Source organism: Sandarakinorhabdus cyanobacteriorum (assembly GCF_002251755.1).
Taxonomy (GTDB): Bacteria; Pseudomonadota; Alphaproteobacteria; order Sphingomonadales; family Sphingomonadaceae; genus Sandarakinorhabdus; species Sandarakinorhabdus cyanobacteriorum.
Map to the genome: position 1 here is coordinate 1 of NZ_NOXT01000101.1, position 51,060 is coordinate 51,060.

At 66.3% G+C, this 51,060-nt stretch carries 43 protein-coding genes and 1 pseudogene; 21 read left to right on the forward strand and 23 right to left on the reverse strand.

The window, feature by feature from the left end:
* The 3 genes from CHU93_RS06735 to CHU93_RS06745 form a co-directional block, all read left to right on the forward strand.
* On the forward strand, window positions 1–297 hold a 297-nt coding region (locus tag CHU93_RS06735; protein ID WP_207759244.1), incomplete at its 5' end, for a hypothetical protein.
* Window positions 294–1,271, forward strand: a complete 978-nt coding sequence (locus tag CHU93_RS06740; protein WP_094473342.1) for a quinone oxidoreductase family protein — start codon at window positions 294–296, stop codon at window positions 1,269–1,271. The genes CHU93_RS06735 and CHU93_RS06740, both read left to right, overlap by 4 nt.
* Before the next feature lie 14 nt (window positions 1,272–1,285).
* Complete coding sequence (locus tag CHU93_RS06745) at window positions 1,286–1,753, forward strand: YybH family protein (protein ID WP_094473343.1); 468 nt, start codon at window positions 1,286–1,288, stop codon at window positions 1,751–1,753.
* A 4-nt stretch (window positions 1,754–1,757) separates the two neighbouring features.
* Here the strand turns inward: CHU93_RS06745 and CHU93_RS06750 are convergent, their stop codons facing one another.
* The 5 genes from CHU93_RS06750 to CHU93_RS06775 all read right to left on the reverse strand — a co-directional run bounded on the left by CHU93_RS06750 (window position 1,758) and on the right by CHU93_RS06775 (window position 6,883).
* Complete coding sequence (locus CHU93_RS06750) at window positions 1,758–2,297, reverse strand: VOC family protein (RefSeq protein WP_094473344.1); 540 nt, start codon at window positions 2,295–2,297, stop codon at window positions 1,758–1,760.
* Entirely contained in the window at window positions 2,294–3,376 is a 1,083-nt protein-coding gene (hppD, locus tag CHU93_RS06755) for a 4-hydroxyphenylpyruvate dioxygenase (protein WP_094473345.1), read from the reverse strand. The genes CHU93_RS06750 and hppD overlap by 4 nt, the downstream gene beginning before the upstream one ends.
* A gap of 134 nt (window positions 3,377–3,510) precedes the next feature.
* Window positions 3,511–4,365 carry a hypothetical protein gene (locus CHU93_RS06760; RefSeq protein WP_133064341.1) on the reverse strand — a complete coding sequence of 285 codons (855 nt, stop codon included), beginning with the start codon at window positions 4,363–4,365 and terminating at the stop codon, window positions 3,511–3,513.
* Window positions 4,366–4,669: 304 nt separating this feature from the next.
* A complete protein-coding gene (locus CHU93_RS06770; RefSeq protein ID WP_094473348.1) occupies window positions 4,670–6,037 on the reverse strand; it encodes a glycosyl transferase family protein in 1,368 nt (455 codons plus the stop codon).
* Window positions 6,038–6,160: 123 nt separating this feature from the next.
* Complete coding sequence (locus tag CHU93_RS06775) at window positions 6,161–6,883, reverse strand: acyl-homoserine-lactone synthase (RefSeq protein WP_165768637.1); 723 nt, start codon at window positions 6,881–6,883, stop codon at window positions 6,161–6,163.
* Window positions 6,884–6,957: 74 nt separating this feature from the next.
* On the opposite strand from CHU93_RS06775, the gene CHU93_RS06780 reads away from it, so the two are divergent.
* The 8 genes and pseudogenes from CHU93_RS06780 to CHU93_RS06815 all read left to right on the forward strand — a co-directional run bounded on the left by CHU93_RS06780 (window position 6,958) and on the right by CHU93_RS06815 (window position 15,275).
* Window positions 6,958–7,881 carry a thymidylate synthase gene (locus CHU93_RS06780; RefSeq protein WP_094473350.1) on the forward strand — a complete coding sequence of 308 codons (924 nt, stop codon included), beginning with the start codon at window positions 6,958–6,960 and terminating at the stop codon, window positions 7,879–7,881.
* The gene (locus tag CHU93_RS06785; protein ID WP_094473351.1) at window positions 7,878–8,378 is read left to right on the forward strand and encodes a dihydrofolate reductase; all 501 of its coding nucleotides are present in this window, start codon (window positions 7,878–7,880) and stop codon (window positions 8,376–8,378) included. The genes CHU93_RS06780 and CHU93_RS06785 overlap by 4 nt, the downstream gene beginning before the upstream one ends.
* Window positions 8,379–8,490: 112 nt before the next feature.
* Window positions 8,491–9,564: pseudogene (locus tag CHU93_RS06790) on the forward strand (dipeptidase).
* An 11-nt stretch (window positions 9,565–9,575) separates the two neighbouring features.
* A complete protein-coding gene (locus CHU93_RS06795) occupies window positions 9,576–10,505 on the forward strand; it encodes a bifunctional riboflavin kinase/FAD synthetase (RefSeq protein ID WP_094473352.1) in 930 nt (309 codons plus the stop codon).
* A 159-nt stretch (window positions 10,506–10,664) separates the two neighbouring features.
* The gene (ileS, locus tag CHU93_RS06800; RefSeq protein ID WP_094473353.1) at window positions 10,665–13,625 is read left to right on the forward strand and encodes an isoleucine--tRNA ligase; all 2,961 of its coding nucleotides are present in this window, start codon (window positions 10,665–10,667) and stop codon (window positions 13,623–13,625) included.
* Window positions 13,618–14,115 carry a signal peptidase II gene (lspA, locus tag CHU93_RS06805; protein WP_086117273.1) on the forward strand — a complete coding sequence of 166 codons (498 nt, stop codon included), beginning with the start codon at window positions 13,618–13,620 and terminating at the stop codon, window positions 14,113–14,115. Before ileS ends, lspA begins: the two co-directional genes overlap by 8 nt.
* Window positions 14,108–14,530 (forward strand): DUF3035 domain-containing protein, encoded by a 423-nt coding sequence (locus CHU93_RS06810; protein WP_094473354.1) that lies wholly within the window; start codon window positions 14,108–14,110, stop codon window positions 14,528–14,530. Before lspA ends, CHU93_RS06810 begins: the two co-directional genes overlap by 8 nt.
* A 367-nt stretch (window positions 14,531–14,897) precedes the next feature.
* Window positions 14,898–15,275, forward strand: a complete 378-nt coding sequence (locus tag CHU93_RS06815) for a GFA family protein (protein WP_094473355.1) — start codon at window positions 14,898–14,900, stop codon at window positions 15,273–15,275.
* A 57-nt stretch (window positions 15,276–15,332) separates the two neighbouring features.
* Here CHU93_RS06815 and xth read toward each other — a convergent pair whose 3' ends face one another.
* Genes xth through CHU93_RS06830 form a run of 3 tightly spaced genes read right to left on the reverse strand, consistent with a single transcriptional unit; the run spans window position 15,333 to window position 18,230 of the window.
* Window positions 15,333–16,100 (reverse strand): exodeoxyribonuclease III, encoded by a 768-nt coding sequence (gene xth, locus CHU93_RS06820; protein WP_094473356.1) that lies wholly within the window; start codon window positions 16,098–16,100, stop codon window positions 15,333–15,335.
* 21 nt (window positions 16,101–16,121) lie between these two features.
* Window positions 16,122–16,613 (reverse strand): hypothetical protein, encoded by a 492-nt coding sequence (locus CHU93_RS06825; protein ID WP_094473357.1) that lies wholly within the window; start codon window positions 16,611–16,613, stop codon window positions 16,122–16,124.
* A 45-nt stretch (window positions 16,614–16,658) separates the two neighbouring features.
* The gene (locus CHU93_RS06830; RefSeq protein WP_094473379.1) at window positions 16,659–18,230 is read right to left on the reverse strand and encodes a cisplatin damage response ATP-dependent DNA ligase; all 1,572 of its coding nucleotides are present in this window, start codon (window positions 18,228–18,230) and stop codon (window positions 16,659–16,661) included.
* Between the two features lie 47 nt (window positions 18,231–18,277).
* Here CHU93_RS06830 and CHU93_RS06835 point away from each other — a divergent pair, with 47 nt between their 5' ends.
* The 4 genes from CHU93_RS06835 to CHU93_RS06850 all read left to right on the forward strand — a co-directional run bounded on the left by CHU93_RS06835 (window position 18,278) and on the right by CHU93_RS06850 (window position 21,847).
* A complete protein-coding gene (locus tag CHU93_RS06835; RefSeq protein WP_094473358.1) occupies window positions 18,278–18,964 on the forward strand; it encodes a MerR family transcriptional regulator in 687 nt (228 codons plus the stop codon).
* A complete protein-coding gene (locus tag CHU93_RS06840) occupies window positions 18,957–20,915 on the forward strand; it encodes a TIR domain-containing protein (protein ID WP_094473359.1) in 1,959 nt (652 codons plus the stop codon). Before CHU93_RS06835 ends, CHU93_RS06840 begins: the two co-directional genes overlap by 8 nt.
* Window positions 20,916–21,022: 107 nt before the next feature.
* Window positions 21,023–21,289: a hypothetical protein gene (locus CHU93_RS06845; protein WP_094473380.1), complete on the forward strand. Its 267-nt coding sequence runs from the start codon at window positions 21,023–21,025 to the stop codon at window positions 21,287–21,289.
* Window positions 21,290–21,388: 99 nt separating this feature from the next.
* Window positions 21,389–21,847, forward strand: coding sequence for an Lrp/AsnC family transcriptional regulator (locus CHU93_RS06850; RefSeq protein WP_094473360.1), 459 nt, complete (start codon window positions 21,389–21,391; stop codon window positions 21,845–21,847).
* Between the two features lie 118 nt (window positions 21,848–21,965).
* Here the strand turns inward: CHU93_RS06850 and CHU93_RS06855 are convergent, their stop codons facing one another.
* Window positions 21,966–25,190: a VPS10 domain-containing protein gene (locus tag CHU93_RS06855; RefSeq protein WP_243375345.1), complete on the reverse strand. Its 3,225-nt coding sequence runs from the start codon at window positions 25,188–25,190 to the stop codon at window positions 21,966–21,968.
* Window positions 25,191–25,301: 111 nt separating this feature from the next.
* Between CHU93_RS06855 and CHU93_RS06860 the strand changes: the two genes are divergently transcribed.
* On the forward strand, window positions 25,302–25,829 hold the full coding sequence (locus CHU93_RS06860; protein WP_094473361.1) for a rhodanese family protein: 528 nt from the start codon (window positions 25,302–25,304) through the stop codon (window positions 25,827–25,829).
* Window positions 25,808–26,581, forward strand: a complete 774-nt coding sequence (locus tag CHU93_RS06865) for a sulfite exporter TauE/SafE family protein (protein ID WP_094473362.1) — start codon at window positions 25,808–25,810, stop codon at window positions 26,579–26,581. Before CHU93_RS06860 ends, CHU93_RS06865 begins: the two co-directional genes overlap by 22 nt.
* Here CHU93_RS06865 and CHU93_RS06870 read toward each other — a convergent pair.
* The 12 genes from CHU93_RS06870 to CHU93_RS06925 all read right to left on the reverse strand — a co-directional run bounded on the left by CHU93_RS06870 (window position 26,578) and on the right by CHU93_RS06925 (window position 45,445).
* Window positions 26,578–27,420, reverse strand: a complete 843-nt coding sequence (locus CHU93_RS06870; protein WP_094473363.1) for an alpha/beta fold hydrolase — start codon at window positions 27,418–27,420, stop codon at window positions 26,578–26,580. The two genes, CHU93_RS06865 and CHU93_RS06870, sit on opposite strands and share 4 nt — an antisense overlap.
* Window positions 27,421–27,431: 11 nt before the next feature.
* The gene (locus tag CHU93_RS06875) at window positions 27,432–29,144 is read right to left on the reverse strand and encodes an alpha/beta fold hydrolase (RefSeq protein WP_094473364.1); all 1,713 of its coding nucleotides are present in this window, start codon (window positions 29,142–29,144) and stop codon (window positions 27,432–27,434) included.
* A gap of 79 nt (window positions 29,145–29,223) precedes the next feature.
* A complete protein-coding gene (gene glgX, locus CHU93_RS06880) occupies window positions 29,224–30,993 on the reverse strand; it encodes a glycogen debranching protein GlgX (protein ID WP_094473365.1) in 1,770 nt (589 codons plus the stop codon).
* Window positions 30,993–32,624 carry an alpha-D-glucose phosphate-specific phosphoglucomutase gene (locus CHU93_RS06885; protein ID WP_094473366.1) on the reverse strand — a complete coding sequence of 544 codons (1,632 nt, stop codon included), beginning with the start codon at window positions 32,622–32,624 and terminating at the stop codon, window positions 30,993–30,995. The genes glgX and CHU93_RS06885 overlap by 1 nt, the downstream gene beginning before the upstream one ends.
* The gene (gene glgA, locus CHU93_RS06890; protein ID WP_094473367.1) at window positions 32,621–34,051 is read right to left on the reverse strand and encodes a glycogen synthase GlgA; all 1,431 of its coding nucleotides are present in this window, start codon (window positions 34,049–34,051) and stop codon (window positions 32,621–32,623) included. The genes CHU93_RS06885 and glgA overlap by 4 nt, the downstream gene beginning before the upstream one ends.
* Complete coding sequence (glgC, locus tag CHU93_RS06895) at window positions 34,051–35,313, reverse strand: glucose-1-phosphate adenylyltransferase (protein ID WP_094473368.1); 1,263 nt, start codon at window positions 35,311–35,313, stop codon at window positions 34,051–34,053. The genes glgA and glgC overlap by 1 nt, the downstream gene beginning before the upstream one ends.
* Before the next feature lie 27 nt (window positions 35,314–35,340).
* Window positions 35,341–37,503, reverse strand: coding sequence for a 1,4-alpha-glucan branching protein GlgB (gene glgB / locus CHU93_RS06900; protein ID WP_094473369.1), 2,163 nt, complete (start codon window positions 37,501–37,503; stop codon window positions 35,341–35,343).
* Window positions 37,500–39,920, reverse strand: coding sequence for a glycogen/starch/alpha-glucan phosphorylase (locus CHU93_RS06905; RefSeq protein ID WP_094473370.1), 2,421 nt, complete (start codon window positions 39,918–39,920; stop codon window positions 37,500–37,502). Before CHU93_RS06905 ends, glgB begins: the two co-directional genes overlap by 4 nt.
* 187 nt (window positions 39,921–40,107) lie before the next feature.
* A complete protein-coding gene (gene eutC / locus CHU93_RS06910) occupies window positions 40,108–40,821 on the reverse strand; it encodes an ethanolamine ammonia-lyase subunit EutC (protein ID WP_243375348.1) in 714 nt (237 codons plus the stop codon).
* Window positions 40,814–42,187 carry an ethanolamine ammonia-lyase subunit EutB gene (locus CHU93_RS06915; protein WP_094473372.1) on the reverse strand — a complete coding sequence of 458 codons (1,374 nt, stop codon included), beginning with the start codon at window positions 42,185–42,187 and terminating at the stop codon, window positions 40,814–40,816. Before CHU93_RS06915 ends, eutC begins: the two co-directional genes overlap by 8 nt.
* Window positions 42,187–43,542 carry an ethanolamine permease gene (gene eat, locus CHU93_RS06920; RefSeq protein ID WP_094473373.1) on the reverse strand — a complete coding sequence of 452 codons (1,356 nt, stop codon included), beginning with the start codon at window positions 43,540–43,542 and terminating at the stop codon, window positions 42,187–42,189. Before eat ends, CHU93_RS06915 begins: the two co-directional genes overlap by 1 nt.
* A 157-nt stretch (window positions 43,543–43,699) precedes the next feature.
* Window positions 43,700–45,445, reverse strand: a complete 1,746-nt coding sequence (locus tag CHU93_RS06925) for an amidohydrolase (RefSeq protein WP_094473374.1) — start codon at window positions 45,443–45,445, stop codon at window positions 43,700–43,702.
* Between the two features lie 210 nt (window positions 45,446–45,655).
* On the opposite strand from CHU93_RS06925, the gene CHU93_RS06930 reads away from it, so the two are divergent.
* From CHU93_RS06930 to CHU93_RS06940, 3 genes are all read left to right on the forward strand, one after another.
* Window positions 45,656–46,570: an MBL fold metallo-hydrolase gene (locus CHU93_RS06930; RefSeq protein ID WP_243375351.1), complete on the forward strand. Its 915-nt coding sequence runs from the start codon at window positions 45,656–45,658 to the stop codon at window positions 46,568–46,570.
* A gap of 117 nt (window positions 46,571–46,687) precedes the next feature.
* A complete protein-coding gene (locus tag CHU93_RS06935) occupies window positions 46,688–47,932 on the forward strand; it encodes an acyl-CoA dehydrogenase family protein (RefSeq protein ID WP_207759245.1) in 1,245 nt (414 codons plus the stop codon).
* Window positions 47,933–48,108: 176 nt separating this feature from the next.
* Entirely contained in the window at window positions 48,109–48,897 is a 789-nt protein-coding gene (locus CHU93_RS06940; protein ID WP_094473376.1) for an SDR family oxidoreductase, read from the forward strand.
* A 22-nt stretch (window positions 48,898–48,919) separates the two neighbouring features.
* On the opposite strand, the gene CHU93_RS06945 is transcribed toward CHU93_RS06940, so the two are convergent.
* Together CHU93_RS06945 and CHU93_RS17300 are read right to left on the reverse strand one after the other, a co-directional pair.
* Window positions 48,920–49,894, reverse strand: coding sequence for an alpha/beta fold hydrolase (locus CHU93_RS06945; protein ID WP_094473377.1), 975 nt, complete (start codon window positions 49,892–49,894; stop codon window positions 48,920–48,922).
* A gap of 41 nt (window positions 49,895–49,935) precedes the next feature.
* Window positions 49,936–50,238, reverse strand: coding sequence for a hypothetical protein (locus CHU93_RS17300; protein WP_133064343.1), 303 nt, complete (start codon window positions 50,236–50,238; stop codon window positions 49,936–49,938).
* Between the two features lie 93 nt (window positions 50,239–50,331).
* Between CHU93_RS17300 and CHU93_RS06950 the strand changes: the two genes are divergently transcribed.
* Window positions 50,332–51,057 carry a restriction endonuclease gene (locus CHU93_RS06950; RefSeq protein ID WP_094473378.1) on the forward strand — a complete coding sequence of 242 codons (726 nt, stop codon included), beginning with the start codon at window positions 50,332–50,334 and terminating at the stop codon, window positions 51,055–51,057.
* The last annotated feature ends 3 nt before the right edge of the window (window positions 51,058–51,060 follow it).

The following is a 51,060-nucleotide window of genomic DNA, read 5'->3' on the forward strand; positions in this document are numbered from 1 at the left end:
GATCGTCGCGTAGTTCTCACCTTGATCGTCGCGCTACACTTTGCCGCCAATCTGGTCACCCACGATGCCGGCGGCCGGGTGGTGAGCGCGGTGGACGGCGCACCGGCGGTGGAGTTGCGGCTGCGCAACGTGGTGTGGCCGCCGCCCAGCCAGAACCGGCCGTCGCTGGTGCTGTATGTCCACACGCCGGATCAACCCAACCGGGCCGTCAGCTACAGCTGGGCCGATCCCGCCGCGAAGCTGATCGGCATCAACCTGCGCTGGGTGCAGGGCAGCTGCACGCGGGGGACAAGATGAAGGCGATCAGCGCCATCATCCGCCAGACCGGCGGGCCGGAGGTGATCACATGGGAGGAGGCCATGCTGCCGCCGCCCGGGCCCGGCGCGGTCATGGTGCAGCACCGCAGCATCGGCATCAATTTCATCGACACTTATTATCGGCGTGGCATCTATCCCATGCCCCTGCCCGGCGGCCTGGGGCTGGAAGCAGCCGGCGTGGTGGTGGCGGTGGGGCCAGGCGTGACCCAGTGGCGCGAAGGCGACCGGGTGGTGAGCTTTTGCCCCGAACGCGGCGCCTATGCCAGCCACCGCAATATTGCGGCCGCCAGCCTGTTTGCCCTGCCCGACGCGATTGACGACGACACTGCGGCGGCCGGTTTTCTGAAGGCGGCCACGGCGGAATTCCTGGTCGAACGCTGCGCCCGGGTGGAGGCCGGCTGGCCGGTGCTGGTGCATGCGGCGGCCGGCGGTGTTGGCCTGATCCTGGTGCAATGGCTGAAATCGGTGGGCGCCCTGGTGATCGGCACGGTTTCGAGCGCAGCCAAGGCCGAAGCGGCGCGCGGCGCGGGCTGTGACCATGTCATCAACTATGCCGAAACCGAGGTGGCGCCGGCAGTGCGGGCGTTGACCAATGGCGCCGGCGTGCGGGTGACCTATGATGGCGTTGGCCGCTCCACCTGGGCGGCCAGCCTGGACGCCACCGGCCGGCGCGGCCTGATCGTCAATTATGGCAATGCCGATGCGGCGGTGGGGCCGGTGGAACTGGCCGTGCTGGCGCAGAAGGCCAGCCTGGTGAACACCCGGCCGACCCTGTTTGATTATTACACCACGCCAGAGGAGCGCGCCGCCGGGGCCGCCCGCGTGTGGGAGATGATCGCGTCGCGGCAGATCGCCATCAGCATCGGCCAGCGCTGGCCCCTGGCCGAGGCGGCGGCGGCCCATGTCGCGCTGGAAGGCCGGGCCACCACCGGTTCCAGCCTGCTCATCCCCTGAACGGAGCGCCTGTTATGAAAGCTGCCCTGATCACCCCAACCCTGCTCGCTGCGGCCCTGATCGCTGCGGCCCCCGTTGTGGCCGCCCCGGCGGAAGACGCGCTGCGGGGCCATGGAGACCGCTGGAACGCCGCCTACAGCGCTGGCGACTGGGCGGCACTCAGGGCGCTTTATGCCGATGATGCCTGGCTGATGACCGACAAGGCCCCGGCCGCCAAGGGCGCGGACGCCATTATCGCCTATCTCAGGCGCTTCAAGGATCGCGGCGCCACCGTGACCTTCCGCTTCGAGCCCGAGGATGTGCAGGCGAAAAAGCCCTTTGGCTTCGTGATCGCCCGCTATTGGATGACGGCGCAGCTGCCCGGGGGCGCCCCGCCGATCCGAACGGCCGGCCGGTCCATCCTCATCTACAAATGGCAGAAGGGTGACTGGAAGCTGTGGCGCGACATGGACAACACGACGCCGGATGTGACGCCGCAATAGCCCATCATTCCGGCGGCTGGTGCAGCCAGGCGGCGTGTTTGGGGGCCTTTTTCGTCTGGCGCCATTCGGCCAGCATCAGCGGGGCGACCGTCTTCAGCTCGGCATATTGTTCCGCCGTGCCGATGTTGCAGGCCAGTTCCAGCCTGTGGCCGTTGGGATCGAAGAAATAGATCGACTTGAAGATGCCGTGCCAAGTCGGGCCCAGCACATCGATGCCCTGCCCTTCCAGATGCGCCTTGGCGGCGAGCAGTTCGGCTTCGTTTTCCACTTCAAAGGCCAGATGCTGCACCCAGGCCGGGGTGTTCGGGTCCTTGCCCATCTCCGGCTGGTTCGGCAGTTCGAAGAACGCCAGCACGTTGCCACCGCCGCAATCGAGGAACACGTGCATATAAGGATCATAGGCGCCGGTGGAGGGCACATGATCCTCGGCAAAGGCGGTGGTGTAGGTCATACCCAGCACCCGTTCATACCAGGCCACGGTTTCGGCGGCGTCGCGGCAGCGATAGGCGACGTGGTGGATGCGCTTGAGGGTCGGAACCGTCATTGCGCCGGCTCCACCGCCAGCACGCCGCGGGCGATCTGGTCGCGCTCGATGCTTTCGAACAGCGCCTTGAAATTGCCCTCGCCAAAGCCTTCGTCGCCCTTGCGCTGGATGAATTCGAAGAACACCGGGCCGATCACGGTTTCGGAGAAGATCTGCAAAAGCAGGCGCTTGGTGCCGTTGGTGGTGCCATCGAGCAGGATGCCGCGCGCCATCAGATCGGCCACCGGCTCACCATGGCCGGGCAGGCGTTCGTCCAGCATCGCGTAATAGGTGGCGGGCGGCGGCGTCATGAAGTTGACGCCAAGCGCACGCAGCCGATCCCACACCGTCACCAGATCATCGCAGGCAAAGGCGATGTGCTGGATGCCCTCACCATTGTAGGCGCGCAGGAATTCGTCGATCTGGCCATTCCCGCCCTTGGCTTCCTCGTTCAAAGGGATGCGGATCTTGCCGTCTGGCGCCGTCATCGCCTTGCTGGTCAGGCCGGTATATTCGCCCTTGATGTCGAAGAAGCGGATCTCGCGGAAATTGGCGATGCGCTCGTAAAAGGCCGCCCAGTGCGCCATACGGCCGCCATAGACATTGTGGGTGAGGTGATCGATGATCTGCAGTCCCGCCCCAACCGGGTTGCGGTCCACGCCTGGTTCATACACGAAATCAATGTCATAGATCGACAGCTCCGGGCCATAGCGATCGATGAGATAGATGATCGAGCCGCCGATGCCGCGAAAACCGGGCAGGCGCAGCTCCATCGGGCCGGTGCGGCTTTCGACCGGCTCGGCCCCACGTTCCAGCGCCTCGGCATAGGCCTTGGCTGCATCCTTCACCCGCCAGGCCATGCCGCAGGCCGATGGCCCATGTTCGGCGGCGAAATACCAGGCCGGGCTGTGTTTTTCATAATTGGCGATGAGGTTGATGCCGCCCTGCCGCCACAGCTGCACATCCTTGGAACGGTGGCGCGCCACCAGCGCAAAGCCCATGGCGGCGAACACCGGTTCCAGCACACCCTTTTCCGGCGCGCAGAATTCGATGAATTCAAAGCCATCCAGGCCCAGCAGATTTTCGAACAGGTCAGCCATGAGCACCCTCCAGCAACGCGTGCCGATGATAGCGCATCATGTGGCCAAAATCCGTGCAATCTGTGGCAATATCGGCTGGAAATGTGCACGCGGCTTGCGCGCTGGTGACCAAATCCACATCAGGCGTGCGCGGTTCAGAAACCGGACGACAGCGTGACCACCGGCCCGCTGCCCGGCGCGGCATTGCCGCCGACCCGCTGGCGCCAATCGGCCTGCAGCCGCACCCCCTTCATGCTGGCGGAAAGCGACGGGCCAAGATCGACCCGCCAGACATCGGGCGTGCCGGTCTGCAGGCTGGCCCAGCTGCCGGCGGCCAGCGCGGCGGGGCCGATTCGCAGCAGCCGCGCGCTGGCCTGCGCGCCGGCATAGAGGCCGCCCTGGGCCAGCACCCCGGCTTCGCCATAAGCGGCAAGCCGCCCGGCAGCGCCGCCTGCCGCCAGCCGCACGGTCCAATCAGCCCTGGTGGCGGCGCCCAGCGGGATCAGCCGTTCGGCTGCGAGCGTGAGGCCGGGCCGCAGTTGCCAGCGCAGGCCAGCCGCCAACTGGGCGCTGGCGGCATCCACAGCGCGCGGGCTGGCGGCGATGTTGGCGCGAAGCAGCAGCGCCAGCGGGCGCTGGGCCAGCGGATCGGGCAGAAAGACGAGGCTGGCGCCCAGTTGGCCACCACCCAGCACCGGGCTGGCCGCCGGCCCGGCCGGTCCGCCATCACGCAGCACGGCAAAACCGCCAATTTGCCAGCGGCGACCCAGCATGGCCCATTCGGCAGCCCAGCCTGGATGGCCCGGTTCCAGGGCCAACGCTGCATCGAACAGCGCCGCCGCCTGCCGACGCTGGCCAGCGGCCTGGCGGGCATAGCCAGCTTCGGCCAGACGAAAGGCCGATGCGGGTTCCGCTGCCTGCAGTGGGTTTCCCGGTGGCGGCAGCGGCTGACCGGGCAGCGGCGGCGCTGGCACAGGCAGGACTGGCAGGAGCGAGACGGGCAGGATCACCGGGGCGGGCGCCGGAACCGGCGTCATTGCCGGCAATGACGGGCCGGCCCGAATGTGGGCTGGGGGCTGCGCCGCCCGGTCCGGCGCCAGTTTGGGCGGTAAGGGCAGCGGCGGCGCGGCGACCCGCATGGTGCAATCGGGCTGGGCATGGCGAGGCGGATGGGAGCCAGGCGCGTAGCCAGCATGGTGGCCAGCACAGCCTGCTCATGGGCGAGGCCGGGCCAGCGCAGCCCAAGCCAGACCAGCAACAGAAGCAGGCTGCTGCCCCAAACGGCCAACGGCCGCCCGCGCCGGGGCACCGCCATCACCCCCGCGCCGGATCGCTGGTGGACGGAAAGCGGTGCACCGTCTTGTCCCACACCGGGGCGGTTCCGGCGCGCAAGGCTGCGATATAGAGCCGAAGTGCCCGGAACGTCGCAAGCGCATTGATGATATTGCCAACCGCGGCGCGCGGCGTGGCGAGCAAGCCTTCCACCGGCCCCTCCTCCCGGCAGGTGAACAATGCCCGCACCAGCAATCGCCAGCACAACAGGGCAAAATTCCACCACAACAACGCCACCAGCCCGTGAGACAGAGGCGGCAGCGCCGCTGCCGGTGGCCACAAGTGGCGCACCAGTCCATCAAGGGCGATCATGCCGGCTACGGCATAGGCCGCCAGCGACACCAGCGCCATTGCCGGGCCCTTGCGGTCACGCCACAGCATCCAGCGGTTGGCCAGCCCGCCGCGCCAGCCGACGCGATCCCAGCCGGCCAGCGAAATGCCATGGGCCCAGCGCGCCTTCTGCCTTATGGCACTGCCGAGGCTGGCCGGGAAATGTTCGGCCGTGGCCACCAACTGGCCGTCGTGATGGTGGCGCACCAGCCGGCCGCGCCCGCCCAGGGCGTGCAGTTTCAGCCCAAGCTCGTAATCCTCGGTCAGGCTGTTGTCGGCAAAGGGGCGGCCGCCTTGCGCGGCGGCCACCTGCCCCAGCAAGACGCGATCGAACGCCACGCCCACCCCGGCCGAAGGCAGCGCCGCCCCCAGCCATTGCCGCACCAGCAGATCCTTGCCGTGCGATTGGGCAAATTCATCGATATAATGGCCGGCGACCAGCGGGCTGCCAGCATCGATCAACGGCCTGACCGGCAGCTGCACCATCGCCGGCGCATCGGGGCCGGCCAGATGCGCCGCCATCACCGCCAATTCCTGTGGGTGCACCACATCTTCGGCATCGTGCAGCACCACGGCGGCAAAGCGCCGGCCCTGGCGGGCTTCTTCCGCACACAGATGCTGCCACAGCTGGTTCAGGCAATCGGCCTTGGTGGTGGGGCCCGGGCGCGGATTGATGGCCAGGCGCAGGCGCGGATCGGCGATGGCCGCCACCGCCGCCAGCCCGGCCGGATCATTGGGATAAAGCCCGACCAGCACGATGAAATCCGGCCAGGCCTGGGTGGCCAGCAACCGGCGCAGCATCGGGCCGATCACCGCGGCTTCATCCCAGGCCGGGATCAGGATGGCGAAATTGCAGCCCTTTGGCGCCGGCGGTGGCGGCGCCGACTGGTGGCGCGGCCGCAGCCACAGCCAGGCCAGATCGACGGCCAGATCGTCCAGGCCATTGATCGCGATGATGATGGCAACCAGCAGCAACGCCTCGTGCAGCAGCACATGCCAGGCGGCGATCAGTTCAACCATGGCGGGTTGGGAAATTCGGGTGGGTGCCCCGAACCTGCCCGATAACTGCAGACGGGGAGGGCCGTTTGCAGAGCGGGATGGCAGGCCGGGGCACCCTCGACACGGGGGAAGCGGGGCGCAGGGTCAGGACGCCGCTTGCTCCCTCCGGTCGATCTCGGGCCGCAGCCAGGCCGTGGGCAACACCCTGGGCGGCATGGCCCAGGCCGCGCGCAGCCGGTGGAGCGTGGCGGCATTGACGAAAATCTGCAGCGCGGCCACCGCATCCACGCCTTCGCCCGCCGGCATGCCCAGCGGTTCGGCATCCCAGCCGATGGAGAGCAGGCTGGGCAGCCAGGGCATGTGGGTGACCATGGTGTAGCGGGTGATGCCGGCTTCCAGCGCATGTTCGAACAGGGCGATGGAGAGCTGCCGCCGCACCTGCAGCGCTTCGGCGCGGGTCAGGCCGGGCGCGGTGACGAGCCGGGTGATCTCGCACACATCGGGGCCGCGGGGCACACCATCAAGGCACAGATGGGCGAAATGGTCGCCCAGAAGATGCGGCGCGGTGCTGGGCAGCAGCCGCACCGAGCCTAGATGACGGCCGGTTTCAGGCTGATGCACGATCAGATAGAGCGTCTCATCCTGATCATATTCATCAATCTCGTGCAGCCCGTCGGGCGATTGCAGATCCCAGCCCAGCCGATCGATCAGCACGATCTTGCGATCACGCAGCATGGCCGATCGCAACGCCGGCACGGCGCCACGATGGTGCAGGCGGATTGCCCGCGCCTGGCCATTAGCATCCTCCCAGGGGCCGGGGATCGCCGTGATGTCGTGGCTGGTGCCAGCCCGTGCCGTGCCGAACATGCAAATATTCCCTTTGCAACATGGGCATGCTGGCGGTGGTTGACGCCGCTGCGCCATATCCCTGAAAAGGGGCAATGACGTTGACCGGCGAAGCCCAGTATCTTGATCTATTGCAGCGCGTGTGGCGCACAGGCGTGGCGCGTGGTGACCGCACCGGCACCGGCACCCGCGCCCTGTTTGGCGAGATGCTGAAGTTCGATCTGTCTGACGGCACGGTGCCACTGCTCACCACCAAGCGGGTATTCTGGAAATCGGCGATCCGCGAGCTGATCTGGTTCCTGAACGGCGAATCGAACATCCGCCCCCTCGTTGAACAGGGCGTGCATATCTGGACGGACTGGCCGCTCGATGCCTATCGCAAGGCCAGCGGCGAGGCGATCAGCCGCGACGAGTTCGAGGCGCGGATCATGGCGGACGCGGATTTTGCCGCGCGCTGGGGCGAACTGGGCCCGGTCTATGGCGTGCAATGGCGGCGCTGGCCGCGCTTTGCCGCCAACGAAGACGGCAGCTATCGCGCCGACACGCCGTTTGACCAGCTGGCCGCGCTGGTCGATGGCCTCAAACGCAACCCCAACAGCCGGCGGCACATCTTCACCGGCTGGAACGTGCCCTATCTGGATCAGATGGCGCTGCCGCCCTGCCACATGACCTATCAATATTTCGTCGCTGATGGTCGCCTCTCCGGCATCCTCTATCAGCGCAGCTGCGATCTGGGCCTGGGCTTTCCGTTCAACATCTTCGAAGCCGCCGTGCTGATCCGCATGCTGGCGCAGCAGTGCGGGCTGGAACCCGGCATGCTCACCTGGATGGGCGCCGATTGCCATGTCTATGAAAACCACGAACATCTGGTGACGGAGCAATTGCGCCGCAGCACCCGCCCCTTGCCGCGGCTGGACTTCGCCCGCCAGCCGGCGGACCTGTTCAGCTATGCCCTCGAGGATTTCGTCATCACCGGTTACGATCCCCATCCCCATATCGCGGCGCCGGTGGCGGTATGAGCCTGGATGTCACCATCGTCGTTGCCCGGGCGAAGAACGGGATCATCGGCAACAAGGGCGCCCTGCCCTGGCATCTGCCGGCTGATCTGAAACGCTTCAAGGCGATCACGGTGGGAAAGCCGGTGGTGATGGGCCGCAAGACCTTCGAATCAATCGGCAAGCCGCTGCCCGGCCGGCAGAATATCGTGATGACGCGCGATCCGGCGTGGACGGCGGACGGCGTGACCGTGGTGCCAAACCTGGCCGAGGCGGTGGCGGCGGCGGGGCTTGATCCGCGGGTGCGCGGCGACCTGATGATCATTGGCGGCGCCGAAATCTATGCCCTTGCCCTGCCGATCGCGACCCGGATCGAATTGACCGAGGTGGACGCCGAGCCCGTGGGTGATACGATCCTGCCGCCGTTTGATGCCAGCCGTTGGCGCGAGGTGGCGCGGGTGGCGCATCCGGCCGAGGGTGAGCGGCCGGGCTTTGTCTTTGTCACGCTGGAACGGCGTTGAGCGGCCAATTGGGGGGATGATGCGCAAGAAGATCCTGGCCAGTGTTGCGGTGGTTGCCAGTGTGGCCGCCATCGGTTTTTTCGGTTTTGCCCCCGGCATCGTCGAACGCGGCATGAACCGCTGGACCGGGGCGATCTGGCCGGTTTCGGCGGAGGCCAGCGCCCTGCACAGCCGGCTGACGGTAATCGATCTTCATGCCGATACGCTGATGTGGCAGCGCGATCTGATCACCGAATCCACCCAGGGCCATGTCGATCTGGAACGGCTGGAGGCCGGCAATGTCGCGCTGCAGATATTTTCCAGCGTGACGAAGACCCCGCGTGGCCAGAATTATCAGGCCAATGGCAGCGATAGCGACAATATCACCCCGCTGGTGATCGCCCAGCGCCAGCCGGTCCGCACCTGGTTCAGCCTGCTGGAACGCTCGCTGTGGCATGCGCAGAAGCTGCGCGACGCCGAGGATCGGGCGCAGGGCCTGCTGCGCATCATCCGCACGCCGGCTGATCTCGAAAAGCTGCTCGCCGACCGGGCCGCCAAAGTGCCGGTGACGGGCGCGCTGCTGTCAACGGAAGGCGCGCAGAATCTGGAAGGCGACATCGCCAATCTGGAAAAGCTGCACGATGCCGGCTTCCGCATGATCGGGCTGGTGCATTTCTCTGACAATGATGTGGGCGGATCGATGCACGGCCTGAAAAAGGGCGGGCTCACCGCGCTGGGCCGGCAGGTGGTGGCCGAGGCGGAATAGCGCGGCATGATCATCGATCTGGCGCACAGCAGCGCCGCCACCTTTGCCGACGTGATGGCCATTGCCACCCGCCCGGTGGTGGTGAGCCATGGCGGCGTCAAGGCCACCTGCAACACGCCGCGCAACCTGACCGACGCACAATTGCAGATGCTGAAGGCCAATGGCGGCATGATCGGCATCGGCTATTGGGATGCCGCGGTGTGCGCACCCACGCCGCAGGCCACGGCCAGGGCCATATTGCATGTGATCAGGCAAGCCGGCATCGATCATGTTGGCCTGGGCAGTGATTATGATGGCGGCACCACCGTGGGCTTCACCACCGAACATCTGGAGGCGGTGACCCAGGCGCTGATGGCGGCCGGCCTGTCTGACAGCGATATTGCCAAGGTGATGGGCGGCAATGCGGCGCGGCTGCTTGCCGCTGGCCTCGCACCCCGCTAAGCCGCCTACCCATGAAGCTGATCATGCACGGGGACGCGCTGCCCGGCGATTTGCGCGGCGCCATCGTGGCGCTGGGCAATTTCGATGGCTTTCACGCCGGCCACCAGGCCGTGGTGGGTGCCGCGCGCGATTGGGCGCGAAAACTGGGCCGGCCGACGCTGGTCGCCAGTTTCGATCCGCACCCGGCCCGGCTGTTCCAGCCCGATGTGGCGCCGTTCGGCCTGTCCACCATTGCCCAGCGGGAACGCTGGCTCGGCAATTTCGGCATGGACGGGCTGGTGATGATCCCGTTCAGCCGCGACCTCGCCGCGCTTTCGGCCGAAGAATTCGTCGATGAATGGCTGGAGATGCGGATGGGCGTTGCCGGCGTTGTCACCGGCGGCGATTTCACCTTTGGCAAGGGCCGCTCCGGCGATGTGACCGAGTTGGCCCGGCTCGGCCTGAAGAAGGGCTTTGCCGCCCGCGTTGTTGATCCCGTTGCCGATGCCGGCGGCACCATCAGCTCCACCCGCATCCGCGCCGCGCTGCGCGCCGGGCAGCCGGGCGTGGCCGGCCAGATGCTCACGCGGCCGTTCACCATTGTTGGCCAGGTCGAACATGGTGCCAAGCTGGGCCGCACCCTGGGCTTTCCCACCGCCAACCTCACGCTGGGGGATTATGTCCGCCCCGCCTATGGCGTTTATGCGGTGCGCGTGTGGCTGAACGATGGGTCGCGCGTTGATGGTGTCGCCAATCTTGGCATCCGCCCGATGATCGAGCCGCCGGTGGAGCTGCTGGAAACCTGGCTGATGGACTGGAGCGGCGATCTTTACGGCCAGACCATCGGGGTGGAGCTGGTGGCGTACCTGCGGCCCGAAATGAAGCTGCCGGGGCTGGAGGCGCTGAAGGCGCAGATTGCGCTCGATGCGGAGAATGCCAGGCGGGTGCTGCGGGGCCAATAGATCCTCCCCCTCGGGGGAGGTGGCGCGCGAAGCGCGACGGAGGGGGCCGGCAAGCCCGGTCCTCGCCGCCCCCTCCGCCCTGCGGGCACCTCCCCCAGAGGGGGAGGATCTTTCGTGACGCGTGACAGCGCCGCCCGCTTCCCCTAAAGCCGGGCCATCATGAGCGCGCCCGATTATCGCCCCACCGTCTTCCTGCCCAAGACCGACTTTCCGATGAAGGCCGGCCTGCCGGAGAAGGAACCGCAGATCCTGGCCAAATGGCAGGCGGCGGACCTTTATGCGCAGCTGCGCGCCGCGCGTAAGGGCCGGGATAAATTCATCTATCACGATGGCCCCCCCTATGCGAACGGGGACATGCATATCGGCCACGCGCTGAACCATATCCTGAAGGATGCGGTGGTGCGCACCCAGTCGCTGCTGGGCAAGGATGTGCCCTATGTGCCCGGCTGGGATTGCCACGGCCTGCCGATCGAATGGAAGGTCGAGGAAGCCTATCGCGCCAAGAAGCAGAACAAGGACGAGGTGCCGGCGAAGGAATTCCGCGCCGAATGCCGCGCCTATGCCCAGCATTGGGTGAATGTGCAGGCCGGGCAGCTGCAGCGGCTGGGCATCAATGGTGATTGGAAAAAACCCTATCTCACCATGGACTTCGCCTCGGAAGCGACCATCGTTTCCGAGCTGCTGAAGTTTGCGGAAAGCGGCCAGCTCTATCGCGGCGCCAAGCCGGTGATGTGGTCCCCGGTGGAAAAGACCGCGCTCGCTGATGCCGAGGTGGAATATCACGACATCACGAGCACGCAGATCGACGTGGCGTTCGAGATTGTCGAAGCCCCCAACGCGCCGGAACTGGTGGGGGCCTACGCCGTCATCTGGACGACGACGCCGTGGACCATCCCGGTGAACCAGGGCATCGCGTATTCCGAAGACGTTGATTACATTTGCGTCGAGCACTTGCATCCAGAATTGATCCAGTCGTCACAGCCTGGCCAAGCTCCGGCAGCGGGCAAGTCGCTAAAAGAAAGAACGAAGCGGGTGATCGTGGCTGCCGCGCTGCTTGAGCAGATTGCGAAGGAACGAATGCCGCTTGGTCTGAAGACTGACCGCGTTTTGTGGCGCGGCAAAGGTGCTGACTTTGCCGGTGCCGTCGCCCGTCACCCGATGCACAAGCTGGGCGGCTTCTTCGCCACGCCGCGCCCCTTCCTGCCCGGCGATTTCGTCACCACCGACCAGGGCACCGGCCTCGTTCACATGGCGCCCGATCATGGCGAGGATGATTTCGCGCTGTGCAAGGCGCATGGCATCAATCCCGTGTTCGCCGTGGAGGCCGATGGCCGTTACCGCGCCGATTGGCTGTGGCTGGGCGGCGAGGCCAAGAATGTCATCAACCCCAATCTCAATGCGCCCGATGGCCCGATCTGCAGCGATCTGAAGGCCGCCGGTGCGCTGCTCTCGGCCGGGCCGTTCGCGCACAGTTATCCGCACTCCTGGCGGTCCAAGAAGAAGGTGATCTTCCGCTGCACGCCGCAATGGTTCGTGCCGATGGACAAGCCGATTGGCCCCTCCGTCGCCCTGCGGGCGCCACCTCCCCATCCAAAGAATGGGGAGGACGTTGCTGTTCCTCCCCAAGCTCCGCTTGGGGAGGGGGACCATGCGCAGCATGGTGGAGGGGCGGACACGCTCCGGGCCCGCGCCCTGGCCGCCATCGCTGCCACCCACTTCACGCCCGACAAGGGCCGCAACCGCATCGGTTCGATGGTCGAAGGCCGCCCCGATTGGGTGCTGAGCCGCCAGCGCGCCTGGGGCGTGCCGATCACCCTGTTTGTTGATCGCAAGACCGGCGACTATCTGGTTGATAAATCAATCAATCAAAAGATCATCGAGCGGTTCAAGGCCGAAGGCGTGGACGCCTGGACGCCGGAGTTCGCACGTGAACTGCTGGGCGACCGGGTCGACCAATATGAGATGATCACCGACATCCTGGACGTGTGGTTCGACAGCGGTTGCACCCACGCCTATGTGCTCGAATCTGGCCGCTGGCCGGAATATTCGTGGCCGGCCGATCTCTATCTGGAAGGCAGTGACCAGCATCGCGGCTGGTTCCAATCCAGCCTGCTGCAAAGCTGCGCCACCCGTGGCCGTGCGCCCTACAAGGCGATCCTGACCCATGGTTTCACCATGGATGCGTCGGGCCGGAAGATGTCGAAGTCGGAAGGCAATGTCATCAATCCGCTGGACGTGATGAAGACGTTCGGCGCCGATATCCTGCGGCTGTGGGCGCTCTCGGTCGATTTCACCGAGGATCACCGCATCGGCGATGAGATCCTGAAGGGCGTGGCGGACCAGTATCGCAAGCTCCGCAACACCTTCCGCTATCTGCTGGGCGCGCTGGATGGCTTCAGCGACGCCGAACGCCTGCCGGTGGCCGAGATGCCGGCGCTGGAACGCTGGGTGCTGCACCGGCTGGCCGTGCTGTCAGGCGAGTTGAAGGCGGCGGTGAACGCCTATGATTTCAACCGCTACACCAGCCTGATCAATGATTTCGTCCAGAACGACCTGTCCGCCTTTGCCATGGATGTGCGCAAGGACAGCCTTTATTGCGACGCGCCGACCGCCCCCACCCGCCGGGCCTGGCGCACCGTGCTGGATATCGTCTTCCACGCCCTCACCCGCTGGCTTGCCCCGGTGCTGGTGTTCACGGCGGAAGAAGTGTGGGCCACCCGCTATCCCGACGCCCAATCCGTGCACCTGCTGGAATGGCCGGAGATTGATGCGGCCTGGCAGGATGCCGCGCTCGACAAGCAGTTCACACTCGCCCGCAAGTTGCGCGAGGAAGCCTATCTGAAACTTGAGGAATTGCGCCGCGCCAGGAAGGTGGGCAGTTTCCTGGAAGCCCGCGTCGCCATCACCACCGCCCATAGCGATCGCATTGCTGCGCTGGCTGGGCTCGATCTGGCCGAACTGCTGCTGGTGGCCGAGGTGGCGATCACCGCCGGCGACACCGAAAGCCTGATGGTGGAGAAGGCTGATCTGGCCAAATGTGCCCGCTGCTGGCGCCACCTGCCCGATGTGAACGCCGAAACCGAGCTGTGCGGCCGCTGCGATGCGGTGGTGCATGGTTAATTCGGGGCCTAACCGCGGCTTCGCCCTGGCCGCCCTGGTGCTGATCCTTGACCAGATCAGCAAATATTGGGTGCTGGAGGTGATCCACCTCCCCGCCATTGGCGGCATCGATGTGTGGCCCTTCTTCCGGCTGACTTTCGTGGGCAATGTCGGCGTGTCGATGGGCATGCTGCAGGCCGGCTCCGATCTGGGGCGCTGGCTGCTCACCTTTGCCACGGCAGGCATCGCGCTGGCGGTGGCGGCCTGGCTGCGGCGGGAGAAGCATCCCGTTGACATTGCGGCGCTCGGCCTGGTGCTGGGCGGCGCGCTGGGCAATATCATCGACCGGGCCCGTTTTGGCTATGTTGTCGATTTTCTGCACTTCTTCTGGGGTGAATACAGCTTCTGGGTCTTCAACCTGGCCGATGCTGCGATTACACTGGGGGTGATGCTGTTGCTGGGCCGGGCGATCATGGCCCGGCCAACCGAGATGGGACCAAAAGATGCGTAAGATGCTGATCCTGGTGCTGGCCGCCACCGCCCTCGTCTCGTGCAGCAAGCGCGGCGGCCTGAATGCCCGCGGCCCTGACGAACTGTCCATCGCCCGCGGTGCGCCGCTGGTGGTGCCGCCCGATTTCGCCCTGGCCCCGCCCAAGCCGGGCGCGCCGCGCGCCGTGGGCGTGGATGCCCAGGCCGCCGCGATGGAGGCGCTGTTCGGCCCCGGCGTGAAGCCGCCGCCGCGCAGCCAGGCCGAACAGCAATTGCTGGATCGCGCCGGGGCCAACAATGTTGATCCCGCCATCCGCAGCCAGGCCGCCGATCCCAAGACCAGCGTGGTGAACAAGGGCAATTTCATCGCCGAAGTGCTGGCCGCGCCGGTGGGCAGCCGCGATCCGGCGCTGGCCGATGTGAAGGTGCCGGGCTGAAGCCAATTTCCCTCGCGACAAAACCCAAAGCCGCCCATGCCGAGCTTGTCGAGGCACGCGCCGCGTTTGGAGCGTGCCTCGACAAGCTCGGCATGAGCGGTTCATTCCTGGTGTCATCAAGATTGACGGGAAAAATGGGGGAAGGATGGGCGTCCGGGGCCGGCATCACCGCCCCCCGACGGGATGCGTTGGCCCCGGACTGATGCATGGTGGCCAAAGCTGCCCGCTGTCGGCCGGTCCTGCACGCCCTGTCTGATTGGTGCCAGACAGCGGCGCGGCCCGTCACCCCCGTAAAATCCCCTATAAGCAAAGTGTAATGTCACGGCCCGGCTTGCGTTGCGGCTGGGGATGGGGTTTGGCAGGCGGCATGAGCAGACATGAAGCCAGCGGCGGCTGCCATTGCGGCCAGGTGCGGTTCCGGGTGCGGTTCGATGATCCGCCCGAACTGCTCGATTGCAACTGCTCGATCTGCGCCAAGACGGGTTTCCTGCACCTGATTGCCAGCGCCGATGATTTCACCCTGGAACGCGGCGCCGAGGCGCTGAGCGATTATCGCTGGGGCACCGGCACCGCCCGCCACCTCTTCTGCCGCACCTGCGGGATCAAGAGCTTCTATGTCCCCCGCTCCCACCCTGATGGTTTCAGCGTGAACTGGCGCGCGCTCGATGATGTGGAGAGCATCACCCCGCGCATCCGCTTTTACGATGGCCGGCACTGGGAGCAGGCGCGCAGCGATCTGGGCTGAACAATTCCGCCCCAAACAGGTTTGCGGAGAGGGCGGGAGCCGCGCGCGCCAGCGGTCCTACCGCAACCGCACCCAGGCCGGCGCATGGTCGCTGGCCTTCTCTGCGCCGCGCACATGCTTCATCACGCCGGCATCAGCCAGCCGGTCCGCCGCGGCCGGGGACAGCAGCAGATGATCGATGCGGAAGCCATGGTCGCGCGGCCAGGCGCCGGCCTGATAATCCCAGAAGCTCCAGACCCCGCCCAGCGGGTGCAGGCTGCGCACCGCGTCGGTCCAGCCCTGCCACAGCAGCTGGCGGTAAGCCGCGACGGACTCGGGCTGGCGTAGCGCATCGTCGCGCATGGCAGACGCGTCCCAGATGTCATCATCGTTGGGGATGACGTTGTAATCCCCGGCCAGCACCACCGGCAGGCCGGTTGCCAGCAGCCCGGCAGCGTGGCGGCGCAGGCGTTCCATCCAGGCCAGCTTGTAATCAAATTTGGGCCCCGGCACCGGGTTGCCGTTGGGCAGATAGATGGACGCCACGCGCACGCCCATCACATCGGCTTCAAGATAGCGGGACTGTTCGTCGCTGTCGTCACCCGGCAGGCCGCGCTGCACTTCGGTGGCTGGCTCGCGCGACAGGATGGCGACCCCGTTGAAGCCCTTCTGGCCGTGGACGAGGCAGTGGTAACCGGCCCCCCGGAGCACATCGACGGGGAAATTCTCCGTCATGGTCTTGATTTCCTGCAGGCAGGCAATGTCGGGCTTTGCCTCCTCCAGCCATTCCAGCAGGCGCGGCAGGCGGGCGTTGGTGCCATTGATGTTGAAGGTGGCGATAAGCATGGGCCAAGCCTTAGGCCGGTTTCAGAAGACGGAAAAGCCCGGGCCGCAGCGGCCGGGGCTGAGCGTGTAGCGGGCGAAGGCGGTGGCGGGCTTGCCGGTGGGCCTGGCATCGATCTGCCAGCGCCAGCCCTGCCCCTGCGGCGTGAAGCGGTTGATGAAAACGGCGCTGCCATAATCATAGCTGATCAAGAAACCGGCGCCGACCACGCCACCCTTGCCGGCGGCGCTGCCGGGGCCGCCGAAACTGTCCATCCACCAGGCGGTCAGCTGGCCGGGGCCGGCCTCGGCCATGATGATGGCGGCGTCATACGGGTCCTTGGGGTTCAGCCCGTGCAGCTCGAACAGCAGATAGTGGCCGCCAAGCCGACGGCTGCCGCGCGCGATGGCGGTGGTGGGCTTGCCCTCCACCGTGCCGGTGACGCGCCAGCAGCCAGCCAGGCCGTTCAGCGGCGATGGCGGCGGCAACGCCAGGCTGGGGATGCTGGCGGCGGCAAGCAGGACGGCAAGGCTCATGGCCGGAGCATCGGCCGGGGGCGGCGGCCGGTCAACTGGGGCTCATCAGGCACACAGGCGCAACAGGGTGGCGATGCGGTCAGCCTCGGCCGCCGGCTTGTCGGGCCGCAGCCGGGCGATGCGCGGGAAGCGCATGGCAAGGCCGGATTTGTGGCGGGTGGAGGCATGGATCGAATCGAAGGCGACTTCGACGACGAAGCTTTTCTCCACCTCCCGCACCGGGCCGAAGCGGGCGGTGGTGTGGGTGCGCACGAACTTGTCGAGCAGGGCGAGTTCGGCATCGGTGAAGCCGCTATAGGCCTTGCCGACGGGCAACAGCTGGCCATCGTCCGTCCAGCAGCCAAAGGTGAAATCGCTGTAGAGGCTGGAGCGTTTGCCGTGGCCGCGCTGGGCATACATGATCACGCAATCGGCAGTGAGCGCATCGCGCTTCCACTTGAACCACAGGCCGGCGCGGCGGCCGGCAACATAGGGCGCATCGCGGCGTTTCAGCATCAGCCCTTCGATGGCAGCATCGCGGGCGGCGGCACGGATGCCGGCCAGTTCGCCCCAATCGGCGGCCGGGACCAGCGGGGACAGATCAAAGCGGGCGGGATCGAGCTCAGGCATCACCGCCTCCAGCCGGGCGCGGCGCTGGTACCACGGCAGCGGCCGCAGATCCTTTCCAGCATGAGCGAGAAGATCATAGACGCGGATGAAGGCCGGCGCTTCCGCCAGCAATTTGGCCGTTGGCGCCTTGCGGCCCAGCCGTTGTTGCAGCGCGTTGAAGCTTCCGGCGGCGAGCGTGCCATCGCCCTGACCGGCCCCACGCACCAGCAATTCCCCGTCCAGCGCCAGCGGCTGATCCAGCGTCACATCCGGGAAGCTGGCGGAAATATCGTCGCCGGTGCGGCTGAACAGCCTGGTCTGGGCGCCGGCGTGGACGATCTGCACGCGGATGCCATCCCATTTCCATTCGGCCACGTGATCGGCCAGATCGACGGGCTCCTCCAGCGGGCTGGCCAGCATGAACGGGCGGAACACCGGCACATCGCCGGGCGTTGGCCGCGGCCCCTGCCCCTGCGCCCAGGCAAACAGCGGCGCGAACGGCGGCGACAGGCCGTGCCACAGCTCCTCCACATCCTCCACATCAAGGCCGAACCCTTGCGCAAAGCCGGTCTTGGCCAGCCGGGCTGACACGCCGATGCGCAAGGCCCCGGTGGCGAGCTTGATGAGGGCATAGCGGCCGGCGGCATCGAGCGCGTCCATCAGGCCGGCGACCACGGCTGGCGCCTCCTTCCGAGACAGCGATTGCAGGCGCTGCACCACCGCATCCAGCCCCGGTGGCGGCGGGCGGGTGCCGGCCGGCTCGGGCCAGAGCAGCGAGATGGTTTCGGCCATGTCGCCGACGAAATCATGCGACAGGGCAAACAGCGTGGGGTCAACCCGCTCTGCCATCAGCGCCTTGAGCAGGCTGGGCTGCACCGCCTTCAGGTTCAGCGTGCCGGTGAGCGCGGCCAGCGCCCAGCCGGCATCAGGATGCGGTGTGGACCGGAAAAAGCCCGCGATCAGCGCCAGCTTGGCGGTGCGGCTGCGGGTGTAGAGCAGCGCATCGAGGAGGCGGGCAAATTCGTCCATGGCCATCGGGTTAGCATGGCGCGGCGAATTGCGCTAAGGCGAGAGCCATGCGCATGCGTGATCTGGAAAAGGCCAGCGGGGTCGGGCGGGAGACCATCCGCTATTATATCCGCGAAGGCCTGTTGCCCGAGCCGGACAAGGCCAGCCGCAACAGTGCGCGCTATTCCGATGTGCATGTGGCGCGGCTGAAGGCGATCAAGCGCCTGCAGGAAGAGCGCTTCCTGCCACTGGCCGTGATCCGCGAGCTGCTGGAGGCGGAGGATGGCAACCGCTGGCTGTTGCCCGATGCCTTTCCGATGCTGGACGCGCTGCTGGCCCAGCGGCTGGAGGAGGCCGGCCCGGCGCGGGTGGCGCTGGCCGATCTGGGTGTGCCGGACCATCAGCGCGAGCATCTGGATGATCTGATGATCAGCGTGGCTGATGATGGCACGGTGTCGGCACGCGATGCCGCCATCCTGCGCACCGTCGGCCGGCTGGACGAGATTGGCTTCCGGCCGGAACTGGGCTTCAACGATGGCCAGATGCGGCTCTATCATGTGCTGATCGATTGGCTGACCAACCAGGAAATCCGGCATTTCCTGGAACATACCGCCGGCCAGGTGGGCGAGGCCAAGGCGCTGGACATGGCCGAACAGGGCATCGCCCTGATCAACGAGTTGCTGGGCCAGTTGCGCACCCGCGCCCTGTTGAAGAAACTGGCGGAGCGCCGCCGCATCGCCAACGACAATGGTTGACGGCACCGCTTCGCCGGCAACGACGAGCGGGCCGAGCCTGTTTGTCAGCCATGCCAGTGCTGATGCCGATGCGGCGCGGCGGCTGGTGGTGGCGCTGGAGGCGGCCGGCTGCACCGTGTGGTGGGACGGCATGCTGACGGCCGGCGAGGCGTTTCAGACCAGCATCGAGACCGCGCTTGCCCGGGTGGACGCCGTGATCGTGTTGTGGAGTGCGGCGGCCAATGACAGCCATTGGGTGCGCGACGAGGCGGCGGTGGGGCGGGATCGTGGGCGGCTGGTGCCGTTGAGCCTGGATGGCGGCCTGCCGCCGCTGGGGTTCCGGCAGCTGCATGTGATTGATTTCAGCCACTGGAACGGCAAGGCGGATGCCGCCCCGTTCCAGCAGCTGCTGGCTGGTGTGGCGGCGGTGGCAGGGCGGGCGGTTTCGGCGCCGGTGAAGCAGGTGGCGGGCGCAACCGGCCCGCGCACCGGGATTGATCGGCGCTGGCTGCTGGGCGGCGGCGTCGGGCTGGCGGCGGCCGCTGCTGGCGGCTGGGCCATCTGGCGGCAATCGCCGGCACAAGCCCAGGGCAGCATCGCCGTGCTGCCGTTCCGCAACCTGTCGGGGCGCGACGAGGAGGATTATTTCGCCGAAGGCCTGGCCGAAGAGCTGCGCACCACCCTGGCGCTCAATCGGCAACTGCTGGTATCGGGCGCGGCATCGGCGGGCGGGTTCAGGCAGAGCGATGCCGATCCGCGCCAGATCGCGAAGGCACTGGGCGTTTCCAGCCTGTTGATGGGCACGGTGCGGCCGGCGGCCGGGCGGGTGCGGATCGCGGTGCGCCTGGTGGATGGCAGCACCGGGCTGGAGCGCTGGAGCCAGAGTTTCGATCGGGTGGCCGCCGATGTGCTGGCCGTGCAGGCGGAGATCGCCACCACGGTCGCAGATGCGTTGATTTCGAGCCTGGCGCAGGCGGATGGCTGGCAGGCCCGGCGGCCGGGCGCAACCAGGAACAGCGCCGCCTTTGATCATTATCTGAAGGGCCAGGCGCTGTATCAATCGGCGGCCAGCGATGCCAGCGACCGCGCCGCCCTGGCCGAGTATGATGCCGCCATTGCCGCCGATGCCCGTTATGGCGCGGCCCATGCCGCCCGGTCGCGCTGCCTGGTGACGATTGCCAACAACAGCAATGATGCCGATGCGGCTGCCCGGTTGCGGGCGCAGGCGCTGTCGGGCGCGCGCCAGGCCATCGCGCTGGCGCCCGATATGGCGGAAGGCCATGCCGCGCTGGGCTATCTGCTGTCGAGCCAGCTTGATCTGGCGGCGGCGCGCGATCCTTATCGCCGGGCGCTGGAACTGGGGCTGGGCAATGCGCCGATCCTGGCCGGCTGCGCCGAATTTCTGGGCCAGATGGGCGATTTCGCCACCGCCCGCACCGCCGTGGCGCGCGCCGCGCTGCTGGATCCGCTCAACCCGCGCGTGTTCCGCAGCAAGGGCGTGATCGAATATGGCGCCCGCGCCTGGGCCGAGGCCGCTTCGGCCTTTGGCGCCGTGCTGCGGCTGCAGCCGGATATGGACACGGTGCACAGCCTGATGGGCGACATGGCGCTGGCGCAGGGCGATCTGGCCGGCGCACGGCGGCATTACAGCGCCGAACAGGGTCGGGTGAGCCGGCTGCGCAGCCTGGCGATCATCGATGGCCGCACAGCGGGTCGGGCGGCCGGCGAAGTGCATCTGGCGCGGTTGACGGCGGAATTTGGCGACGCAGTGGCCTTTCAGCGGGCCGAGGTGCTGGCGCAGTGGGGCGAGCGCGATGCGGCGCTGGCCAGCCTGGAACTGGCCTTGCAGCAGCGGGATTCGGGCCTGATCCTGGCTGCGCATGATCCGATGCTGGACCCGGTGCGGGACGATCCCCGCTTTGTGGCGGTGCTGCGCGCGATCGGTGCGCCGGAGACGGTTGGACAGGTCTGACGGATTGAGGCATGCTGGCAGCGCCCGTCGGGGGACGGGCTGATTCGAACGCCGGGTCGGTGCCATGTGGCCCGTGCCAGGGCGATCGACCAGACTGGGGAATGAACATGTCGAACAAACTTCTGCTGACCGGCGCTGCGCTGGCTGCTCTCACCCTTGCCGGCTGCAACAAGAAGGAAGAGGCTCCGGCCGAAGCACCGGCCGCCGAAGCACCGGCTGCCGAAGCGGCGCCTGCGGCTGAAGCGGCGCCGGCCGCCGATGCGATGGCACCGGCTGCGGATGCCGCGGCACCGGCCACTGATGCGGCGCCGGCTGCCGAGGGTGCCGACGGCGATGACCGCACCAACCCGGTGAACCGCGGCGGCCGCGAATAAGCCTGAACTGCAAGCAAGGGCGGCGGCTGCATGATGCAGCCGCCGCCTTTTTCATGCACGGGCGTTGCGGTTATCAGCCCCCTGCCCTAGCATCCGTGCATGCTCGATGGTTATGACCTCAAGATCCTGGCCGTGTGGCAACAGCGCGGCGACATCGGCCCGGTGGAGATGAGCGAGGCCATTGCGCTTTCGGCCTCGCAATGTTCGCGCCGCATGGCGGCGTTGAAGCGCGATGGCCATGTGCGCGGCTTTCATGCCCGGCTGAACCCGGCGTCGCTGGGCATCGGCCTGATGGCCTATGTGCTGATCACCATGAAAAGCCATGCGCCCGAGGCCGCCGATGCGTTCCGCAGCCGCATCCTGGCGCTGGACGAGGTGCTGGAATGCCAGAAGCTGACCGGAGAGGCCGACATCATCCTGAAGGTTGCCACCCGCGATCTGGCCAGCTTCAACCAGCTGCTGAGCCACCGCATCCTGGCCGCGCCGGAGGTGGCGACGGCGCGATCGTCCATCATATTGGACGAGGTGAAGAGCACGACGGCGCTGCCGATCGGGTGAGGGTGTTTCGGCATTAGCGGCGGAAGATGCCCGCTGGGCAGAGGGGATAGTCAGGCATGGTCCTGGCCGGCCCCCTCCGCCTCGCGCTGCTCGGCACCTCCCCCAGAGGGGGAGGATTTTACCAGCGGCGGTTTTCGGCTTCTTCCTCTTCGCCTTCGTCTGCATCATCAGCGCCAGTCGCAGGTTTGGCGGCGGTAGCGGCCAGGGGTTTCCTTTCCAGCGGCTTGAGGCCGGCGGCCTTCAGCGCGGCGTTGGCGGCCGGCAGATCGGCGAGCGCGGCATCGAGCGCGGCCAGTTGCGCGGCGAGTTTGGCGGACAGATCGGCGAACACCAGCCGGGCGCCCTCGGTGGGGGCCGCCTCCCCGCCTTCGACGACGTTCAGCAATGCCGCCAGCTTGTTGTTGAGCTTGATCGGATAGTTGAGCGGGTCCTGGCTGCTGCGGTTCTTCACCTGGTAAAGCTCGCCCTCAACGGTGGCGAGTTTGCCGATCATGGCGGTGACGGCGGCCGGCAGCGGCTTGGCCTTGGCTTGGCTCTCCGCTTGGGCGCGCAGCCCACGGATCAGCAGCACCGCCTCGTTGGCGGCGGAGACCTTGGCCGAGACCTGCGAGGCCAGATCGAAGCGGGCCTGAAGATCGGCCTGGGAGACGTTGAGGCGCGGATCGGCCGTGATGGCGAAGCCCTGCTCCTGCGGCTTGCCGTCGATGATCAGGCGGGCGCGATAGCTGCCGGGTACGGCCAAGATGCCGCGATTGGCCCCGGCCCACAGCACCATGCCCTCAAAGCCGGTATAGCCCTTGTGCCGCATGTTCCAGACGAAGCGGTTCATGCCCGGCTTCATCGCGGCGGTGGGCGCGGTGGGTGCGCGGCCGCCGAAATCATCATCGTCGTCGCCGCCGGCCTCGGGCTTCTTGTTCTTGGTCTTGTCCTTCTCCTCGGCCTTGCCGTCGAAGCGCTGGATGAGCGCGCCATCGGGGCCGAGGATTTCCAGCGCCAGCGATTTGGGCGCAGCGGCCAGATGATAATCGATGGCCACCCCGGCATCGACACCGCGGATGGCGGCGGCCGGTTGGAACAGGCGGGTTTCGGCCGCCGTGCCGGGCTGCAGCTGGCGCAGGATGCTGATATTTTCCATCACCCAGAAGCCGCGGCCGTGGGTGGCGATGACCAGATCATTGTCCTTCACCGCCAGATCGGCGACCTGCACAGAGGGCAGATTGGCCTGCAGCGCCGTCCAGCTGGTGCCGCCATCAAGGCTGAGCTTGACGCCGCGTTCGGTGCCCAGGAACAACAGGCCGGGCCGGCTCACGTCCTCGCGGATGGAGCGCACCATCTCGTCCGCCGCCAGGCCCGTCGTGATCGGCGTCCATGTCTTGCCGTAATCGCTGGTCTTGAAGGCGATGGGGGTGAAATCATCGAGCAGGAAGCGGTGCGCGACGACATAGGCGGTGCCGGGGCTGTGGGGTGAGTCCTCGATCGTGGTGATCTTGGCATATTTCGGCATGGCCGGCGGGGTGATGTTGGCCCAGCTGGCGCCACCATCGCGGGTGATGTGCACCAGGCCATCATCGCTGCCAGCCCAGATCACATCCTTTTCCAGCCGTGACGGGGCGAGCGCGAAGATGGTGGCATAGGTTTCAACGCCGGTCTGGTCGCGGGTGATCGGGCCACCCGATGGGCCCAGGGTGGCGGGATCGGCCAGCGTCAGGTCAGGGCTGATCTTCGTCCAGCTCTGGCCTTCGTCGCGGCTTTTCCAGACATGCTGGGAGGTGACATAGAGCGTCTGCGGATCGTGCGGATCAAAGACGATCGGGAAGGTCCACTGGAAGCGTTCGGCAATGTCGCCGGCGCTGTAGCCCATGGGATTGTCGGGCCGCACGTTGATCCCCCGCGATTTGCCGGTGGCATGATCATAGCGGGTGAGCAGGCCGCCATAGCTGCCGGCGTAGAAGATGTCGGGATTTTTGGGATCGGGCGCGACATAGCCGCTTTCGCCGCCGCCAACGGCGATGCCATAGGCGCCGCCCAGCACATTCTTGTGGCCCCAGGCGCGCGACGGCACGCAGATGGTCGAATTGTCCTGCTGGCCGCCGCAGGCATACCAGGGCTGATGCGCGGTCAGCGACAGGCGGTAGATTTGCGCGGTGGAGAAATCCTGCCGGGTCCAGCTGGTGCCGCCGTTCACGCTGACATTGGCGCCGCCATCGTTGGCCTGCACCATGCGGTTGTTGTTATCGGCCGCGATCCACAGATCATGATTGTCGCCGTGGGGAACGCGGATCTTCTTGGGGAAGGTCTTGCCGCCATCATCGGAGCGGTGGAAATTGACGTTGAGGACATAGACGCGGTCCTTGTCCTTCGGATCGGCGACAATGCGGGTGTAGTAAAAGGCGCGCTGGCGCAAGTCGCGGGTCTCGTTGCGCTTTTCCCAGGTCTTGCCGGCATCGTTGCTGGCATAGACGCCGCCTTCGGCCTCATGCTCGATGATGGCATAAACACGGTTTGAATCGACCGGGGAGACGCTGACGCCGATCTTGCCGATCAGGCCATCCTTGGGCAGGCCGGCGGCGCGGGTGATTTCCGCCCAGGTGGCGCCGCCGTCCATGCTCTTGAACAGGCCCGAACCCGGCCCGCCGGACGACATGCCCCAGGGCTTGCGCCACGCCTCCCACAGGGCGGCGTAGACGATATCGGGGTTGGCGGGATCAATGCTGATATCCACCGCGCCGGATTTCTCGTCGCGATAGAGCGTTTTCGTCCAGTTCTTGCCGCCATCGGTGGTGCGATAGACGCCGCGATCGGCATTGGGCGCACCATAGTGGCCAAAGCCGCCAACCAGCACCGTGTCGCAATTTTTCGGATGGATGCGCACGCGGCTGAAATTGTGGACATTGGCGAGGCCGATCTTGGCCCAGGTCTTGCCGCCGTCGCTGGTTTTCCACACGCCGTTGCCGGGCAGGATGTTGCCGCGCAGCTGGGTTTCGCCGGTGATGGCATAGACGATGTCGGGGTTGGCTTCGCACACGGCGACACCGCCGAAGGCGGCGGTATCCACCTTGCCGTCGGTCATCGGTTGCCAGCTGATGCCGCCATCGATGCTTTTCCACAGGCCACCGCCGGTGGCGGCAAACCAATATTCGTTGGGCCGCGCCACGCTGCCCGCCGCCGAAATGGAGCGGCCACCGCGCGCCGGGCCGATGTTGCGCCATTTCAGGCCGGAAAACAGCGATTCGAGGCCGGCGGGGCTGGCCGGCGGCGCGGTGGCCGGCTTGGCGGTTTCAGCCGCGGTGGCGGCGGTTGCCACCAGCGCGATCAGGCTGACGGTCCACAGATAAGCACGCATCGATTCGCTCCCCTTGCTTGCCGACTTGGTAGCAGCCGCAACGATGACGGCAAGGATGCGGCTTGACTATTTTAGATAAATCTTATATAAAGAGTGTCGAAAGGAAGATCCATGTTGCAACCAATCGCTCCTGATGCCGCTGCGCGCCTGCTGGCCGAGGGCCATGCCCTGCTCGTCGATGTGCGTGAATCCGATGAATTTGCCGCCGCCCATGTGGGTGGGGCGCTGTCTCACCCGCTGTCGCTGCCCGATGCCGGGCCGCTGGCCTGCGGGCGCGCGGTGCCGGTGATCTTCACCTGCCAGTCAGGGCAGCGCACCAATGCCAATGCGGCACGGCTGGCGGGCCAAGTGCCGGCCGGCATGGGAATGGTGCTGGAAGGTGGGCTGAATGGCTGGGCCCGGGCCGGGCTGCCGCTGGCCGGGGCCCGCGCGGCGGCGCCCCTGCCCCTGATGCGCCAGGTGCAGATCGTGGCGGGCCTGCTGGTGCTCACCGGCGTGGTGCTGGGCTTTGCGGTCGCGCCGGGCTGGTTCGGCCTTGCCGGCTTTGTTGGGGCCGGGCTCAGCTTTGCCGGCATCAGCGGCTGGTGCGGCATGGCGCGTGTGCTGGCGGTGATGCCATGGAACCGGCAGGCGGCCTGATCATCGCGGCGGCTGGCGGGGCGCTGATCGCGCTGCTGCTGGGCCTGTTCGGCGGCGGCGGTTCCGTGCTGGCGACGCCGCTGCTGCTCTATGGCGTCGGCATCAGCGATCCCCATGTCGCCATCGGCACCGGGGCGGCGGCGGTCGCGCTGAACGCCGCGGCCAATCTGGCGGTGCAGGCGCGGGCCGGCACGGTGAAATGGCCGTGCGCGACGCTGTTTGCCGTGGCGGGGCTGGCCGGTTCGCTCGCCGGGGCGGCGCTGGCGCAACGGGTGGACGGCCAGGCGCTGCTTGGCGGCTTTGCGCTGGCCATGCTGGCAGTCGGGCTGGCGATGCTGCGCCCGGCGGCCAGCGGCGGCGATCCCGGCGTGCGGCTGGATGGACCGATGATGCTGAAACTGGCGCCGGTGGGGCTGGTGGTGGGCTTTGCCGCCGGGTTTTTCGGCATTGGCGGCGGCTTCCTGATCGTGCCGGGCCTGATGGCGGCGACGGGGATGACGATGGCCAATGCCGCCGCATCCTCCCTGCTGTCGGTGCTGTTGTTTGGCGTGGCGACGGCCAGCACCTATGCCATGGCCGGCCGGGTGGATGGCCCGGTGCTGCTGGCGCTGGCCGTGGGCGGTGTGCTGGGCGTGGCGCTGGCCCGGCCGCTGGTGCCGCGCCTGGCCGCCCATGCGGCGCTGGCGCGGCGGCTGTTCGCGGCCATGGTGGTGGTGACGGCGCTTTATGTTGGCTGGCGGGCGCTGGTCTAGGCGACGGCGCGCAGCGGCTTGGCGGTCCCCAAGAAATCGCGGATCAGCGCCATCGTCTCATCGGCCTGGTGGACCAGGAACAGATGGCCGCCGCCCTTGATCACCGCCAGCTCCGCATTGGGGATCAGGGTTTTCAGGATATGGCCGTTGGCCAGCGGCACGATTTGATCATCATCGCCCATGATGATCAGCGTGGGCGTGGCGAGGAACGGCAGGAAGGGTGCGCTGGTCCAGCCGGCCATGGCGAAGAGCTGGTTGAAATAGCCCATCATGCTGGGCGGCTTGATGCGGCTGGCGTGGCCCTTGGCACCGTCGCTGGCGCCGCCTTCGGCCCCGCCATAGAGCGTCTGGAAGTTCTTCAGCATGTAATCGGGATCGATATATCGGCGCGGATCGGCCATTTTCGACAGGGCTGCCAGCTTGCCCGGCACCATCAGCATGCCGGCCGATGTGGCGGCCAGGATCAGCTGGCCGGTGCGGTTGCCATATTGCAGGGCAAATTGCTGGGCCATGCCGCCGCCCCAGCTCACGCCCATCACGTCCACGCGTTCATGGCCATAATCGCTGATGATGCGTTCGGCGATGCGGGCGATCATCCACGGGCGATAGGGCAGCACAGGATCGGGCGAACCGCCCACGCCCGGCATGTCGAAGGTGATGACCTCGCGGTCGTCCAGCCGTTCGGGCAGCGGCGACATGATCTCGATATTGGCACCGATGCCGTTGAAGAACAGCAGCGGGCGGTGCCGCGCTTTCCCCTTCGGCCGCCAGCGCGCCACCCGCAATGTGCGGCCATCCACCTGTTTCAGTTCAAATTCCGGTTGGTGGCTGGCCGTCATGCTTTCACCTTTCAGTCGAACACATAGGTGCCGGGCGCCTTGGCCCCGGGCGGGTGGGCCGGATTGCCCAATTCGGCCGGCGCCGGCTTTTCGGCGCCAGAGCGGTCCTTCAGCCAGCCGGCCCACATCGGCCACCAGCTGCCGGAAAATTCCTCGGCCTGTTTCAGCCATTGTTCCGGCGTGGCCGGCGGTGCCTTGCCGGGGCTGCGGTAATATTTGGCCTTGGGATTGCCCGGCGGGTTGACGATCGCCTGGATATGGCCGGAGTGCGAGAGCACGAAATCGATATTCTTCGAGCCGAACAACTGGGTGGAGCGGTAACAGGCCTTCCACGGCGTGATATGATCGGTCACGCCGGCCAGCATGAACAGGTCGCAATCGACCTTGCTGATATCCAGCTGGTGATCGGCGAGGTTGGACTGGCCGTGGTTGACGAACGGCTGTTCCTCGTAAATCCGCAGATAATCGGAATGCAGCGCCGCGGTGAGGTTGGTGCTGTCGTTGTTCCAGAACAGGATGTCGAACGCCGGCGGGTCTTCGCCGTGCAGATAATTGTTCACGACATAATTCCAGACAAGATCATTGGGCCGGAGCCAGGCGAACATGCGGCTCAATGAGGTGCCTTCCAAAATGCCCTTCTTGGCCGAACGTTCGCGCGCCAGCTTGATGCCATGATCGGAGACAAGCGCGCCCACCTCGCTGTCGTCGCGCTTGGGATGCAGCACGCACACCATCAGCGTGGCCGAATTCACCCGGTCATCGCCCATTGCCTTGAGCTTTGACAACAGGGTGGACATGGTGATGCCGCCCGAACAGCCGCCCGACAGATTGACCTTGTCGCTGCCGGTGATGGCGCACACCACATCGATGGCGGCGATGATCTCGTTCACATAATCATTCAGGCCCCAGGCCTTGTGCTCGATCGTGGGGTTGCGCCAGCTGATCAGGAAGGGCTGCAGGCCCTGCGAGAGCTGGAACCGGATCATGCTCTTGTCCGGCGTCAGGTCGTTCAGATAAGCCTTGTTGATCTGCGGCGGGATCACCAGCAGCGGGATCTCGTGCACCTTTTCGGTGGTCGGCTGATACTGGATCAGCTCCATCATCTCCGTCCGGTGGATCACGGCGCCGGGCTGGATGGCGATATTCTCGCCGATCTTGAACGGCTTCTTGTCCACCTGGCTGACGATGCCATCATTGTGAACGATATCGTCATAAGCGTTTTTCAAGCCCTTGATCAGCGACTGGCCGCCGGTTTCGATCGCCTTCTTGATGGCCGAGGGGTTGCCGGCCAGCGTGTTGGACGGCGCCAGCGAATCCATGATCATGGCCGAGACGAAATTGGCGCGGCTGCGCTCCAGCTCGTCCACCTGCATTTCGGCAACCCAGTTCTTCACATGCTTCTGGCTTGCCAGATAATATTGCATGCTCATGCGGAACAGCGGGTTGGCGTTCCAGGCCGGATCGGCAAAGCGCTTGTCCTTGGGGTCGGGCGCAATGTCGGACTTCAGGGAAACGATGTTGGCCACATCGCCGGCAAAGGCCTTCATATGCTTGAAACTGTTGGCGGGATTGCCGGCGGTTTCGCGCAGCATCATGGTGACCGCGCCCAGGATATCCTCGCGCGCGATGCCCACGATGGGGTTGAGGCCGGCCCCGGCCTTCACGCCCAGATCATCGGCACCGCCCAGATCCACACCCTTCTTGCCCGCCGGCTTTTTCGCCATCTGCCATCCCCCGAAAATCCGGCCCGCTCTCCCAAACGGGCCTCGTGGTGCAAACTCTTGTCCGGTTTTGCGCAGCCGGTCAACGCCAGCCCAAATGGCGCTGGTGACGGGCGATGTGGAGGGTGCCGGCGGCGGCGTCTTCGGGGGTGTAGCTGAGCGCGTCACCATCGGCCGCTTCCCAATCGGCGACGGTCATCGGCGCGCCATCGGGGCGGCGCCATTGGCCGGGTTCGGGGAAACGGTTGGCATAAGCGCGGCGGGCGGCGCGGGCGGCGGCAAGGCTGGCGACATGATCTTCCAGCGCGCGGTCGCCGCCGGCCCAATCGATCCAGGTCAGGTCATTGTCCTGGGCATAGGCGTTGTTGTTGCCGCGCTGGCTGCGGCCGAACTCGTCGCCGGCGGTGAGCATGATGGTCCCGGTGGAGGCGAACAGCGTTGCAAGCAGGGCGCGCAGATCGGCGGCGCGGGCGGCGGTGATGGCGGGATCAGCGCTCGGCCCTTCGACGCCGTGGTTCCATGACCAGTTCTCGTGATGGCCGTCGCGGTTGTCCTCGCCATTGGCGTGGTTGTGGCGGCCGGCATAGGCAACCGTGTCGGCCAGGGTGAAGCCATCATGGGCGGCAAGGAAATTGACGCTGCGGCAGGTGGGGCCAAAGATGTCGGACGATCCGGCGAGCCGCGTCGCCAGTTGCCCCAATGTGGCGTCCCCGCGCCAGAATCGGCGGACATCGTCGCGGAAGCGGTCGTTCCATTCCAGCCAGCCCGGCGGAAATCGGCCGAGTTGATAGCCGCCGGGGCCGATATCCCAGGGTTCGGCAATCAGCACCCGGTCATTGAGCCAAGGATCGGCGGCAATCTCGGCAAAGATCGGCGCATCGGCGGCAAAGCCGGGCCCGCGCGCCAGCACTGGGGCGAGATCGAAGCGGAAGCCATCAACGCCGCAATGGCGCGCGAAGTGGCGCAAGGCATCAAGGGTGAGCGCGCGCACAGCCGGGTTCGCAAAATCCAGCGTATTGCCGCAGCCGCTGTCGTTGATCAGGCGGCCATCGGGGGCGTGGGCATAGGCTTCATTGTCGAGCCCGCGCAAGGAAAGCACGCCGCCGTGCACATCGCTTTCGCCCGTGTGGTTGAACACCAGATCGAGGATGACGCCGATGCCGGCCGCGTGCAGCGCCGCCACCGTGTTGCGCAGTTCGGCCACGCCGCCGGGGCAGAGGCCGGGATCGAGCGCCATCATGGCGACCGGGTTGTAGCCCCAGGCGTTGCGCAGTCCCAGGGGTGGCAGGTGGCGCTCGTCAATCCAGGCGGTGATGGGCATCAGCTCCACGGCGCCAACGCCGATCTTTTGCAAATGCGCAATCACCGCCGGGTGGGCCAGCGCCGCCACTGTGCCGCGTTGGTGCGCCGGCACATCCGGGTGCAGCATGGAAAAGCCGCGCACGTTTATTTCATAGATGAGGTCGCCGGGCGTGAAGCGCGGCGGCGCGTGGGGGACGACCGGCAGCGGGCCGGCCACCAGCGCGCGCGGCACGATGTCGGCGGTGTCGGCACCAAAGCGGGCCAGATCGGGATGCTGGACGAAGCGGCGATCCAGTGTGATGGCATATGGATCGACGAGCAGCTTGGCCGGATCGAACCACAAGCCGGCTTCCGGCCGCCATTGGCCTTCGGCGCGATAGCCATAGGCCTGGCCCGTCAGGTCGCCGGCCACGCTGGCCAGCCAATCATCGCCATCGCGCTGCATGGCAATGCGGGCATCGCCCAGGCACAGCCACAGCGCCGTGGCGCGCGGGCTGCGCACGCGGAAATGGGTGGCGCCACCGCTGACCGTGGCGCCATGGGGCGGCATCAGGTCACCACATCCGGGCGGGTGCGGCCGGTATGGCGGCCGATGCCGGCAATCTGGTCGGCCGCCAGGATCAGATCGGCGAGCATGGCCGGGGTTTCGGCAGCGATGGCGCCAGCGGCCGGTTCATAACGTTCGAGATAGACGCGCAGCGTTGCCCCCTCGGTGCCCGTGCCCGACAGGCGGAACACCACGCGCGAGCCGCCCTCGAACAGGATGCGCAGGCCCTGGTTGGCGCTGACCGAGCCATCGACCGGATCGGCATAGGTGAAACTGTCGGCCGCAGCCACGATAAGGGAGCCAAACGTGCGGCCCGGCAGGCCGGGCAGTGCGGCGGTGAGCTCGGCCATCAGGGCGTTTGCGGCGGCGCTGTCCACCGCCTCATAATCATGGCGGGCATAATAGTTGCGGCCGAAGCGGGCCCAATGTTCGCGGGCCAGCGCATCGACGCTGATGCCGCGCACGGCGAGGATGTTGAGCCACAACAGCACGGCCCACAGCCCATCCTTTTCGCGGACATGGTCGGAACCGGTGCCGGCGCTTTCCTCGCCGCAGATGGTGGCCATCCCGGCATCGAGCAGATTGCCAAAGAATTTCCAGCCGGTGGGGGTTTCAAAGCTGGGGATGCCCAGCGCCTCTGCCACCCGGTCTGCCGCGGCGCTGGTGGGCATGGAGCGGGCAATGCCCTTGAGGCCGCTGGCATAGGCCGGGGCGAGATGGGCGTTGGCGGCGAGCATGGCGAGCGAATCCGACGGGGTGATGAAACGGCCGCGCCCGATGATCAGGTTGCGATCGCCATCACCATCGGAAGCCGCGCCAAAATCCGGCGCATCGTCGGCCATCATCGCATCATAGAGCTCGCGGGCATGGACCAGATTGGGATCGGGGTGGTGGCCGCCAAAATCCTCCAACGGGGTGCCGTTCCGCACCGTGCCGGCCGGAAAGCCCAGCCGCCGCTCGAGGATTTCGCTGGCATAGGGCCCGGTCACCGCGCTCATCGCATCGAAGATCATGCGGAAGCCGCCGGCCACCGCGGCGCGGATGGCGGAAAAATCGAACAGGCTTTCCATCAGATCGGCATAATCGGCGACCGGATCAATCACCTGCACCACCATGGCGCCAACCATGCTGGTGCCGATGGCATCGAGATCAAAGCTGCCGGCATCCTCTTCCAGCCAGCGGTCTATGCTCTTGGTGCGGGCGAAGATCGCATCGGTGACGGCTTCGGGAGCCGGGCCGCCGTTGGCGATATTGTACTTGATGCCGAAATCCTCGTCCGGCCCGGCCGGGTTGTGGCTGGCCGACAGGATCAGGCCGCCGCTGGCGCCATATTTGCGGATGACATGGCTGGCCGCCGGGGTGGAGAGGATGCCGCCCTGCCCCACCAGCACGCGGGCATAGCCATTGGCCGCCGCCATGCGGATGGCCCGGGCGATCACCACGCGGTTGTGGAAACGGCCATCGCCGCCGATCACCAGCGTCGCGCCAGCCCCGCGCTCCACGACATCGAACACCGACTGGATGAAATTTTCGGCATAGCCGGCTTGTGCAAACACCCGCACCTTCTTGCGCAGGCCCGAGGTGCCGGGCTTCTGCCCGTCAAACGGCGTGGTGGCGTGGGTGATGATGGTCATGCCGGTCTCACAAGCTCTTGATATATTTTGGCATAAACGGCGCCGCTGGCCGCCCAGCTGAAATCCGCCTTCATGCCGGCGCGTTGCAGGCCTTTCCACAGCGCCGGCTGCCGGTAAAGCCCGATGGTGCGGGTGATGGCATCGGCGAGTGACGCGGGCGTGACAGCGGTGAAGACGATGCCGGTCGCCGCCCCAGCGCCGAGCGCGGCGAGATTGGCATCAATCACCGTGTCCGCCAGGCCGCCGGTGCGCGCCACCACCGGCACGCAGCCATAGGCGAGGCCATAAAGCTGGGTGAGGCCGCAGGGTTCGAAGCGGCTGGGCACCAGGATCGCATCCCCACCCGACTGCATGCGGTGCGACAGCGCCTCGTCATAGCCGATCCTGAGCCCGATGCGGCCCGGGTGGCGGGCGGCGGCGGCGGAAAAACCGGCAACCAGCCCGGCATCGCCGCTGCCGAGCAGCGCCAGCCGGCCGCCGCTGCCGACGAGATGGTCGAGCACCTCCACCATCACGTCCATGCCCTTTTGCCAGGTCAGGCGGCTGACGATGATGAACAACGGGCCGTCGCCCGGCTCCAGGCCAAATTCGGCTTCGAGCGCGCGCTTGTTGGTGCGGCGGCGGGCGAGGCTGGCGGCGCTGTAGCGGGCCGGGGCATGGGCATCGGTGGCCGGGTTCCATTCGGCCGGATCAATGCCGTTGACGATGCCGCGCACGCGGCGGCCCCGGCTGGCGATCAGGCCTTCCAGGCCCATGCCGAATTCGGGCAAGCGGATCTCGCGGGCATAGGTGGGACTGACGGTGGTGATGAGGCTTGCCGCCTCCATCCCCGCCTTCAGATAGCCGACGCCGCCATGATATTCGACGCCAGTGATCGACCAGGCGGCATCGGGCAGGCCCAGTTTGGGGAAAATCTCCCGCCCATAATGGCCCTGAAACGCCATGTTGTGGATGGTCATCACCGATGGTGGCGCCTTGCCGGCATGCAGGAAGCGCAGATAGGCGGGCGCCAGGCCGGCCTGCCAATCATGGGCGTGGAGCAAATCAAAGCCCTGCCCCACCGCCAGATCCGCCGCCGCCCGGCCAAGCGCGGCAAAGCGCTGCCAATTGTCGGGCCAATCCTGGCCGTTGGCATCGCCATAAGGGCCGCCCGCCCGGTCAAACAGCGCCGGGATGTCGAGCACCAGCAGCGGCTGGCCGCCGAGACTGGCGGCGAGCACGCGCGCCTTGTGACCCAACAGATCGGGCCAGCTGTGGACGGGCTTGCCCTTCCCCACCGCCTTCAGCACGGCGGGATAGCCGGGCAGCAGCGTCGTCATCGCCACCCCGTGCGGGGCCAGCGCGGCCGGCAGCGCGCCGGCCACATCGGCGAGCCCGCCGGTTTTCACCAGCGGCACCGCTTCGGAGGCGACCGAGAGAACGCGCATCACAGGTCGAGCTTGTCGATCATCGGCTGGGTGATCAGGCAGACGCCCTTTTCGGTCCGGCGGAAGCGCCTGGCGTCAAGGATTGGGTCTTCGCCCACCACCAGGCCGGGCGGGATCTTGACGCCGCGATCGAGCACCACCTTCTTCAGGCGGGCGCCGCGACCAATGTCGCACCAGGGCAGGATCACCGATTCCTCGACGCGCGACCACGACCGCGCCAGCACGCTGGTGAACAACAGGCTGTGGTTCACATGGGCGCCGGAAATGATGCAGTTGCCCGACACCAGGCTCGACACCGCTTCGCCGCGCCGGCCCGCTTCGTCATGCACGAACTTGGCCGGCGGCAGCATTTCGGCGTGGGACCAGATCGGCCAGTCACGGTCATAAAGGTCAAGCTGCGGGATGATCTGGGTGAGATCGACATTGGCTTCCCAATAGGCGTCAACTGTGCCGACATCGCGCCAATAGACGCCGCCTTCATCCTTGCCGCGCACGCAGCTTTCCGAAAAACGGTGGGCCACGGCTTTGCCGTGCTTGACCAGATAGGGGATGATGTCCTTGCCGAAATCGCGGCTGCTGGCCGGATCGGCGGCATCGCGGCGCAATTGTTCGAACAGGAAGCGTGTGGAAAACACGTAAATGCCCATGGAGGCCAGCGACACATCAGGCTTGCCGGGCATGGCAGGCGGATCGGCGGGCTTTTCGACGAATTCGATGATGCGGTCCTGCCCATCCACCGCCATCACGCCAAAGCCGCTGGCCTCGGCGCGCGGCACCTCCATGCAGCCCACCGTCACATCCGCGCCCTGGTTCACGTGCTGCTGCAACATCAGCTCGTAATCCATCTTGTAGATATGATCGCCGGCCAGGATGACGAGATATTCCGGGCGGTGGCCTTCGATGATGTCGATATTCTGATAGACCGCGTCGGCGGTGCCTTCATACCATTGGGTTTCCGACACGCGCTGCGAGGCGGGCAGGATATCAAAGCTTTCGTTGCGTTCCGGGCGCAGGAAGTTCCAGCCCATCTGCAGATGGCGGATCAGCGAGTGCGCCTTGTACTGGGTGGCAACGCCGATGCGGCGGATGCCGCTGTTCAGCGCGTTTGACAGCGCGAAATCGATGATGCGCGTCTTGCCGCCGAAATAGACCGCGGGCTTGGCGCGGCGGTCGGTCAGCTCCATCAGCCGGCTGCCCCGCCCGCCGGCCAGCACATAGGCCATGGCATCGCGCGCCAGTGGCGCCTGTCGTTTCACTGTCATCCCCTCATGCCTCCCCAAGCATGGCCCTTATGGCCCGTTCCCTTCGAAAATGAACATCATTGTGGACAATGGTGGCAACACCACAAATGCCGCGCCATCGCGGGCGTGGATCGCCCCCAGATTGCCGTCGCCACTGCCGCCATAGATCGTGGCATCGCTGTTCAGCACTTCGCGCCACACACCATCATGCGGCAGCGGCAGGCGATAATGGCCGTGGCGCGTGGGCGTCATGTTGCTCACCACCGCAACGGGCGGCGCGCCGGGGGCCTTGCGGGCCCAAGCAAAGACACTGGCCTGGGCATCATCCACCACCAGCCATTCAAAGCCCTCGCCCTCGCAATCGCGGGCGTGCAGCGCCGGTGTGTCGCGATAGAGATGGTTCAGATCGCGGACCAGCCGTTGCACCCCGGCATGGGCGGGCGCGTCCAGCAGCTCCCAATCCAGTGCGCGCGCATCGCTCCATTCGCGGCGCTGGGCAAATTCCTGGCCCATGAACAACAGCTTCTTGCCGGGATAGCCCCACGTCAGGCCATAATAGGCCCTGAGGTTGGCGAATTTCTGCCAATCATCGCCGGCCATCTTGGTGAGCAGCGAACCCTTGCCGTGCACCACCTCGTCATGGCTCAACGGCAGCACAAAATTCTCGGCAAAGGCATACATCAGGCCGAAGGTGATCTCGTCGTGGTGATAGCGCCGGTGCACCGGATCACGCGCCATATATTTGAGCGTGTCGTGCATGAAGCCCATGTTCCACTTGAAGCCGAAGCCGAGCCCGCCCTCGTGTGCCGGCCGGGAGACGCCGGGCCAGCTGGTTGATTCCTCGGCAATCGTCACGATGCCGGCGTGGCTGGCATAAAGCGCCTTGTTCATGGCGCGCAGGAATTCCACCGCCTCCCAATTCTCGCGGCCGCCGTCCTTGTTGGGGATCCATTCGCCAGCCTTGCGGCTGTAATCGCGGTAGAGCATCGAGGCGACAGCATCGACGCGCAGGCCATCGACATGATATTTCTCGGCCCAGAACAAGGCGTTGTTGACCAGGAACGCCAATACCTCTCGCCGGCCGAAATTATAGATGGCGGTGTTCCAATCAGGGTGGAAGCCCAGCCGCGGGTCTTCATGTTCGTAGAGCGCGGTGCCGTCAAACCGGGCCAGGCCATGGGCATCGGTGGGGAAATGCGCCGGCACCCAATCGATCAGCACGCTGATCCCGGCGCGGTGGGCGCCTTCGACAAAGCGGGCAAAACCGGCCGGATCGCCGAAGCGCGCCGAGGGGGCATAAAGGCCGGTCGTCTGATAGCCCCAGCTGGGATCATAGGGATGTTCGGAAACGGGCAGGAATTCGATATGGGTAAAGCCCATCTCCACCGCATAAGGGATCAGGGTTTCGGCCATTGCATCCCAGGTCTGGAACCAGCCGTCGCCATCGCGCCGCCAGCTGCCGGGATGGACCTCATAGATCGACATCGGCACCCGGCGCGGATCGATGCTGGCCCAGTGGGCACGGTGATCGGCATCGCCCCAATCAGGCTTGGCCGGCTGCGCGGTGATGGAGGCGGTGGCCGGCCGCAGTTCGGCGGCCACGGCATAGGGATCGGCCTTCAGCGGCTGCACGCTGCCATCGGCGCCGACAATCCGGTATTTATAGGCCTGGCCGGCACCGATGTCGGGCACGAAGATTTCCCACACCCCGGTGTCGAGCCGGCGTCGCATCAGGTGGCGGCGATGGTCCCAGCCGTTGAAATCGCCGACCACGCTGACGAAGCGGGCATTGGGCGCCCAGACGGCGAAATGCACGCCATCGGCGCCCTCGTGATGGATCAGGTGGGCGCCCAGCTTGTCGAACAGCCTGAGGTGCGTGCCCTCGCCGATCAGATAATCGTCCATCGGCCCCAGGACCGGGCCAAAGCTGTAGGGATCAGCCACCCACCATTCGTGCCCGCCGCCCTGGCAGTGATAGCGCAGCGGCTGCGGCGGGCCGGCGATCGGCCCTTCGAACAGGCCGCGATCATCAACGCGGCCCAGCGCGCCCAGCGGCGCCCCGGCCAGGCTGTGCGCCTGCGCCGTTTCGGCCCCCGGCAGGATGGCGCGGGCAAAGCTGCCGCCGGGCCCGGCGTGGACGCCCAACAGGGCGAATGGATCGGCGTGGGTGCCGTCCAGCAAGGCGGTTATGGCGGCGGCCGGCGGCTTCACGTTGGCGTGACCTGCCAGATGTCACGCGCATATTCGCCGATGGTGCGATCGGATGAGAACCAGCCGACATTGGCGATATTGTGAATGGCGCTGCGGCGCCAGCCGGCCGGATCATGCCAGCGGGCATCGACGGCGCGCTGGGCAGCGGCATAGCTGTCGAAATCGGCGGCAACCATGAACCAGTCATGCGCATACAGCCCGTCCATCAGGCCGCGATAGCGGCCGGGATCGTCGGGCGAGAACACGCCGCTGGCAATTGCCTCCACCGCCTGTTGCAGCTCGCGTGAGCCTTCGATGATGGCGCGCGGATTGTAGCCTTCGGCGCGGCGCTGGGCGACCTCGTCGGCGGTGAGGCCGAAGATGACAATATGCTCGTCTCCCACCCGGTCCTTGATCTCGACATTGGCGCCATCAAGCGTGCCGATGGTGAGCGCGCCGTTGAGCGCGAACTTCATGTTGCCGGTGCCGGATGCTTCCATGCCGGCGGTGGAAATCTGCTCCGAAAGATCGGCTGCCGGAATGATCCGTTCGGCCAGCGACACATTGTAGTTGGGCACGAACACGACCTTGAGGAGCCCGCCCACCGACGGATCGCTGTTGATGCGCCGGGCGATGTCGCCCGCCAGTTTGATGATCAGCTTGGCGTTGTGATAGCTCGACGCGGCCTTGCCGCCGAAGATCTTCACGCGCGGCACCCAGTCCCGCTCGGGGTGGCTGCGGATCTGGTCATAGAGCGCCACCGTCTCGACGAGGTTGAGCAGCTGGCGCTTGTATTCGTGGATGCGCTTGATCTGCACATCGAACAGCGCATCGGGGTTGAGGCGGATGCCGGTCAGCTCCTTCAGATGGGCGGCCAGCGCCACCTTGTTGGCGCGCTTCACCTCGGCCACCCGCTCCCCCAGCGCGGCATCGCCGGCCAGTGCGTTCAGGGCCGACAAGGCTTCGGCATCATCAAGGAAGGCATCGCCGATGGCATCGCGGATGATGCCGGTGAGCGCCGGGTTGCACTGCTGCAGCCAGCGCCGCGGCGTGACGCCGTTGGTCTTGTTATTGATCCGGGCGGGATAGAGCCGATGCAGCGCCGAGAACACCGTGGACTTCATCAGATCGGTGTGCAGCGCCGCCACGCCGTTGACGCTGTGAGCGCCGGCAAAGGCCAGATTGGCCATGCGCACCCGGCGCTCGCCATGTTCATCGATCAGCGAGATCGCCGCCGCATCGGCATCGCTCATGCCCTGCCGCCGGGCATCGCGCAGGATGCGGCTGTTGATGGCATAAATGATCTGCATGTGGCGCGGCAGCAGCCGTTCGAACAGCGGCAGCGGCCAGCTTTCCAGCGCCTCGGGCAGCAGCGTGTGGTTGGTGTAGGCGATGGTGCCCTGGGTCAGGGCAAAGGCCTCGTCAAACTCCAGGCCATGATCATCGACCAGCAGCCGCATCAGTTCGGCGACGGCCACCGCCGGGTGGGTGTCATTCAGCTGGATCGCCACCTTTTGGGCCAAGCTGCGCACATCGCCATGATACTGGATGTGGCGGCGCACAATGTCCTGCAGGCTTGCGGCGGTGAAGAAATATTCCTGGCGCAACCGCAATTCCTGGCCGGCCGGGCTGGAATCGGCCGGGTAAAGCACCCGCACCAGGCTGTCGGCCCGCAGCTGATCGGCCAGCGCGCCAAAATGGTCGCCAGCGTTGAACGCATCAAGGCGGATGGGATCGAGCGCATGGGCGGTCCACAGCCGCAGCGTGTTGACCCGGCGGCCGCGCCAGCCCACCACCGGCGTGTCAAAGGCCGAGGCCTCCACCAGCTCCGACGGCCGCCATTCAACGGCATCGCCGTTGGCAATCACCTCCCCGCCATAGCCGATGCGATAGCAGCTTTCGCGGCGGTCAAACTCCCACGGGTTGCCGTGCGCCAGCCAGGTTTCCGGCAGCTCCACCTGCCAGCCATCATCGATGCGCTGGCGGAACATGCCGTTCACATAGCGGATGCCATAGCCATAGGCCGGGATGTCAAGGCTGGCGAGGCTTTCCATGAAGCAGGCGGCCAGCCGGCCCAACCCGCCATTGCCCAGCGCCGCATCCGGTTCCAGCTCGGCCAGATCGCCCAGGTCAATGCCGTGCAGGCGCAGCGCCTGCTCCATCTCGCGCAGCATCCCCATATTGCTGATGGCATCGCGCAGCAGCCGGCCGATCAGGAATTCGAGGCTGAGATAATAGACCCGCTTGGCGCCGGCGGCATGGGTGCGCTGGGTGCTTTCCATCCAGCGGTCAATCACATCATCGCGCAGTGCCAGAACGGCCGCCGTGAACCAGTCATGCCGCTTGGCCGAACGTTCATCCTTGCCCACCCGGTGGCGCAGCACATCCGCGATGCGCGCTGCCAGCGCTTCGGCCTTGGGATCGGGTGTGGGTGGCATGCGCCCCTGTCTCCTCAATGTGAACGTTCACCTAACACAGGCACCGGCCCGCAAGCCATAGCGAACTTGCATTTTTCGCATCCGTCTCCCGATGCTGACTATGACGGCACAAGTGCCGGCCGCAACCGGTGAATGGCCCACGGATTCGTATTCATGGGGATGATTGCGGCAAATGCCCGGCACGGGCCTAGGCCAGCCGCAGATCGCTGGCGCTTTCGTCCTTCAGGGCCACGCCGGTCAGCCGCCGGGCGCGGGCCTGGTGCACCAGCCAGGCGATGCGGGCGGCGGCGGTCTCGTGATCCAGCCCGTGCGGAGGGCGGATGTTGGACACGCAGTTGCGTTCACTGTCATGGCGGCCGGGGCGCGGCTGCCAGGTGATATAGGCGCCCAGCGAATCCGGCGCGCTCAGCCCCGGCCGCTCGCCGATGAGCACCACCACGATGTCCACCCCCAGCGCCGCCCCGATCGCATCGCCCAGCGCCACGCGCGCCTGGTGCGCGGCCACGATTGGCGCCCACACGCCGCCCAGCCGGGGCTGCAGCGCCCGGATCAGCGGCACGGCGTGCAGCGCCACCGCCGTCGCCGACAGGCCATCGCCCACCACGATGGCGGTATCGGCGCCGCGGGGCAGCAGCCGTTCAGCCTCGGCCGATGGCAGCTGCCGGCCCAGATCGGGCCGCTGCAGATAGGTGGCCCGGTCGGGCGCGGCACTGCGCACCTCGATCGTGTCAAAGGCCGCGTGCAAGGGCCCCGTGTCAAACACCGCGTTGACGGCATCGCGCGCCCGCGCATGGGCCAGGTCAAATGCCAGGGTCGCCGCCGTGTTCAGCGCGTGCCCGGCGCGCGGCAGGCCGATGCGCGCCTGGGTGAGCGCGGCCAGATGGGCGGGCAGATCAGCCACCAAGCACCCCCGGCAGGGCCAGCCGCGCCGGCGATGCCGCCAGGCGCCCGGCCGCATCGGTGATGCCATTGGCCAGAAGCCAGGCCTCGAACTCCGGCGCCGGCTTCAGACCCAGCACATCGCGCAGATAGAGCGCATCGTGAAAGCTGGTCGATTGATAATTCAGCATGATGTCGTCGGCACCGGGCACGCCCATGATGAAATTCACGCCGGCCACCCCGGCCAGGGTGAGGATGGCATCCATGTCGTTCTGATCGGCTTCGGCATGGTTGGTGTAGCAGATGTCCAGCCCCATCGGCAGGCCCAGCAGCTTGCCGCAGCAATGATCCTCCAGCGCGGCGCGCAGGATCTGCTTGCCATCATACAGATATTCCGGCCCGATGAAGCCAACCACCGAATTGACCAGCAGCGGCCGGAAGGCGCGCGCCACGCCATGGGCACGGGCTTCCAGAGTCTGCTGATCAACCCCGTGGTGCGCCCCGGCCGACAGCGCCGAACCCTGGCCGGTTTCAAAATACATCACATCCTGGCCCAGCGTGCCGCGCCCCAGCGCCAACGTGGCATCCTGCGCTTCGGCCAGCAGCGCCAGATCGATGCCAAAGCCGCGATTGGTGCCTTCGGTGCCGCCAATCGACTGGAAGCACAGATCAACCGGCGCGCCGCGCGCGATCAGTTGCAGCGTGTTGGTGACATGGGTGAGCACGCAACTTTGCGTGGGGATGGCATAGGCCTGGCGCAATTCGTCGAGCAGCAGCAGCAGATTATGGGCATCGGCCACGCTGTCACCCGCCGGGTTGATGCCGATCACCGCATCGCCCGAACCCAGCAGCAGGCCATCCAGGATGGCGGCGGCAATGCCGGCCGGATCGTCGGTGGGGTGGTTGGGCTGCAACCGCACCGACAGTCGCCCCGGCAGGCCGATGGTGCCGCGAAAGCGGGTGATCACGCGCAGCTTGGCGGCCACGGCGATCAGATCCTGGTTGCGCATGAGCTTGGAAACGGCAGCGACCATCTCGGGCGTCAGGCCGGCGGCGACGGCGGTGATGGCGGCACCATCATTGGCCAGCAGCCAATCGCGAAAACCGCCGACGGTGAGATGGGCGATGGGCGCAAACGCCGCCGTGTCGTGGCGGTCGATGATCAGCCTTGTCACCTCATCCGCCTCATAGGGAACCACGGCTTCGGTTAGGAAACGAGCAAGCGGCAGATCGGCCAGCACCAGCCGGGCGGCCACCCGCTGTTCGGCGCTGGTGGCGGCCACACCGGCCAGCACATCGCCCGACCGGTGCGGGCTGGCCGCCGCCATCACCTGGCGCAGATCGGCAAAAACGTGGCGCGTGCCGCCCAGATCCTGATGATAGGGCATCAGGCCGGCACCACCACGCGCGGGCCGCGCCGCCAGGCCATCAGCACGGCAAGGCCCATCACCCCGGCAAACAGCGCGAACAGCCAGGGGTTGAACCAAATCATCGCCGCCAGTGCCGCCAGCGCCAGGCCCAGGGCGAGGCCCGGCAGCCAGGGATAGAGCGGCGCCGTCCACGGCCGTTCCAGACCCGGCGCCGTCTGGCGCAGGCGGAACAGCGCCGCCATGCTCATCACATACATGACCAGCGCCCCGAACACCGACAGGGTGACAATGGCGGCGGTGAGCGGCTGGCCACCGATATTGACCAGCCGGTCGCTCCAGATCGCGGCGATGCCCACGCCGCCGGCCGCCAGCGTGGCCAGATGCGGGGTGCTCAAGCGCGGGTGCAGCCGCGCCAGCGGGCCGGGCAGGAAGCCCGCCCGCGCCAGCGCATAGATTTGCCGGGCACAGGCCATGATGATGCCATGGAACGACGCGACCAGCCCGAACAGGCCCAGCCACACCAGCATGTGCAGCCAGCCGCTGGCCCCGCCCACCACCGCCTGCATGGCGCGCGGCAGCGGATCATTCACGTTGGCCAGAGCCCGCCAATCGCCCGAGCCGCCGGCAAAGACCATCACGCCAAAGGCCAGCACCACCAGCGTGAGCATGCCCGACACATAGGCGCGGGGAATGGTGCGCCGCGGATCGCGCGCCTCCTCGGCGGCCATGGCGACGCCTTCGATGGCGAGGAAGAACCAGATCGCAAAGGGGATTGCCGCCAGCATGCCCGGCAGCGCCGCCGGGCTCAGCTGCTCCGCCCCCGCCCAGCCGCCGGCCGCAAAGGCCTGCCACTCGAAGGCCGGGGCGACAACGCCCATGAACACCAGCAGTTCGGCCACCGCCAGCAAGGTGATCGCCAGTTCAAAGCTGGCGGCAATGGCCACGCCAGCGATGTTGAGCGTGACGAACAGGGCATAGGCGCCGGATGCCACCAGTTTCTCATCGGTGCCGGGAAACTGCACGGCCAGATAGGCGCCAATCGCCAGCGCGATCGCCGGCGGCGCGAACAGGAATTCGATCAGCGTGGCATAGCCGGCGATGGCGCCGCCCAGTGGCCCGAAGGCACGCAGACTATAGGCAAAGGGGCCGCCGGCATGGGGGATGGCGGTCGTCAGCTCGGTGAAGCTGAAGATGAAGGCGACATAGAGCGCCGCAACGCCGGCCGCGGTGACCAGAAAGCCCAGCGTGCCCGCCGCCGCCCAGCCATAGCTCCAGCCGAAATATTCGCCCGAAATGACCAGGCCAACCGCAATGCCCCACAGCTGCAGGCCGCCCAGCGTGCGCGGCAGCGTTGCTTGTTCGGCATGGTCCATCGCGCGCCCCCTGCCGGCACACCGCCGGCGCCAGCCGTGACCATAGTGGCGGTGAAATCAGCCTGCGCCAAGGGGGAGCCTGGCCCAGCGCAACAACCGGGCACGCTGGGCAGGGATGCAGCTTTGCCCAGCCGTCCCGGCAAGATCGCGCAACCGCCTATCGCTGATACACCAGCTTGCCATTGACGATGGTTGCCCGGATCTGGCCTGCGAGGATTTTTTCCGGCGCGGTGGCGGCAAGGGCGAAGGGATCAATATCCATGATGGTCAGATCAGCCCAGCGCCCCTTGGCGATGATCCCGGTCTGGCCTTCGCGAAAAGCCGCATAGGCCGACCAGTTGGTATAGGCCCGGATCGCTTCCTCGATGGTCATCCGCTGCGCCGGATACCAGCCGCCCGGGGGCTGGCCCTGCTTGTCCTGGCGGGTGATCGCCGAATGCAGGCCATAGAAGATGCTGTGGTCTGACCCCGGATTGTCGGCATTGAAGGTCAGCCGCGCGCCCTGGCGGCGCAGCGAGCGCCAGGCATAGGCGCCAAGGATGCGCTGCGGGCCAAGGCGGGCTTCGGCCCAGGCCTTGTCCTCCACCGCGTGGGGCGGCTCCATCGAGGCGATCACGCCAAGCAGGTTGAAGCGCGGCTGGTCTTCTGGCGCGACGACCTGGGCATGTTCGATCCGGTGGCGGTTGCCGGCGGTGCCCGGATCGGCCTTGAACTCCCCTTCCAGGAAGTCGAGCACCTCACGGTTGCCGGCATCGCCGATGGCGTGGAACCCGATCTGGAAGCCAGCCTTCATCGCTGCCTTGGCCAAATCGCGATCAAAGCCATAGCCGCTGCCGCTGATCCCGCGGTGGCCCGGCTTGTCTTCATAATCGGCCAGCAGCCGCGCCCCGCGCGATCCCAGCGCGCCATCGTAATAGGCCTTGACCGCGCGGGTGACGAACATGCTGTCCGTATCCCGGTCCGGCCCCTTGGCGATCCACTGCCGCATCAAGGGCGGGTCGCGCAGCGAGAGCATGGCATAGACCCGGATCGGCAGGCGCTGCTCGTCCTCAAGGTTCTGGAGCGCGGCCATCGCCTGGGCAGGCACACCGGCCTCGTGCACCGTTACATAGCCATCGGCAGCCATCTGGGTGAGGCCCCTCAAGGCATGGCGCGCGACCACCGCCGGGGGCTCCGGCGGCACCACTGCGTCCACCATGGTCGCCGCGCGGTTCAGGAACAGGCCATTTGGCTGGCCATCCGCGCCCAGCCGCATTTCGCCGCCGACCGGCACCGGGCTGGCCTTGGTGATCTTGCCGGCATCAAGCGCGGCCTGGTTGGTCCAGATGGCAAAACCGTGCAGGCTGCGCAGCACCACCGGATGATCGGGCACGGCCGCGCTCAACATCTGCTTGTCGGGATAGCGGTTGGCCCAGGCCCCCTCGTCCCACCCGGCGCCGAAAATCCATTCACCCTTGGGGACGGACTTCGCCCGCGCGGCCACCAGCGCCACCGCCTCGGCTTCGGTGGTGACATTGGTGAGATCAACCGATTCCAGCTTGGCGCCGAGCTCGACGAAATGGGTGTGGGAATCGACCAGCCCGGGGATGATGGTCGCGCCGTTGAGATCGATCACCCGGGTCTGCTTGCCGCGCAGGGCCAGCGCGCCCTTCTCGCTGCCGACATAGACGATCCTGCCGCCGCGGATCGCGACCGCTGCGGCATCGGGGTGCCAGCTGCCGTTGCTGATGGGCGCATCCGCTGCCGGCTTGCCATCCAGCCCCGGCTCGCCCCAGCGGAGCGTGTAGACCCGGGCATCGGTCAGGATCAGATCCGCCCCACCGACGGCTTTGGCTGGTGATGCGGCAGCACTTGCGGAGACCAGGACAGCGCCGATCACGCATGCGAACAGACCCGTGTTCATATCCACTTGCTCCCCGGCAGGTTCGTCGTCAGATCATTCGAGAGAGCTGGCGGCGCAGATGAGCCGGAAGTCCGCCTCATCCGGAGGACGTTAAGGGGCGATCTTGCGCTGTTGCAAGCGTCGATGTTCGGTGATGGGGGGGGCAGCCAGATGCAAAGGCCGAGGTGGATTGGCTGGTTGGCCGTCGTTGCCGGGGCGGCGGCCTTGCTGGTGGCGCTGGCGCCCTATGTTTTCGCCGAACTGATCATGGTCGCTGCCAGGCTCGGAACGAACATCATGCCGGCGCCCGCCAATCCTTCGCAGTTCCGGCCACTGCCTGGCCCGGCCGCGGGAACGGATGTTGACGGGCATTGGCGTGTCGAGATGATTGCGCCGGGCACATGGGCGATCGGCGAGCCGGCCGCCGAGCCCGATAATTATGCATATCTGCTGGTCGGCAATCGCCGCGCGCTGCTGATCGACAGTGGCGCAACCCGCACGCACGACATCCGCCGCGCCCTTGCTGGCCTGACCAGGCTGCCGGTCACGGTTGTTCCCAGCCACCTGCATCACGACCACACCAGCGGCCTCGGCTATCTTCGCGAAATCGCGCTCATCGACCTGCCGGAAACGCGGGCCCGCGCGCAGGGCAATGATGTGCGCTTGGACCGCTATCAATTTGCCCGCCCGGACCCGGTTCGCTTCAAGGCGACACAGTGGATCAAGCCCGGCGAAACCATCGATCTGGGTGGCCGCTCCGTCACCATTCTGTCAACGCCCGGCCACACCACGACGTCGGTTTCGGTTTGGGAGCAGGCCGGCAAGCGCCTCTACACCGGGGATTTCCTCTACCCGACGACGCTTTATGCCTTCGCGCCGGATTCCAGCCTCTCGACCTATATTGCGACCATCGACCAGCTGCTCGCCATGCTGCCGGGTGATACCAGGCTTTATGGTGCGCACTGCTGCCGCAACGATGCCCCGCCGCGGGCGCCGTGGCTGTCGACGAGCGACCTTGCAGACACAAGAGCCGCCATCAGGCGCATCCAGTCCGGCGACCTGGAGGGCCGCGGCTTCATCATCCGCCGCTACCCCGTGAACGATCGGATGACGCTGCTCACCCTCTATCCGCTGGCAAATCGCTGACCCAAGGCAGCGTGCTGCGAAGGACGGGAAAACGGCAGGTGGTCCGTCACCAAATTGTGGGGTTGCGCGCCGGAGGCCTGGCGGCAAGCATGCGGGCGGACGAGAGGACCAAAGACGATGACCAATATCTTCACCAATCCCGAGATGAACGATCTGCGCATGTCGGAAAAGGCGCGGCCGCTGTTCGATGCCGTGGTCCGTCACATCAACGAGAATGTCGTGCCGATCTCGGAGAAGTTCGAGGAGCTGGGCAAGGGCCGGGCCGATCGCTGGAGCTGGGCGCCGGGGCAGCTGGAATTGCTGCAGACCGCGAAAGACAAGGCCAAGGCGGCGGGCCTGTGGAATTTCTTCCTGCCCAATGCCGAAACCGGCGAAGGCTTAAGCAACCTCGACTATGCCTATATCGCCGCCGAACTGGGCAAGGTGCCGCTGGCATCGGAGTCCCTGAACTGCTCGGCGCCCGACACCGGCAACATGGAAGTGCTGGAACGGGTGGGCACGCCCGAGCAGAAGAAGCGCTGGCTGGAGCCGCTGCTCGCCGGTGAAATCCGTTCGGCCTATGCCATGACCGAGCCTGATGTGGCCTCGTCCGATGCCAAGAACATCCGCACCCGCGCGGTGCGTGATGGCAAGGACTGGGTGATCAACGGCGAGAAATTCTACATCTCGGGTGCCGGCGATCCGCGCTGCAAGGTGATGATCGTGATGGTGCGCACCAGCGATGATGGCCCGGCGAGCAGCCAGCAATCCCAGATCTTGGTGCCGATGGACACGCCCGGCGTGAAGATCCTGGGGCCGATGCACGTGTTCAGCGAAGATCATGCGCCGCGCGGCCACATGCATCTGCGCTTTGAAAATGTGCGGGTGCCCTATGAGAATATCCTGCTCGGCGAAGGCCGCGGCTTTGAAATTTCGCAGGTGCGGCTGGGGCCGGGGCGCATCCACCACTGCATGCGCACCATCGGCAAGGCCGAGATCGCGCTGGATTACATGGTGAAACGCGGCAACAGCCGCGAGGCCTTTGGCCGTCCGCTGATCATGCTGGGCAAGAATCTGGAACTGATCGCCCGCGCCCGCATCGAGATCGAGGCAATGCGCTTGATGGTGCTGAAGGCCGCCAAGGCGATGGACGTGCTGGGCAACCGCGAGGCGCGGGTGTGGGTGAGCATGGTGAAGGCGATGGTGCCGGAAAAGACCTGCCAGATCATCGACCAGGCCATCCAGATCCACGGCGCCGCCGGCATCTCACAATGGACACCGCTGGCCGAACTTTATGCCGATGTTCGCCACCTGCGCTTTGCCGATGGTCCGGACGAGGTGCACCACATGGTGGTCGGCCGGCATGAGACCGGGCTGCATTGATCCTTCAGTCCGCCCTGCTTCCAGCGGCCTGGACTCGCTTGCATTCGGGCTGAACCGCTCATGCCGAGCTTGTCGAGGCACCGACCAACCTTCGTGCGTGCCTCGACAAGCTCGGCATGAGCGGGTTTGGCGGTTCAATCAAACTGCAATCGACCCTCGATTCAAGGACACAGTTCATGGACACCAGCAGCCTGTTCCGCCTCGATGGCCGCGTCGCGCTTGTCACCGGGGGCAGCCGCGGCATCGGCAAGATGATCGCCGCCGGCTTCATCGCCCAGGGCGCCAAGGTCTATATCTCCTCACGCAAGGCGCCGGCCTGTTTCGAGACGGCGGCCGAACTGGGGCCGAACTGCATCCCGCTGCCCCAGGATGTCTCGACCGTGGCCGGCTGCGAGGCGCTGGCCGCACAACTCGCCGCGCATGAGACGAGGCTCGACATTCTGGTCAACAATGCCGGCGCCGCCTGGGGTGCCGCGTTCGAGGAGTTTCCGGAGAGCGGTTGGGACAAGGTGATGAACCTGAACGTCAAATCGCCCTTCTTCCTCACCCAGGCGCTGCACGGCCTGTTGCAGGCATCGGGCAGCCACGCGCGGCCGGCCAAGGTGATCAACATCACCTCGATCGACGGCATCAGGCTCAATCCGCAGGAAACCTACAGCTACCACGCCTCCAAATCGGCGCTGATCTATCTCACCCGGCGCATGGCAGCGCGGCTGGTGGAGGATGGCATCAATGTCACCTCCATCGCGCCGGGCGCCTTTGCCAGCGAGATGAACCGGGTGGCGCGTGATCACGGCGATGCGATCGCCAAATTCATCCCATCCCGCCGCATCGGTGTTGACGAAGACATGGCCGGCGCGGCCATCTATCTCGCCAGCCGTGCCGGCGATTATGTGGTGGGCGAAACCATCACCGTGGATGGCGGCGTCGCCCATGCCAGCACCGGGGCCGGCTTCGCCGATTGAGGACTGCGGCTCAAACGGATTGCTACTGGGTGGAAGCAGTGTTGTCGTTGGTCTGCCAAATCTCGACGATTGCGCGCAGCGCCGTGACAAACGCCAGCGGCTGATCAAGCATCAGGTGGTGGCGCGCCTGCGGAATGGCGATGATCGGGATGTCAGTTCCGCCCAGTTCGCGGACATAATCCGACGAGTCCGGCGTGAACAACTGGCTTTCCGCGCCATAGACGATGGCCTTGCGGCCTGGCGTCGCCACAACGCGCTTGCCCATCTCGTGCCACCCCGGCTCCGCGTCGTTCTGGCGGAAAACTTCGGGATCAAATTTCCAGGTCCATTCCGCGCCGGCCCGGCGCAGCGAGTGAAAGGCCATATAATCCATCAGAAAGGGCTCACCGACAGGCTGCGGCGGCGACAGCACATAGCGGCTGCGGGCGGTGGGATAATCCGGATAGCGGCGTTGCGGCTTGTCAGGGTCGCCCGAACCCGGCCGGCCGCTGCCCCGCCGATTGCGCTCTTCCAGCACTTCGGGCCGCAACACCATCATGTCGCACAGGATCAGGCCGGCGAAACGCTCGGCAGCCAACGCCATCGCGGTGAGGCCGACAGATGCGCCAAAGCTGTGCGCGATAATCACAGGCTTGGCCGGCCCATCGAACAGCCCCAGCGCCTCGGCAACCCCAACCATCTCGGCACCGCGCGCCTGCGCATTGTTCCCGGGCCGGTGCGCGCTGTCGCCCATGCCCGACAGATCATAGGCGACGATATGATGGTCCCCCGCCAGAAACGGCGCGATGAACGCAAAACAGCGCGCATGCGCCAGAAAGCCGTGCGTCATCAGGATCGGCGGATGCGTGGGATTGCCCCAGCGGAAAAAATGGATGCGCGTGCCCGCGACGTCGACAAAGCCCTCCTCGCGCGGCACGGCCAAGGCGTCATGAAACCAGCCGGGCAGCGCATCGGGCTCCGGCGCCCACAGCGGGTCAATGTCGTCCGTTGCGTCCACGCCTGAGCCTCCTTGCCATCCGCCCGCACTGTGGGGCGCTTTCACGCAAGGACAAACCCCTGAGATGCCGCAGGTTTGACGGTGACCGGGACGAAGTGGCCAGCACGGGCTGGAAAATGGCGGAGCGGGAGGTTGCCGAAATTATCGCACAAAAACATGATGATAAAGGCGAAGTTCGGCGCGCGGACCAGCTTTGCCCACAATTTATCCCACCAGGGTAAATGCCCAGTGCGCCACCGTCCGTCGCGGTGCGATTCTGTCCGATGAGATGTTGCGCCGTTATAGCGGAATCTCTGCCAGAGAGCCAGCATCCGTTCGATCGTGTGCTTCGCTGTATCGTCCATACTCGACCACTCAAGTACGCGATCGAACCGGCCGAACTGCGTCAGACCTCGTTTCCTGTTTGATGCGAGAAGCGTGGTTGCTACGAGTCCGCTATGGCCATTCCCGACTACCAGACCCTGATGTTGCCCGTCCTGGCTGCGGCCGCCGAGGGAGAGACACGCGTTCCGGCAGCAGCAGAGAAGATCGCGGACAAGCTCGGGCTGTCCAGCGCCGAGCGTGAGGAAATGCTGCCCAGCGGCAAGCAGCGGCTCCTGCACAACCGGGTTCACTGGGCCAAATTCTACATGTCCAAGGCCGGGCTGATTGCCAGTCCCAGGCGCGGCGTGTTCGTCGCAACCGAGGCCGGCCTGGCATTGCTGAAGCAAGGGCCGACGAAAATCGATGTCGAGACGCTGAAAGGTTACGCATCATTCAGCGACTTCTACAACCAGGCCGGAACGACCGAAGAACCTGATCAAAATGCCGCCATCACGGGCGCCGCAACGTCGGGAGCAACCCCGGAAGAGCAGATCGATGCAGCCAGCAGCCTGCTGGCCTCGGCCCTAAAAGCCGACCTCTTGGCGCGCATTGTCGAGCAATCACCTGCGTTCTTCGAGCGGCTGATCGTCGAACTGCTCGTAGCGATGGGCTATGGCGGTTCTCACGAAGACGCCGCTCGGCAGCTCGGCAAATCCGGTGATGGCGGGATCGACGGCGTCATCGACGAAGACCGGCTCGGCCTCGACCGCATCTACGTTCAAGCCAAGCGCTATGCGCCCGGCTCCAGCGTGGGCAGGCCAGTGAACCGCGCCGGGTTTGCCGGAGGCTCCAACTCCTGAGAA

What these genes read in the sequence shown, in the direction of transcription:
- CHU93_RS06770 (WP_094473348.1), bottom strand. Translation starts at nt 6,037, where the DNA reads ATGGTTGAACTGATCGCCGCCTGGCATGTGCTGCTGCACGAGGCGTTG.
- CHU93_RS06935 (WP_207759245.1), top strand. Translation starts at nt 46,688, where the DNA reads ATGACCAATATCTTCACCAATCCCGAGATGAACGATCTGCGCATGTCG.
- CHU93_RS06855 (WP_243375345.1), bottom strand. Translation starts at nt 25,190, where the DNA reads ATGCGTGCTTATCTGTGGACCGTCAGCCTGATCGCGCTGGTGGCAACC.
- CHU93_RS06925 (WP_094473374.1), bottom strand. Translation starts at nt 45,445, where the DNA reads ATGAACACGGGTCTGTTCGCATGCGTGATCGGCGCTGTCCTGGTCTCC.
- lspA (WP_086117273.1), top strand. Translation starts at nt 13,618, where the DNA reads ATGGTTAATTCGGGGCCTAACCGCGGCTTCGCCCTGGCCGCCCTGGTG.
- glgC (WP_094473368.1), bottom strand. Translation starts at nt 35,313, where the DNA reads ATGACAGTGAAACGACAGGCGCCACTGGCGCGCGATGCCATGGCCTAT.
- glgA (WP_094473367.1), bottom strand. Translation starts at nt 34,051, where the DNA reads ATGCGCGTTCTCTCGGTCGCCTCCGAAGCGGTGCCGCTGGTGAAAACC.
- hppD (WP_094473345.1), bottom strand. Translation starts at nt 3,376, where the DNA reads ATGGCTGACCTGTTCGAAAATCTGCTGGGCCTGGATGGCTTTGAATTC.
- CHU93_RS06740 (WP_094473342.1), top strand. Translation starts at nt 294, where the DNA reads ATGAAGGCGATCAGCGCCATCATCCGCCAGACCGGCGGGCCGGAGGTG.
- CHU93_RS06870 (WP_094473363.1), bottom strand. Translation starts at nt 27,420, where the DNA reads ATGACGGCCAGCCACCAACCGGAATTTGAACTGAAACAGGTGGATGGC.
- CHU93_RS06840 (WP_094473359.1), top strand. Translation starts at nt 18,957, where the DNA reads ATGGTTGACGGCACCGCTTCGCCGGCAACGACGAGCGGGCCGAGCCTG.
- CHU93_RS06780 (WP_094473350.1), top strand. Translation starts at nt 6,958, where the DNA reads ATGACGTTGACCGGCGAAGCCCAGTATCTTGATCTATTGCAGCGCGTG.
- CHU93_RS06775 (WP_165768637.1), bottom strand. Translation starts at nt 6,883, where the DNA reads ATGTTCGGCACGGCACGGGCTGGCACCAGCCACGACATCACGGCGATC.
- CHU93_RS06810 (WP_094473354.1), top strand. Translation starts at nt 14,108, where the DNA reads ATGCGTAAGATGCTGATCCTGGTGCTGGCCGCCACCGCCCTCGTCTCG.
- CHU93_RS17300 (WP_133064343.1), bottom strand. Translation starts at nt 50,238, where the DNA reads ATGGACGATACAGCGAAGCACACGATCGAACGGATGCTGGCTCTCTGG.
- CHU93_RS06815 (WP_094473355.1), top strand. Translation starts at nt 14,898, where the DNA reads ATGAGCAGACATGAAGCCAGCGGCGGCTGCCATTGCGGCCAGGTGCGG.
- CHU93_RS06785 (WP_094473351.1), top strand. Translation starts at nt 7,878, where the DNA reads ATGAGCCTGGATGTCACCATCGTCGTTGCCCGGGCGAAGAACGGGATC.
- CHU93_RS06885 (WP_094473366.1), bottom strand. Translation starts at nt 32,624, where the DNA reads ATGACCATCATCACCCACGCCACCACGCCGTTTGACGGGCAGAAGCCC.
- CHU93_RS06875 (WP_094473364.1), bottom strand. Translation starts at nt 29,144, where the DNA reads ATGGCGAAAAAGCCGGCGGGCAAGAAGGGTGTGGATCTGGGCGGTGCC.
- CHU93_RS06860 (WP_094473361.1), top strand. Translation starts at nt 25,302, where the DNA reads ATGTTGCAACCAATCGCTCCTGATGCCGCTGCGCGCCTGCTGGCCGAG.
- ileS (WP_094473353.1), top strand. Translation starts at nt 10,665, where the DNA reads ATGAGCGCGCCCGATTATCGCCCCACCGTCTTCCTGCCCAAGACCGAC.
- CHU93_RS06850 (WP_094473360.1), top strand. Translation starts at nt 21,389, where the DNA reads ATGCTCGATGGTTATGACCTCAAGATCCTGGCCGTGTGGCAACAGCGC.
- CHU93_RS06835 (WP_094473358.1), top strand. Translation starts at nt 18,278, where the DNA reads ATGCGCATGCGTGATCTGGAAAAGGCCAGCGGGGTCGGGCGGGAGACC.
- CHU93_RS06830 (WP_094473379.1), bottom strand. Translation starts at nt 18,230, where the DNA reads ATGGACGAATTTGCCCGCCTCCTCGATGCGCTGCTCTACACCCGCAGC.
- glgX (WP_094473365.1), bottom strand. Translation starts at nt 30,993, where the DNA reads ATGCCGCCCCATGGCGCCACGGTCAGCGGTGGCGCCACCCATTTCCGC.
- CHU93_RS06750 (WP_094473344.1), bottom strand. Translation starts at nt 2,297, where the DNA reads ATGACGGTTCCGACCCTCAAGCGCATCCACCACGTCGCCTATCGCTGC.
- CHU93_RS06795 (WP_094473352.1), top strand. Translation starts at nt 9,576, where the DNA reads ATGAAGCTGATCATGCACGGGGACGCGCTGCCCGGCGATTTGCGCGGC.
- CHU93_RS06950 (WP_094473378.1), top strand. Translation starts at nt 50,332, where the DNA reads ATGGCCATTCCCGACTACCAGACCCTGATGTTGCCCGTCCTGGCTGCG.
- CHU93_RS06915 (WP_094473372.1), bottom strand. Translation starts at nt 42,187, where the DNA reads ATGCCCTATCATCAGGATCTGGGCGGCACGCGCCACGTTTTTGCCGAT.
- CHU93_RS06745 (WP_094473343.1), top strand. Translation starts at nt 1,286, where the DNA reads ATGAAAGCTGCCCTGATCACCCCAACCCTGCTCGCTGCGGCCCTGATC.
- CHU93_RS06825 (WP_094473357.1), bottom strand. Translation starts at nt 16,613, where the DNA reads ATGAGCCTTGCCGTCCTGCTTGCCGCCGCCAGCATCCCCAGCCTGGCG.
- CHU93_RS06845 (WP_094473380.1), top strand. Translation starts at nt 21,023, where the DNA reads ATGTCGAACAAACTTCTGCTGACCGGCGCTGCGCTGGCTGCTCTCACC.
- CHU93_RS06905 (WP_094473370.1), bottom strand. Translation starts at nt 39,920, where the DNA reads ATGCCACCCACACCCGATCCCAAGGCCGAAGCGCTGGCAGCGCGCATC.
- eat (WP_094473373.1), bottom strand. Translation starts at nt 43,542, where the DNA reads ATGGACCATGCCGAACAAGCAACGCTGCCGCGCACGCTGGGCGGCCTG.
- CHU93_RS06940 (WP_094473376.1), top strand. Translation starts at nt 48,109, where the DNA reads ATGGACACCAGCAGCCTGTTCCGCCTCGATGGCCGCGTCGCGCTTGTC.
- CHU93_RS06865 (WP_094473362.1), top strand. Translation starts at nt 25,808, where the DNA reads ATGGAACCGGCAGGCGGCCTGATCATCGCGGCGGCTGGCGGGGCGCTG.
- xth (WP_094473356.1), bottom strand. Translation starts at nt 16,100, where the DNA reads ATGCTTATCGCCACCTTCAACATCAATGGCACCAACGCCCGCCTGCCG.